The 56,081-nt window shown below is 64.8% G+C and carries 52 protein-coding genes (2 of these 52 only partly in view); 24 read left to right on the top strand and 28 right to left on the bottom strand.

Annotation, left to right across the window (positions count from 1 at the left end):
• On the bottom strand, positions 1 to 346 hold the 5' portion of the coding sequence (locus tag F3H96_RS02135) for an FAD-binding oxidoreductase (RefSeq protein WP_244619877.1). It extends 722 nt beyond the left edge of the window; 346 of the gene's 1,068 nt are visible here — the first part of the coding sequence; the start codon lies at positions 344 to 346; its stop codon lies off the left edge, out of view.
• A gap of 111 nt (positions 347 to 457) precedes the next feature.
• On the opposite strand from F3H96_RS02135, the gene F3H96_RS02140 reads away from it, so the two are divergent.
• The 3 genes from F3H96_RS02140 to F3H96_RS02150 all read left to right on the top strand — a co-directional run bounded on the left by F3H96_RS02140 (position 458) and on the right by F3H96_RS02150 (position 3,654).
• Positions 458 to 1,045, top strand: a complete 588-nt coding sequence (locus tag F3H96_RS02140; protein WP_149790276.1) for a TetR/AcrR family transcriptional regulator — start codon at positions 458 to 460, stop codon at positions 1,043 to 1,045.
• Positions 1,046 to 1,050: 5 nt separating this feature from the next.
• Positions 1,051 to 1,965 (top strand): haloalkane dehalogenase, encoded by a 915-nt coding sequence (locus F3H96_RS02145; protein ID WP_149790277.1) that lies wholly within the window; start codon positions 1,051 to 1,053, stop codon positions 1,963 to 1,965.
• Between the two features lie 96 nt (positions 1,966 to 2,061).
• Entirely contained in the window at positions 2,062 to 3,654 is a 1,593-nt protein-coding gene (locus F3H96_RS02150; RefSeq protein WP_149790278.1) for a peptide chain release factor 3, read from the top strand.
• Between the two features lie 172 nt (positions 3,655 to 3,826).
• Here F3H96_RS02150 and F3H96_RS02160 read toward each other — a convergent pair whose 3' ends face one another.
• From F3H96_RS02160 to F3H96_RS02170, 3 genes are all read right to left on the bottom strand, one after another.
• Positions 3,827 to 4,297, bottom strand: coding sequence for a VOC family protein (locus tag F3H96_RS02160; RefSeq protein WP_149790279.1), 471 nt, complete (start codon positions 4,295 to 4,297; stop codon positions 3,827 to 3,829).
• A gap of 31 nt (positions 4,298 to 4,328) precedes the next feature.
• Entirely contained in the window at positions 4,329 to 4,859 is a 531-nt protein-coding gene (locus tag F3H96_RS02165) for an SRPBCC family protein (protein WP_149790280.1), read from the bottom strand.
• A gap of 79 nt (positions 4,860 to 4,938) precedes the next feature.
• Entirely contained in the window at positions 4,939 to 5,283 is a 345-nt protein-coding gene (locus F3H96_RS02170; RefSeq protein WP_149790281.1) for a metalloregulator ArsR/SmtB family transcription factor, read from the bottom strand.
• A gap of 185 nt (positions 5,284 to 5,468) precedes the next feature.
• Between F3H96_RS02170 and ilvD the strand changes: the two genes are divergently transcribed.
• Positions 5,469 to 7,313 carry a dihydroxy-acid dehydratase gene (gene ilvD, locus F3H96_RS02175; protein ID WP_149790282.1) on the top strand — a complete coding sequence of 615 codons (1,845 nt, stop codon included), beginning with the start codon at positions 5,469 to 5,471 and terminating at the stop codon, positions 7,311 to 7,313.
• 116 nt (positions 7,314 to 7,429) lie between these two features.
• Here the strand turns inward: ilvD and F3H96_RS02180 are convergent, their stop codons facing one another.
• Positions 7,430 to 9,184 (bottom strand): ABC transporter ATP-binding protein, encoded by a 1,755-nt coding sequence (locus F3H96_RS02180; protein ID WP_149790283.1) that lies wholly within the window; start codon positions 9,182 to 9,184, stop codon positions 7,430 to 7,432.
• Positions 9,185 to 9,357: 173 nt separating this feature from the next.
• Between F3H96_RS02180 and F3H96_RS02185 the strand changes: the two genes are divergently transcribed.
• Together F3H96_RS02185 and F3H96_RS02190 are read left to right on the top strand one after the other, a co-directional pair.
• Positions 9,358 to 10,638: an amidohydrolase family protein gene (locus F3H96_RS02185; protein ID WP_149790284.1), complete on the top strand. Its 1,281-nt coding sequence runs from the start codon at positions 9,358 to 9,360 to the stop codon at positions 10,636 to 10,638.
• Between the two features lie 354 nt (positions 10,639 to 10,992).
• Entirely contained in the window at positions 10,993 to 11,916 is a 924-nt protein-coding gene (locus F3H96_RS02190; protein ID WP_149790285.1) for a DMT family transporter, read from the top strand.
• Here F3H96_RS02190 and F3H96_RS02195 read toward each other — a convergent pair.
• Positions 11,913 to 12,812 carry a phosphotransferase family protein gene (locus F3H96_RS02195; RefSeq protein WP_149790286.1) on the bottom strand — a complete coding sequence of 300 codons (900 nt, stop codon included), beginning with the start codon at positions 12,810 to 12,812 and terminating at the stop codon, positions 11,913 to 11,915. The genes F3H96_RS02190 and F3H96_RS02195 overlap by 4 nt on opposite strands.
• A 99-nt stretch (positions 12,813 to 12,911) precedes the next feature.
• On the opposite strand from F3H96_RS02195, the gene F3H96_RS02200 reads away from it, so the two are divergent.
• Positions 12,912 to 13,544, top strand: a complete 633-nt coding sequence (locus F3H96_RS02200) for a class I SAM-dependent methyltransferase (RefSeq protein ID WP_149790287.1) — start codon at positions 12,912 to 12,914, stop codon at positions 13,542 to 13,544.
• Between the two features lie 13 nt (positions 13,545 to 13,557).
• Here the strand turns inward: F3H96_RS02200 and F3H96_RS02205 are convergent, their stop codons facing one another.
• Positions 13,558 to 16,011, bottom strand: a complete 2,454-nt coding sequence (locus F3H96_RS02205; protein ID WP_149790288.1) for an FAD-dependent oxidoreductase — start codon at positions 16,009 to 16,011, stop codon at positions 13,558 to 13,560.
• Positions 16,008 to 16,892: a phosphotransferase family protein gene (locus tag F3H96_RS02210; RefSeq protein WP_149790289.1), complete on the bottom strand. Its 885-nt coding sequence runs from the start codon at positions 16,890 to 16,892 to the stop codon at positions 16,008 to 16,010. Before F3H96_RS02210 ends, F3H96_RS02205 begins: the two co-directional genes overlap by 4 nt.
• 386 nt (positions 16,893 to 17,278) lie before the next feature.
• On the opposite strand from F3H96_RS02210, the gene F3H96_RS02215 reads away from it, so the two are divergent.
• The gene (locus F3H96_RS02215) at positions 17,279 to 18,043 is read left to right on the top strand and encodes a DeoR/GlpR family DNA-binding transcription regulator (protein ID WP_149790290.1); all 765 of its coding nucleotides are present in this window, start codon (positions 17,279 to 17,281) and stop codon (positions 18,041 to 18,043) included.
• Positions 18,044 to 18,162: 119 nt separating this feature from the next.
• Here the strand turns inward: F3H96_RS02215 and F3H96_RS02220 are convergent, their stop codons facing one another.
• The 4 genes from F3H96_RS02220 to F3H96_RS02235 all read right to left on the bottom strand — a co-directional run bounded on the left by F3H96_RS02220 (position 18,163) and on the right by F3H96_RS02235 (position 21,591).
• Positions 18,163 to 19,059 (bottom strand): NAD(P)/FAD-dependent oxidoreductase, encoded by an 897-nt coding sequence (locus tag F3H96_RS02220; protein ID WP_149790291.1) that lies wholly within the window; start codon positions 19,057 to 19,059, stop codon positions 18,163 to 18,165.
• Entirely contained in the window at positions 19,049 to 19,498 is a 450-nt protein-coding gene (locus F3H96_RS02225) for an Rrf2 family transcriptional regulator (protein ID WP_149790292.1), read from the bottom strand. Before F3H96_RS02225 ends, F3H96_RS02220 begins: the two co-directional genes overlap by 11 nt.
• Positions 19,499 to 19,567: 69 nt before the next feature.
• Positions 19,568 to 20,920 carry a HAMP domain-containing sensor histidine kinase gene (locus tag F3H96_RS02230; protein ID WP_149790293.1) on the bottom strand — a complete coding sequence of 451 codons (1,353 nt, stop codon included), beginning with the start codon at positions 20,918 to 20,920 and terminating at the stop codon, positions 19,568 to 19,570.
• Positions 20,917 to 21,591, bottom strand: a complete 675-nt coding sequence (locus F3H96_RS02235) for a response regulator transcription factor (protein WP_149790294.1) — start codon at positions 21,589 to 21,591, stop codon at positions 20,917 to 20,919. The genes F3H96_RS02230 and F3H96_RS02235 overlap by 4 nt, the downstream gene beginning before the upstream one ends.
• Before the next feature lie 200 nt (positions 21,592 to 21,791).
• On the opposite strand from F3H96_RS02235, the gene F3H96_RS02240 reads away from it, so the two are divergent.
• From F3H96_RS02240 to F3H96_RS02280, 9 genes are all read left to right on the top strand, one after another.
• The gene (locus tag F3H96_RS02240; protein WP_149790295.1) at positions 21,792 to 22,391 is read left to right on the top strand and encodes a methyltransferase domain-containing protein; all 600 of its coding nucleotides are present in this window, start codon (positions 21,792 to 21,794) and stop codon (positions 22,389 to 22,391) included.
• The gene (locus F3H96_RS02245; protein ID WP_149790296.1) at positions 22,388 to 22,996 is read left to right on the top strand and encodes a DedA family protein; all 609 of its coding nucleotides are present in this window, start codon (positions 22,388 to 22,390) and stop codon (positions 22,994 to 22,996) included. Before F3H96_RS02240 ends, F3H96_RS02245 begins: the two co-directional genes overlap by 4 nt.
• A 46-nt stretch (positions 22,997 to 23,042) precedes the next feature.
• On the top strand, positions 23,043 to 23,954 hold the full coding sequence (locus F3H96_RS02250) for a LysR substrate-binding domain-containing protein (protein WP_149790297.1): 912 nt from the start codon (positions 23,043 to 23,045) through the stop codon (positions 23,952 to 23,954).
• 130 nt (positions 23,955 to 24,084) lie between these two features.
• On the top strand, positions 24,085 to 25,239 hold the full coding sequence (locus tag F3H96_RS02255) for an ABC transporter substrate-binding protein (RefSeq protein WP_149790298.1): 1,155 nt from the start codon (positions 24,085 to 24,087) through the stop codon (positions 25,237 to 25,239).
• 145 nt (positions 25,240 to 25,384) lie between these two features.
• Positions 25,385 to 26,383, top strand: a complete 999-nt coding sequence (locus F3H96_RS02260; RefSeq protein ID WP_149790299.1) for an ABC transporter ATP-binding protein — start codon at positions 25,385 to 25,387, stop codon at positions 26,381 to 26,383.
• Positions 26,384 to 26,474: 91 nt separating this feature from the next.
• Positions 26,475 to 27,440, top strand: a complete 966-nt coding sequence (locus F3H96_RS02265; RefSeq protein ID WP_149790300.1) for an ABC transporter permease — start codon at positions 26,475 to 26,477, stop codon at positions 27,438 to 27,440.
• Positions 27,430 to 28,245, top strand: a complete 816-nt coding sequence (locus F3H96_RS02270; RefSeq protein WP_149790301.1) for an ABC transporter permease — start codon at positions 27,430 to 27,432, stop codon at positions 28,243 to 28,245. Before F3H96_RS02265 ends, F3H96_RS02270 begins: the two co-directional genes overlap by 11 nt.
• A gap of 25 nt (positions 28,246 to 28,270) precedes the next feature.
• On the top strand, positions 28,271 to 29,698 hold the full coding sequence (locus F3H96_RS02275; protein ID WP_149790302.1) for a gamma-aminobutyraldehyde dehydrogenase: 1,428 nt from the start codon (positions 28,271 to 28,273) through the stop codon (positions 29,696 to 29,698).
• A gap of 37 nt (positions 29,699 to 29,735) precedes the next feature.
• Positions 29,736 to 30,221 carry an ester cyclase gene (locus tag F3H96_RS02280; RefSeq protein ID WP_149790303.1) on the top strand — a complete coding sequence of 162 codons (486 nt, stop codon included), beginning with the start codon at positions 29,736 to 29,738 and terminating at the stop codon, positions 30,219 to 30,221.
• A gap of 189 nt (positions 30,222 to 30,410) precedes the next feature.
• Here F3H96_RS02280 and F3H96_RS02285 read toward each other — a convergent pair whose 3' ends face one another.
• The 11 genes from F3H96_RS02285 to F3H96_RS02340 all read right to left on the bottom strand — a co-directional run bounded on the left by F3H96_RS02285 (position 30,411) and on the right by F3H96_RS02340 (position 42,700).
• Positions 30,411 to 31,820, bottom strand: a complete 1,410-nt coding sequence (locus F3H96_RS02285; protein ID WP_149790304.1) for an FAD-binding oxidoreductase — start codon at positions 31,818 to 31,820, stop codon at positions 30,411 to 30,413.
• A 326-nt stretch (positions 31,821 to 32,146) separates the two neighbouring features.
• Positions 32,147 to 32,461 carry a hypothetical protein gene (locus F3H96_RS02290; protein ID WP_149790305.1) on the bottom strand — a complete coding sequence of 105 codons (315 nt, stop codon included), beginning with the start codon at positions 32,459 to 32,461 and terminating at the stop codon, positions 32,147 to 32,149.
• Between the two features lie 94 nt (positions 32,462 to 32,555).
• The gene (locus tag F3H96_RS02295) at positions 32,556 to 32,918 is read right to left on the bottom strand and encodes a nuclear transport factor 2 family protein (protein ID WP_149790306.1); all 363 of its coding nucleotides are present in this window, start codon (positions 32,916 to 32,918) and stop codon (positions 32,556 to 32,558) included.
• Positions 32,919 to 32,993: 75 nt separating this feature from the next.
• Positions 32,994 to 33,467, bottom strand: coding sequence for a carboxymuconolactone decarboxylase family protein (locus F3H96_RS02300; protein ID WP_149790307.1), 474 nt, complete (start codon positions 33,465 to 33,467; stop codon positions 32,994 to 32,996).
• Between the two features lie 106 nt (positions 33,468 to 33,573).
• Complete coding sequence (locus F3H96_RS02305) at positions 33,574 to 35,127, bottom strand: alpha/beta fold hydrolase (RefSeq protein WP_149790308.1); 1,554 nt, start codon at positions 35,125 to 35,127, stop codon at positions 33,574 to 33,576.
• A gap of 120 nt (positions 35,128 to 35,247) precedes the next feature.
• The gene (locus tag F3H96_RS02310; protein ID WP_149790309.1) at positions 35,248 to 35,562 is read right to left on the bottom strand and encodes a formate dehydrogenase subunit delta; all 315 of its coding nucleotides are present in this window, start codon (positions 35,560 to 35,562) and stop codon (positions 35,248 to 35,250) included.
• Positions 35,552 to 36,382 (bottom strand): formate dehydrogenase accessory sulfurtransferase FdhD, encoded by an 831-nt coding sequence (gene fdhD, locus F3H96_RS02315; protein WP_149790310.1) that lies wholly within the window; start codon positions 36,380 to 36,382, stop codon positions 35,552 to 35,554. Before fdhD ends, F3H96_RS02310 begins: the two co-directional genes overlap by 11 nt.
• 270 nt (positions 36,383 to 36,652) lie before the next feature.
• Entirely contained in the window at positions 36,653 to 39,565 is a 2,913-nt protein-coding gene (gene fdhF, locus F3H96_RS02325) for a formate dehydrogenase subunit alpha (protein ID WP_149790311.1), read from the bottom strand.
• 10 nt (positions 39,566 to 39,575) lie between these two features.
• The gene (locus tag F3H96_RS02330) at positions 39,576 to 41,132 is read right to left on the bottom strand and encodes an NADH-quinone oxidoreductase subunit NuoF (protein ID WP_149790312.1); all 1,557 of its coding nucleotides are present in this window, start codon (positions 41,130 to 41,132) and stop codon (positions 39,576 to 39,578) included.
• Positions 41,129 to 41,608, bottom strand: coding sequence for a formate dehydrogenase subunit gamma (locus F3H96_RS02335; RefSeq protein WP_149790313.1), 480 nt, complete (start codon positions 41,606 to 41,608; stop codon positions 41,129 to 41,131). The genes F3H96_RS02330 and F3H96_RS02335 overlap by 4 nt, the downstream gene beginning before the upstream one ends.
• Before the next feature lie 192 nt (positions 41,609 to 41,800).
• The gene (locus F3H96_RS02340; protein WP_149790314.1) at positions 41,801 to 42,700 is read right to left on the bottom strand and encodes a LysR family transcriptional regulator; all 900 of its coding nucleotides are present in this window, start codon (positions 42,698 to 42,700) and stop codon (positions 41,801 to 41,803) included.
• 159 nt (positions 42,701 to 42,859) lie between these two features.
• Here F3H96_RS02340 and F3H96_RS02345 point away from each other — a divergent pair, with 159 nt between their 5' ends.
• Positions 42,860 to 43,501: a DUF47 domain-containing protein gene (locus F3H96_RS02345; protein ID WP_149790315.1), complete on the top strand. Its 642-nt coding sequence runs from the start codon at positions 42,860 to 42,862 to the stop codon at positions 43,499 to 43,501.
• A 3-nt stretch (positions 43,502 to 43,504) separates the two neighbouring features.
• Positions 43,505 to 44,509: an inorganic phosphate transporter gene (locus F3H96_RS02350; protein ID WP_149790316.1), complete on the top strand. Its 1,005-nt coding sequence runs from the start codon at positions 43,505 to 43,507 to the stop codon at positions 44,507 to 44,509.
• Positions 44,510 to 44,533: 24 nt separating this feature from the next.
• Here F3H96_RS02350 and F3H96_RS02355 read toward each other — a convergent pair whose 3' ends face one another.
• Entirely contained in the window at positions 44,534 to 44,911 is a 378-nt protein-coding gene (locus tag F3H96_RS02355; protein ID WP_149790317.1) for a VOC family protein, read from the bottom strand.
• Positions 44,912 to 45,140: 229 nt separating this feature from the next.
• On the opposite strand from F3H96_RS02355, the gene F3H96_RS02360 reads away from it, so the two are divergent.
• Positions 45,141 to 46,313 carry an Mrp/NBP35 family ATP-binding protein gene (locus tag F3H96_RS02360; RefSeq protein WP_149790318.1) on the top strand — a complete coding sequence of 391 codons (1,173 nt, stop codon included), beginning with the start codon at positions 45,141 to 45,143 and terminating at the stop codon, positions 46,311 to 46,313.
• A 168-nt stretch (positions 46,314 to 46,481) separates the two neighbouring features.
• Here the strand turns inward: F3H96_RS02360 and F3H96_RS02365 are convergent, their stop codons facing one another.
• A complete protein-coding gene (locus F3H96_RS02365; protein WP_149790319.1) occupies positions 46,482 to 46,928 on the bottom strand; it encodes a carbon monoxide dehydrogenase subunit G in 447 nt (148 codons plus the stop codon).
• 149 nt (positions 46,929 to 47,077) lie between these two features.
• Between F3H96_RS02365 and F3H96_RS02370 the strand changes: the two genes are divergently transcribed.
• Complete coding sequence (locus tag F3H96_RS02370) at positions 47,078 to 48,883, top strand: IlvD/Edd family dehydratase (protein WP_149790320.1); 1,806 nt, start codon at positions 47,078 to 47,080, stop codon at positions 48,881 to 48,883.
• A gap of 124 nt (positions 48,884 to 49,007) precedes the next feature.
• Positions 49,008 to 49,406: a hypothetical protein gene (locus F3H96_RS02375; protein WP_149790321.1), complete on the top strand. Its 399-nt coding sequence runs from the start codon at positions 49,008 to 49,010 to the stop codon at positions 49,404 to 49,406.
• Positions 49,407 to 49,546: 140 nt separating this feature from the next.
• Here F3H96_RS02375 and F3H96_RS02380 read toward each other — a convergent pair whose 3' ends face one another.
• Entirely contained in the window at positions 49,547 to 51,136 is a 1,590-nt protein-coding gene (locus tag F3H96_RS02380; RefSeq protein ID WP_149790322.1) for a trimethylamine methyltransferase family protein, read from the bottom strand.
• Positions 51,137 to 51,356: 220 nt separating this feature from the next.
• Entirely contained in the window at positions 51,357 to 52,850 is a 1,494-nt protein-coding gene (locus tag F3H96_RS02385; RefSeq protein WP_149790323.1) for a PLP-dependent aminotransferase family protein, read from the bottom strand.
• Between the two features lie 320 nt (positions 52,851 to 53,170).
• On the opposite strand from F3H96_RS02385, the gene pgi reads away from it, so the two are divergent.
• Both pgi and F3H96_RS02395 read left to right on the top strand, forming a co-directional pair.
• Positions 53,171 to 54,814: a glucose-6-phosphate isomerase gene (pgi, locus tag F3H96_RS02390; RefSeq protein WP_149790324.1), complete on the top strand. Its 1,644-nt coding sequence runs from the start codon at positions 53,171 to 53,173 to the stop codon at positions 54,812 to 54,814.
• A gap of 5 nt (positions 54,815 to 54,819) precedes the next feature.
• Positions 54,820 to 55,545 carry an HAD family hydrolase gene (locus F3H96_RS02395; RefSeq protein ID WP_149790325.1) on the top strand — a complete coding sequence of 242 codons (726 nt, stop codon included), beginning with the start codon at positions 54,820 to 54,822 and terminating at the stop codon, positions 55,543 to 55,545.
• Here F3H96_RS02395 and F3H96_RS02400 read toward each other — a convergent pair.
• On the bottom strand, positions 55,478 to 56,081 hold the 3' portion of the coding sequence (locus tag F3H96_RS02400) for a 50S ribosomal protein L11 methyltransferase (RefSeq protein WP_149790651.1). 92 nt of this gene lie beyond the right edge of the window; the window shows 604 of its 696 coding nt (coding positions 93-696); its start codon lies off the right edge, out of view; it ends in the stop codon at positions 55,478 to 55,480. The genes F3H96_RS02395 and F3H96_RS02400 overlap by 68 nt on opposite strands.

The raw sequence follows: 56,081 nt of genomic DNA on the forward strand, positions 1-56,081 counted from the left end.
CGCGGTCGACGCGTTCGATGCCATAGCCCCATGACGAGTGCTCGGCGGCATAGGCTTCGAGCCTGTCCGGCGGCAGGTCGAAGCACAGGCCGCCACACCAGGCGAGCGGCAATCCTGGCAGCTCGTTTGCCAGACGCTGCCATTCGGCCATGGCGCGGATGCGCAACCGGAAATAGACCTCGGGATTGCCCCAGCTGGCATTGATCCAGGCGAAGGAATTGGGCGTGGCGACACCGCCGGCGCCGCTTTCCGAAACGACGGTAACCCGCGCGCCGACCCTCGTCAGATGCCAGGCGATCGAGGCGCCGATGATGCCGGCGCCGATGACGATGACGTGTTTCGTCACGCGGTTCTCCATCCTGTTTCCGGTGAGGGCTTCCACCTGCCATTTACGGGTGCTTTTGCCAACGCAAACTTGCGCGCTTGACAGCAATACGTACGTCCGTATTATGACGGAATGGCTAGACAATCACTCCGCGAAAACCTTCTCGACGCCGGCTTCCGGACCATCTGGAATTCCGGTTACACGGCGGCCGGCGTCCGCGACATCGTCGCCGCGGCCGGCGCCCGGCCCGGTTCCTTCACCAACCATTTTGCCTCCAAGGAGGAATTCGCCGGCGAGGTGCTGGAACGCTACTTCGCCTATGTGAGCGGACTGGTCGAGAACGCTTTGGCGCATGACGGCACGCCGCCGGTGGGCAGGCTTCGCCGCTATCTCGACGTCATCACGTCGAAGCTGGAAGCGCATGACTGGGCGCGCGGCTGCATGATCGGCAATCTCAGCCTGGAAACGGCCGTGCACAGCGAGCCGCTGCGGCTCCGGCTGGTCGACATTTTCGAGCGCTGGCGCCGGCCATTCGCGGCCTGCATCGCCGAGGGACAGGCGGCGGGCGAGATCACCGAGGCCTTCGACGCCGAGGACCTCGCCGATTTCCTGCTGTCGTCCTGGCAGGGCGCCATGCTGCGCATGAAGGTCGAGCGCAGTCCGGAGCCGCTCGAGCGGTTCAAGAAAATCATCTTCAGCACCGTGTTTGGAAGGGAGTGAGTCCGATGCATTCGACGACTGATGAACTACTGCTGCGGCGCGCCGAGATCGCCGTGCTCGATTCCACGATGTCCTATCTGGAGGCCGGCACGTCCGGCCCGACCGTGCTGTTGCTGCACGGCAATCCGACCTCGTCCTACATCTGGCGCAACATCATTCCGCATGTCGCACGCTTCGGCCGCTGCATCGCGCCCGACCTGATCGGCTATGGCCGGTCCGGCAAGCCCGACATCGACTATCGCTTCTTCGATCAGGTCCGCTATCTCGACGCCTTCATCGAGGCGCTCGGCATCGAGGACCTGGTGATCGTCGCCCAGGACTGGGGCACGGCGCTGGCGTTCCATTTTGCGGCGCGGCGGCCGCAACGCGTTCTCGGCCTTGCCTTCATGGAGTTCATCCGGCCCTTCGAACGCTGGGAGGATTTCCACCAGCGCCCGCAGGCGCGCGAACTGTTCAAGGCGCTGCGCACGCCCGGCGCCGGCGAGAAGCTGGTGCTGGAGGACAATGTCTTCGTCGAGAAAATCCTGCCCGCTTCCGTCTTGCGGCCGATGAGCGGTGAGGAGATGGAAGCCTACCGGGCACCGTTCCCGACGCCGCAGTCGCGCAAGCCGGTGCTGCGTCTGCCGCGGGAGTTGCCGATCGAAGGCCAGCCGGCCGATGTCGCCGCCATCAGCGAGCACGACCACCGCGCGCTGCGGCTTTCTTCTTATCCGAAACTGCTTTTCGCCGGCGATCCCGGCGCCCTGATTTCGGCCCAGGCGGCAAAGGAATTCGCGGCCGGGCTGAAGAACTGCCGCTTCATCGATCTGGGGCCGGGCGCCCATTATCTGCAGGAAGATCACCCCGACGCGATCGGCAAGGCCATTGCCGGCTGGTTGCCGGAAATTGTCCGGGCGGAAGGCGAGGCGGAACTGGCTTGAACCCGGCGGCGGGCCCGAGGCGCCCGCGCCCCATGTCGACAGGCCGGCGCCGCACTGATAGAAGCGCCGCCTGTCACACGGAACTGCTTTAAAGAAATGCCCGAAACAATACCTGAAGAGGTTGCGCGCCGCCGCACCTTCGCGATCATCGCCCACCCCGACGCCGGCAAAACCACGCTGACCGAAAAACTGCTTCTGTTCGGCGGCGCCATCCAGCTTGCCGGCGAGGTCAAGGCCAAGAAGGATCGCATCCAGACGCGCTCCGACTGGATGAAGATCGAGCGCGAGCGCGGCATCTCGGTCGTCACCTCGGTGATGACCTTCGAGTATGACGACAACGTCTTCAACCTGCTCGACACGCCCGGCCACGAGGATTTCGCCGACGACACCTATCGCACGCTGTCGGCGGTGGATTCCGCCGTCATGGTCATCGACGCCGCCAAGGGCATCGAGCCGCGCACGCTGAAGCTGTTCGAGGTCTGCCGCCTGCGCGACATCCCGATCATCACCTTCGTCAACAAGATGGACCGCGAGAGCCGCGATCCCTTCGAGATCCTCGACGAGATCGAGCAGAAGCTGGCGCTGGACACCGCGCCCGTCACCTGGCCGATCGGCCGCGGCAGGACTTTTTCAGGCACCTACCATCTGGCGCAGAACGCGGTGCGCCGCAGCGACGACGAGAAGGAACGCACGCCGGTCCATGGTCCGGATTCCAACCGCGTGGCAGGATTGTTGCCCGACAATGAGCGCGAAGCCTTCATCGAGGAACTGGAGCTGGCGCGGGAAGCCTGCCGTCCGCTCGACGTCGACGCCTTCCGTGAAGGCCATCTGACGCCCGTCTATTTCGGCTCGGCGCTGCGCAATTACGGCGTGCGCGACCTGATCGAGGCGCTCGGCGCCTATGGCCCGCCACCGCGCGCCCAGGAAGCCGACGAGCGCACGGTCGAGGCGACCGAGGAGAAGATGACCTCCTTCGTCTTCAAGATACAGGCCAATATGGATCCCAACCACCGCGACCGCATCGCCTTTGTGCGCGTCTGCTCGGGCAAGCTCGAGCGCGGCATGAAGGCCAAGCTCGTGCGCACCGGCAAGCCGATGAGCCTGTCGGCGCCGCAATTCTTCTTCGCCCGCACCCGCGTCACCGCCGACGAGGCCTTTGCCGGCGACGTCGTCGGCATCCCCAACCACGGCACGCTGCGCATCGGCGACACGCTCACCGAAGGCGAGGAGATCCTGTTCCGCGGGGTGCCGAATTTCGCCCCGGAAATCCTGCGTCGCGTTCGGCTGGGCGACGCGATGAAGGCCAAGAAGCTCAAGGAAGCGCTGCACCAGATGGCCGAGGAAGGCGTCGTGCAGCTGTTCTCGCCCGAGGACGGCTCGCCGGCCATCGTCGGCGTCGTCGGCGCCCTGCAGCTCGACGTGCTGAAGGAGCGGCTGAACATCGAATACACGCTGCCGGTGGATTTCGAGATGTCGCGCTTCTCGATCTGTCGCTGGATCTCGGCCGACGACAAGGCCGAGATGCAACGCTTCATCGAAGGCCATCGCGGCGACATCGCCCGCGACCTCGACAACGATCCGGTGTTCCTCGCCCAGCACACCTTCTCGCTCAACTACGAGGCCGAGCGCTGGAAGGCGATCCGCTTCGCTGCGGTCAAGGACTATCAGGTCCGCGACAAGGCGGCTTAGGCGCCAGTTTTCCCTTCTCCCCTTGTGGGAGAAGGTGTCGCCGAAGGCGACGGATGAGGGGTGTTCCAGGGAACGCGGACGTCTCACTCCGCTGGAACACCCCTCATCCGTCTCGGCGCTGCGCGCCGATCCACCTTCTCCCACAGGGGGAGAAGGGAAGATCGCACAGCTCTCACCCCTTCGCCGCCGCTTCCAGCTTGTCGATTTCGATCTTGCCCATCTTCATCATGGCATCCATGACACGGCCGGCCTTGCCCCGGTCGGGATCCTGAAGCAGGCGCGGCAGTTGTTCCGGCACGACTTGCCAGGAGACGCCGAACTTGTCCTTCAGCCAGCCGCAGGGCCCCGGCTCGCCGCCGCCTTCGGTAAGCCGCGTCCAGAAATGATCCACCTCTTCCTGCGTCTTGCAGTCGATCGACAGCGAGATCGCCTCGGTGAATTTATATTGCGGCCCGCCGTTCAGCGCCTGGAAGGTTACGCCGTCGAGCTCGAACGAGGCCACCAGCACCTGGCCCTGCTGAGCATGGCCCTCCGGCCAGCGCGTGACGCTCAGCACCTTCGAATTCTTGAAGATGGAGATGTAGTGGTTCATGGCCTCTTCGGCCTGGGTGTCGAACCACAGGAAGGTGGTGATCTTCTGCATCGCTTTCTCCTTGGCTTTCTTGGGGAAGGGGTCAGGCGGCGCCCTTGGCGGCGGTGTCCTGGAGGGAACTGAGAGAGGCATCCAGTTGGGCGTAGCTGTCGGCCATGCCCGAGGTCATGCCGGTGCCGAGCGCGCCGTCGCGCGCGGCTTGCGAGGCGTAGAGGATTGTTTGCGTCAGCAACGTCTTGCCGTCGACTTCGGTGAAGACCACGGTTCCAAGCGCCTCGCCGCCGGTCCAGTCTTCGTCGAACAACTCGGCGGCCACGATCAGGCTCGGCCGGACGATCTCGCGATAGGTCGCGCTCATGCCCATCGCCCGCCCATCACGATGGCGCCACACATAGCGTGCCGCCCCGCCCACACTGAGGTCGATCCGGCAAGTCTCCAGCCGCCAACCGTCCGGGCCATGCAGCCAGGTCTTGAGCAGCGCCGGAACCGTCCAGCAATCGAACACCATCGGGCGCGGCGCGTCGAAGACACGGGTAATGCGAATCTCGCGATCGCTGGGGGTCGTGACGGTCAGCGTCGCGACGGTCGGGCCTGGCAGTCTCGTGGTGCTCATCTGGTGTCCCCTTTGCGTTTGCTGAACCCAAGGACGTTCGGTCGGCCGCCGATCCGACAGTGTCTCGATTTACTCTTTACTATTGTTCGGGCTCGTCGGGGCCCTTCCCGGCCTTGAGCGCGCCGAGCAGCGCATCGAGCCGCTGGAAATTGCCTTCCCAGATCTCGCGGTAGCGCTCCAGCCATTCGGTGGCTTCGGCCAGCGGTTTCGCTTCGAGCCGGCAGGGCCTGCGCTGTGCGTCGCGGCCGCGCGAGATCAGCCCCGCATTCTCGAGCACCTTGAGATGTTTCGAGATCGACGGCTGGCTGATGGCGAATGGCTCGGCAAGTTCCATCACCGAGGCCTCCCCATCGATGAGCCGCGCGAGAATGGCGCGCCGCGTCGGGTCGGAAAGCGCGGCGAAGGTTGCGTCGAGTTGATTCATCTTGAATAGCCAATTGGATATATACCTGAATGGCTATATTGCAATCGGCATTGCCGGTCAACCTGCTTCCGTGGCGCAGCGCAAAATTGTGGCAAGGCGGGATCATGGCCGCTATAACCGCTGCCGACTGAACTTCAGCGCCGCCAGGCCGCGCACCGGCGCGGCCAGCCAGCAAGGACAATTCGATGCCTGCCTATCGTTCCCGCACCACCACCCATGGCCGCAACATGGCCGGCGCCCGCGGCCTATGGCGCGCCACGGGCATGAAGGATTCCGATTTCGGCAAGCCGATCATCGCGGTGGTCAACTCCTTCACCCAGTTCGTGCCCGGCCACGTGCACCTGAAGGACCTCGGCCAGCTCGTCGCGCGCGAGATCGAGAAAGCCGGCGGCGTCGCTAAGGAGTTCAACACCATCGCCGTCGACGACGGCATCGCCATGGGCCATGACGGCATGCTTTATTCGCTGCCGTCGCGCGAGCTGATCGCCGATTCCGTGGAATACATGGTCAACGCGCATTGCGCCGACGCCATGGTCTGCATCTCCAATTGCGACAAGATCACGCCCGGAATGCTGATGGCCAGCTTACGCCTCAACATCCCGACCGTCTTCGTCTCCGGCGGCCCGATGGAGGCCGGCAAGGTGGTGCTGGCCGGCAAGGCGCAGGCGCTCGACCTTGTCGACGCCATGGTCGCAGCCGCCGACGACAAGATCTCCGACGAGGACGTCAAGGTCATCGAGCGCTCGGCCTGCCCGACCTGCGGCTCGTGCTCGGGCATGTTCACCGCCAATTCGATGAACTGCCTGACCGAGGCGCTGGGGCTGTCGCTGCCCGGCAACGGCTCGACTTTGGCCACCCATGCCGACCGCAAGCGCCTGTTCGTCGAGGCCGGCCATCTCGTCGTCGATCTCGCCCAGCGCTATTACGAGCAGGACGACGAAAGCGCGCTGCCGCGCAGCATCGCCTCCAAGGGCGCTTTCGAGAATGCCATGGCGCTCGACATCGCCATGGGCGGCTCGACCAACACGGTGCTGCACATCCTTGCCGCCGCGCATGAGGGCGACGTCGATTTCACCATGGAGGACATCGACCGGCTGTCGCGCAAGGTGCCGGTGCTGTGCAAGGTCGCGCCGGCCAAGTCCGACGTGCATATGGAGGACGTCCATCGCGCCGGCGGCATCATGGCGATCCTCGGCCAGCTCGACGAGGCCGGCCTGATCAACCGCGACCTGCCGACGGTGCACACCGCAACCCTCGGCGAAGCGCTCGACCATTGGGACATAGCCCGCAGCTCTGCCGAGAATGTCCGCGACTTCTTCCGCGCCGCACCCGGCGGCGTGCCGACGCAGGTCGCCTTCAGCCAGGACCGCCGCTGGGACGAGCTCGACATCGACCGGGAAAAGGGCGTCATCCGCTCGGCAAAGACCCCGTTCTCGAAGGATGGCGGCCTTGCGGTGCTGAAGGGCAATCTGGCGCTCGACGGCTGCATCGTGAAGACCGCCGGCGTCGATGAATCGATCCTGAAATTCACCGGTCCGGCCCGCGTCTTCGAAAGCCAGGACGCCTCCGTCAAGGCGATCCTCGGCAACGAGATCAAGGCCGGCGACATCGTCGTCATCCGCTATGAGGGACCGCGTGGCGGTCCGGGCATGCAGGAGATGCTCTACCCGACAAGCTACCTGAAGTCGAAGGGCCTGGGCAAAGCCTGCGCGCTGATCACCGATGGCCGCTTCTCCGGCGGCACGTCCGGCCTGTCGATCGGCCACGTCTCGCCGGAAGCTGCCGAAGGCGGCGCGATCGGCCTGGTCCAGGAAGGCGACACGATCGAGATCGACATCCCCAACCGCAGCATCCGCCTTGCCGTCAGCGATGCCGAGCTCGATGCCCGCCGCAAGGCGATGGCGGCCAAGGGCGCGGATGCCTGGAAGCCGGCGGAAAAGCGCAAGCGCAAGGTGACGACGGCGCTGCGCGCCTACGCCGCCTTCGCCACCAGCGCCGACAAGGGCGCTGTGCGGAAAGTGCCGGAGTGAGGTAGACTGCTGCGGCCCCTACCTCCCCCTTGTGGGGAGGTCGGACCGAAGGTCCGGGTGGGGGTCGACGCCGCACCCCGTCCCGCTGCTTCGCAGCGACCCTCCTCAGGGTCGGGTTACGGCATCAGCTGATACTCGTAGAGCTTTTGATATAGCCCGCCCTGCTTGAGCAGGGTCTTGTGCGGACCGCTCTCCCGCACCTTGCCGTTCTCCAGCACCACGATCGTATCGGCTTGATGGACCGTCGACAGCCGGTGCGCGATCACGATCGTCGTGCGCCCGACGGTGAGCTGCTGCAGCGCATCTCGGAACAGCGCTTCCGATTCGGCGTCGAGCGCGCTGGTCGCCTCGTCGAGCAGCAGGATCTCGGCATCGCGCAGCATGGCGCGCGCGATCGAGATACGCTGGCGCTGGCCGCCGGACAGCAGCGAGCCGTTCTCGCCCACCTCCGTCTCATAGCCCCTGGCCATGGCGCTGATGAACTCATGCGCATTGGCGGCCTTGGCGGCGGCGATCACGTCCTCGTCGGTGGCGTCCTCGCGGCCGAGGCGGATATTGTGCATGACGGTGCCGGCAAACAGGAACGTGTCCTGGCTGACATAGGCGATCTTGCGCCTGAGCGAATCGAGCGTCGCGAAGGAGATGTCCTGACCGTCGAACAGCACCCTGCCGGTCTGCGGGTCGTACATGCGCATGATCAGGTTGAGGATCGTCGACTTGCCGCTGCCCGACGGCCCGACCAGCGCCGTCATCCTGCCGGCGTGCAGCGTCAGGTCGAAGCCGTCGAAAACCGGCGGGCTCTCCGGATAGGCAAAGCTCACATTGTCGAAGCGGATTTCACCCGGGCCGGATTGCAGCGGCTTGGCGTCGGGCTTTTCGGCGAGCGTCAGCGGCCGGTCGGCGAGCTGGAACATCATGCGCACGCCGACGATGCCGGTCTCGAGCGAGATGCGGACTCGCGCCAGACGCTTTGCCGGCTCATAGGCGAGCAGCAGCGCGGCGATGAAGGCCATGATGTTGCCCGGCATCTGGCCGCCCTGCAGCACCAGCAAACCGCTGACCAGCACGGCGCCGGCAATCGCTAGCCCGGCAAGGGTTTCCATCACCGGGCTGGTGGCGGCTTCCAGCGTGGCGATGTTGTTGGCGCGGTTCTCGACGTCCGAAACCGCCTTGTGCATGCGCTTGCGCATCGCGCCTTCGAGATTGAAAGATTTGACGACGCGCACGCCGATCGCCGTCTCCTGCATCACATGCACGATCTGGCCGAGCGAGATGAATTCCATAGCCGCGATCCTGCGGACGCGCTTCAGGATGCGGTTGACGCCATAGATCGCCACCGGCCCGACGACAAAGCAGATCAGCGACAGCGCCGGTTGTTGCCAGATCATGACGCCGACCAGGACGATCAACGTCACCAGGTCGCGCACGTAAGACGTGACGACGAGGTCGAGGACACTGCGCGCGGCCTGCGCGTTGTTGGTCATGCGGGCGATCAGCTCGGACGATGAGGTCGAATGATAGAATTCGATGCCTTGCGCCAGGATGCGATCGTAGATCTTGCGCTGCCGGTCGGCGATAATGGCGTTGCCGACGCGGCTCATGAAATAGGCCTGGACGAAGCTGGCAAAGCCCTTGAGCAGGAAGATCGCCGCCACGCCCCCCGCGATCAGGTTGACGCGGTCGAGCCTCTTGAAGACGACGAATTCATTGGTGATCTCGCGTAGGATCCAGGCGCTGGCGCCGGTCATGGCAGCCACCACCAGCATCGACACAATGGCGGCGCCATAGCCGAATTTGTGCTGGTGGAAGGATTCCCTCACCAGCCTCGCGATGAGGCGCTGGTTTTCCGTCGAGCGGAAGAAGCGAAACAATGGCCGGTCCTGTGTCTGGCAGCAAGATTTCGGATTCGCCACAAGGGCGAGAGGCGGCTTATAGAGCGAGTTGGAGCACCATGGAACCTTTCGGCCGCCGAGGAAAGAAAAGGCTGCGGCAAGCTGTCTTTTCGGCCACGATGGGTGCCGATTCTCGAGAGGGGTGACGACAGATGGATTTCGACCTCATCGTGCGCGGCGGCACGCTGCCGGATGGCAGCATTGCCGACATCGGCATCGCCGGCGAAACCATCCAGGCCATAGCGCCCAACTTGCCGGGCTCTTCGCCGACCGAAATCGACGCGCGCGGCAATCTCGTCTCGCCGCCCTTCGTCGACCCGCACTTCCACATGGACGCAACGCTGTCCTACGGCATCCCGCGCATCAACGCGTCAGGCACGCTGCTCGAAGGCATTGCGCTCTGGGGCGAGTTGAAGCCGCTTCTGACGCATGAGGCCGTGCGCGAGCGCGCGCTCGCCTATTGCGACTGGGCCGTGTCGATGGGTCTGCTTGCAATTCGCTCGCATGTCGATGTCTGCGACGACCAGCTGCTCGCGGTGGAAGCCCTGCTCGACGTGAAGAAAACCGTCGCGCCCTATATCGACCTGCAACTGGTCGCCTTTCCACAGGACGGCCTCTATCGCTCGCCGACGGCGCTCGACAACACCATCCGCGCGCTGGATATGGGCGTCGATGTGGTCGGCGGCATCCCGCATTTCGAACGCACCATGGCCGACGGCACCCGCTCGGTGACGGAGCTTTGCGAGATCGCCGCCAGGCGCGGCCTGATGGTCGACATCCATTGCGACGAGACGGACGATCCGCTGTCGCGCCATATCGAGCAGCTGGCTTTTGAAACGCAACGGCTCGGCCTGCAGGGAAGGGTGGCTGGTTCGCACCTCACCTCGATGCATTCGATGGATAATTATTACGTTTCGAAACTCTTGCCGCTGATCGCCGAGGCCGGCGTGTCAGCGATCCCCAACCCGCTGATCAACATCATGCTGCAGGGCCGCCACGACACATTCCCGAAGCGTCGTGGCCTGACCCGGGTCAAGGAGATGCAGGCGCTCGGCATCCGCGTCGGCTGGGGCCAGGACTGCGTGCTCGATCCGTGGTATTCGCTGGGCACCGCCGACATGCTCGACGTCGCCTTCATGGGTCTGCATGTCGCGCAAATGTCGAGCCCGGCCGACATGGCGCGCTGCTTCGACATGGTCACCGATGTCAACGCCGCCATCATGGGCCTCGACCATCTTGGCCTCGCCGTCGGCAAGCGGGCGAGCCTCGTCGTGCTCGATGCCGGCAATGCGATCGAGGCCGTTCGCCTGCGCCCCGAACGTCTGTGCGTCATCGCCCGGGGCAAGGTCGTGGCCGAGCGGACCAGGCAGGAAACCAGGCTTTCGATTGCGGGCCGGCCTGAAACGGTCAACCGCAGGCATAAAACGGCGTAGATATCCGCGTCTCGGTTTGACCGGGCGCTTAGCGGGCGGACAGCGCTTTCGCCGGAGCTTCGTCATCCACGGGCGAAGCGGACGCGCAGACCCGAGGATCCATGCCGTGACTTCGCGCGAAGGGCGGAGGCGGCGCAGGACAAAGGTCGTTCTGCATCGCTGCAACGCCTGGAGGTAACGGCATGGGTTCTATGGTCCGCGCCGCATCGCTTCGCCATAGAATGACGAAGTCACGAGCGTTCCGGCCAATCGCGAACCATTCATGATGCTTTGCGCTCCGGCCAATCTCGATTCCCGCCGCTGGTCTTACGGATTTTGCTCGTCAAACCGGCCGCTTGCGGTTACGGAGCCGGCATGGCCCTATCCCTTGCGCGCAATTTCACGATCAGGAACATGTTGCTCGCCGGCATCCTGTTGATGCTGGCCGGCGACTTCATGTTCGCGCTCAACGACGCGATGGGCAAATGGCTGGTCGCCTCCTTCTCCGTCGGACAAGTGGTGCTGATCCGCTCGGTCGGCGCCTTCATCGTGCTCGGCCCGATGATCGCCAACCAGGGCACGGCGAGGCTGTTTCACATGGATCGGCCGCTTTTGCAGGTGCTGCGTGTCGTGGCCACCACCACCGATACCGGGCTTTTCTACGCCGCGGTTGTGTACCTGCCGCTGGCCGACGTGATGAGCTTCTACATGGCCGGGCCGATCTACGTGGCTGCGCTGTCGCACCTGCTGCTCGGCGAAAAGGTCGGCTGGCGCCGCTGGCTGGCGATCCTGGTCGGCTTCTGCGGCGTGCTGATCATGCTGAAGCCGTCCTCGGCGGCCTTCTCCATGTCTTCAGCTTTCGCGCTGGTCGGCAGTATCGCCTTCGGCTTCGCCATCATCCTCAGCCGGCTCCTGCGGGGCACCAGCGACACGACTTTGGTCACCTGGCAGACCATCGGCACGCTGCTGGTCGGCGGCGCGCTCGCCATCGGCGCCTGGCGCACGCCGTCGGCGCTCGATCTCGGGGCCATGCTGTTGCTCGGCGTCGTCTCTTGCGCCGCGCATCTGATGATCACCCGGGCGCTGAAGCTGGCGCCGGCCTCGACGCTGGCACCGCTGCATTACAGCCTGCTTCTGTGGGCGGTGGTCTTCGGCCTGGCCTTCTTCGGCGACGTGCCCAGCCCGCGCATCCTGGTCGGCGCGGCCATCGTCGTGCTTGCCGGCCTGTTCATCTTCCATCGCCAGAAAGTGGTCGAGACCGAGGTGCCGCCGGAGAACGTGCCGAAGGGCGTCAATTAGCCGGCGCGCACGGCGGCCAGATGGCGCGAAAACTCCGCCGTCTCCATCAGCGCCTTGCAGCGGGCGAAGCGGCCGTCGGCATAGGCGCGGAAATCGTCGACCGGATTGTCGTTGGCGAGCTGGATCAGGCCCCACAGCGTCCAGAGCAGGTCGCACATCGCCTTGTAGATGACGACGCGGCCGCGCTCTGCCGGCTTTGCCTCGCAGCCGAAATAGGCACGCATCATCTCCTCGTCCTGGCCCGCATCGAACTTGCCCTCGACCGAGAGATCGCCGAGGTCCCACAGCGGATCGTTCATCCCAGAATATTCCCAGTCGACGATCCACATCCGGTCGCCCGTATCGAGGAAGTTTTCGCACAGCGGATCGCAATGGCAGGCGGCGAGCGGGATGGCATGCGCGGCAAGAGCCGTACGCACTGCACCTGCCTCGCGGACCACGTCGTGATAGCCGGCCGGCAGCGCCACATCCTTGGTCGACAAAACTCTGAGGTAGTCGTCGATCATCGCGAACAGTTCGAAGCGGAAGGGAAACACCGCGCCCGACATATGCAGCTTGCGGAAAGCCTCGCCGGCGCGCGCGGGGCTGCCCGGGCTCGCCTTGAATTTTTCGGGCGACATCGTCTCGGCGCCGGCGATGAAGCGCGTCGCCATCAGGCCGGATGCCGGATCGGCATAAAGCACTTCGGGGCTGACGCCGGCTTGGGCCGCCTCGCGCGCAGCCACCGCCTCATTGGCGCGGTTGACATATTCTTCCGTGCCCTTGCCGGGAATGCGCAGACACACATCGCCGGCCCTGTAGACCATGTTGGTGAGGCCGCCTAAACGCTGCAGCGGCCCATCATAGCCCGCCAGCACCGGAACAGCCGCCAGCGCCGCGCGCAGCTCGTCGGTCATGTCGTGTCCCCTCACGCCATTTGTCGCGGCTCAGACGGTTCCACAATTTTAGCGGCTTGGCTATCATCCGTGAACGAGAATCGGGCGTCGGGAGCGGCAATGACAGATGGCAAGCACCACAGCGCGCTGGGCGCCGCCTACGCGGCCAAGCGGCCGGAGGAAGTGGCGGCGATCTATGACAGCTGGTCGCAGACCTATGACGCCGACATGTCGGCGGCCGGTTATCGCCATCCGACGATCTGCCTGGCGCTGTTGGCCCGGCACCTGCCGCGCGGCGCCGAACCCTTGCTCGACGCCGGCGCCGGCACCGGCCTGATCGGCGAATGGCTCGCCATCACCGGCTATCCGCAAGTCGAGGCGCTCGACATCTCGCAAGGCATGCTCGACAAGGCCGGGGCGAAAGGCGTCTATACGGCGCTGCATCGCCTGGCCATGGGCGAAACTCTGCCCTTCGCCGACGGCGCCTATGCAGGGATTATTTCGGCGGGCGTCTTCACCTCCGGTCATGTCGGGGTCGAGGGGCTGGACGAGTTGATCCGCATCTGCCGCCCAGGCGGCGTCATTGTGCTGACCGTCAAGAACACGCTTTGGCATGCCGGCTTCGCCGAGCGCATCGCCGGGCTCGAAGCTCAGGGCAGGCTGAGGCGGGTCGAGGAAACGCCGCCCTATGCGTCGATGCCGGGCGAAACCGATAACGTGCCGAGTAGGGGACTGGTGCTGCGCGTCAGCTGACCCGCTTCCGGGATCAGGCCTTTATCTTCGCACCGGCCGGATCATACATCGGCTCGAGATGGATCCTGGCCGGCGTGCGCTCCATCGCCACCACGAGCTCATAATCGCCCGAGGCGAGGAAATCGTCGCTGACGCCATCAGCATTGCGCACATAGCCGTAGCCGATGTTCTTCTTCAGCGTGTAGCCATAGCCGCCGCTGGTGAGGTAGCCGACGGCCTCCCCGTTGCGCAGAATCGTCTCGCGCCCGACCAGCACGACCTCTGGATCGTCCACCGTGAAGCCGGCAAAGCGTTTCGCCAGCGGCTTGCCGGCCGCCTTCTCCAGCGCTCGGCGCCCGATGAAGTCGGTATTCTTCCTGAGCTTCACTGCCCAGCCGAGCCCCGCTTCCAGCGGCGTGTCGTTCGGCGTGATGTCCGAGCCCCAGGCGCGATAGCCCTTCTCCAGCCTCAGCGATTCCAGCGCCCGGTAGCCGACCGGCCGGATGCCATGTGCCTTGCCCGCCGCCATCAGCGCGTCGAAGACATCGCCGGTGGCGGCGATCGGCACATGCAGCTCCCAGCCGAGCTCGCCGACATAGGTGACGCGCAGCGCCTTCACGACATGGCCAGCAATACCGATCTCGCGCGCATGGCCGAAAGGGAAGGCGGCATTTGTTACATCGGCGTCCGTCACCGCCGACAGCACGTCGCGGGCGCGTGGCCCCATCAGCGACAGCGTGCCGAAATCCTCGGTGACATCCCTTAGCCTCGCGTCGAGGCCCGAGTCGATATGGTCGCCGATCCAGGACAGATCGTGCGTGCGGAAACCCGTGCCGGTGACGATGTAGAATCGATCCTCGCCGAGCCGCGACACGGTGAGGTCCGCCTCGATGCCGCCGCGCGTGTTGAGAAGCTGCGTGTAGGTCAGCCGCCCGACCGGCTTGTTGATGTCGTTGGCGCAAATCCAGTCGAGCGCCTTCAGCGCATCGGCGCCGGTCATCTCATATTTGGCGAAGGAGGACTGGTCGAAGATGCCGACCTTCTCGCGCACATGCCGGTGCTCTTCGCCGACCGGGCCGAACCAGTTTTGCCGGCCCATCGAATAGACGTCCTCGGCGTCCACGCCATCGGGCGCGAACCAGTTCGGCCGCTCCCAGCCGAGCTTGGAGCCGAATACGGCTCGGTGTGCCTTCAGCCGCTCGTAGAGCGGCGAGACGATGCGCGGCCGGCCAGTCAGATATTCCTCATGCGGGAAGCCCACCGTGTAATGCTTGCCGTAGGCTTCCAGCGTGCGGTCGCGGACCCAGTCGCGGTCGCGGTGCAAGCCGGCGAAGCGTCTGATGTCGACCACCCAAAGGTCGAGCGGCGCCTCGCCGTCGACCACCCATTGCGCCAGCACCCAGCCGGCGCCGCCGCCGGACGCGATGCCGAAGGCGTTGAAGCCGGCGCCGACGAACATGTTCGAACACTCCGGCGCCACGCCGAGGATGAAGTTGCCGTCCGGCGTGAAGCTTTCCGGGCCGTTGATCATCTGCTTGACGCCGACGGTTTCCAAGGCGGGAACTCGCGCGATCGCCTGGGTCATATGCTGTTCGAAATGATCGTAGTCGTCGTCGAACAGGCGAAATTCCCAGTCGTTCGGAACATCGCCGCCCGGAAGTTCGGTTGCCCAGGCCTGCGGGTTCGGCTCATAGCCGCCCATCACCAGTCCGCTGACCTCTTCCTTGAAATAGGTGCGGCGGTCGGGGTCGCGGATCGTCGGCGCATCGGTGGCGAGCCCGTCGATCTTCTCGGTGATGATGTACTGGTGCTTGACCGGCTGCAGCGGCACGTTGATGCCGGCCATCGCGCCGACCTGCCTGGCCCATTGTCCGGCGCAGTTCACCACCTTGTCGCAGGCGATGTCGCCCTTCCCGGTCTTCACCGCCGTGATGCGGCCGTCCTTCATCTCGAAGCCGGTGACGCGTACCCCCTCGAATAATTTTGCGCCGTGCATGCGCGCGCCCTTGGCCAGCGACTGCGCAATGTCGGAGGGGCTTGCCTGCCCGTCGGTCGGCAGCCAGGAGGCGCCGACCAGATCGCCGGTCTCCATCAGCGGCCACATGCGCTTCACCTCCGCCGGCGACAGAAGCTGCATCTCCATTCCGAAGCTCTTTGCCGTGGTCGCCAGGCGCTTGAATTCGGTCCAGCGGTCGGCGTTGGTGGCGAGCCTGAGACAGCCTGTCATCTTCCAGCCGGTAGCCAGTCCGGTCTCGGCTTCGAGCCCTTTGTAGAGCTCGACCGAATATTTGAGCACGCGCGTGATCGAGGCCGAGGAGCGCAATTGCCCGACCAGGCCGGCCGCGTGCCAGGTCGAGCCCGAGGTCAGCTTGCCCTGCTCGAGCAACACCACATCCGCCCGGTGGTCGCGCGCCAGGTGATAGGCCGTGGAGCAGCCGATGATGCCGCCGCCGATGACGACGATCCCGGCGTGGCTGGGCAGGGTCATGACTTTGTCCCGTACTTCGTCCGGTAGTTGTCCAGCGCCGCGTCGAGCCGCACGAGGTTCTCCTCGGTATAGGCGACGTAGTCGATGCCGGGCGCGTCGAGGTAAAGCTCGGAGACCATGCTCCACATGGCTTCGCGCAGCAGCGAGGCGCATTGCATGGCGGCGTGCGAGCGGCGGATCCCGCTGTCGGGCTCCTTCATGAAATAGGCGGTCAGGAAGGCGAAAGATTCGTCGTCGTTCAGGCCGGCATTGGAGGCGGCGCCGGCGAGGTCGAACATAGCCGTGTTGAAGCCGGCATATTCGAAGTCGATCAGCCACAGCCGCTTGCCATCGTCGAGAATATTGGCCGGCAAAAGGTCGTTGTGGCCGAAGACGATCGGCAACAGTTTCTGTGCCCGTTCGAGCTCGTCGGCCAAGGACAGGTAGCGCGGCAGTTCCGCCTTCTTGCGGCTGCCGCCTTCGTCCAGCGTGCGCGCATAGTCGCGAATGACGTGGAACACCCAGAACATGAAGCCGGCGCCGGAGACGTGGTTCGGCATCTCGCGATGAAAGGATCGCAGCAGTGCCGCCACGCGGCCGAGATTGGCGAGCACGTCCTCCGCGACATAGGTCCTGGCGCCAAGAAATTCCGTCACCAGAATGCCGGGCTCGGAATAATGCACGGCCGGCGCGAAGCCGGCTGCGTGCGCCGCGCGAGCCGTCATTACCTCACGCTCGCGAAAGACGTGATGGAAAGGGAAGTCCTGGCCTAAGCGCACGACATGCCGCCCGGCGGCATCCGTGACGACATAATTGGCGTTGCTGAGGCCGCCCGGCAGCGGCTCGATCTCGATGCTGCCGCTCCAGCACGGCAAGGCGCGGATGCGGTCGTCGGCGCTCACGGCTTCGCCCCGGCCTCAGCCGGCTCCCAGGAAGACAATGATGGGAAAAAACAAAAAAGCCTCGTCGGTGCGAGACGCCAGGATCGGTATCCCGCACCGCACCGACGAGCCCCTTGGCCAGGCATAGCATCCCGGCATCCGCCCCCGCGGATTTGAAAAAAGCTCGCGTCTGGCCGATTCCAGACGATCTTGTCACTAGGTTGCAGCTCTGCCATCACCCTCCCGTGGCAGTTCCGAACCTGTCACTCCATCCAGTTTCACGCCGGTGTGGCAGAACTGTCAATCAAAAGCTGTGACCTTTTTTGGGTGTTTTGCCCGAAAGTATAAGCAACTCCTTTCAAAGCGTTGCCAAAGCCTTAAATTCGGTCAAAATCCCGGACATCCCTATGATCCATTCGAAACGGCATGGCGAAATCCTGCGGCTCCTCAACGAGGAGGGCACGATCACCATTGCCAGCCTTGCCGAACGGCTCGGCGTGTCGCTGGAAACGGTGCGGCGCGACGTCAAGCCGCTCACCGATGACGGCTCGGTGCTGAAGATGCATGGCGCCGTAGGCCTTGCCTCGATGGTGGGCGAGGCGCCGTTCGAGCGGCGCATGCGCGAGAATGCCGAAGCCAAGCGCCTGATCGCCAGAATGGTCGCGGCCACCATTCGCGACGGCGAGGCGATCATGCTCGACACCGGCACGACCACGTCCTTCCTGGCCCGGGAATTGTTGGGGCACCGCCGGCTGACGGTGGTCACCAACTCCTCCGACATTGCCCGCACGCTGGCGACGGTGAACGGCAACAAGGTCTATATGGCGGGCGGCGAGCTGCGCAGCGATTCAGGCGCTGCGTTCGGCATCTCGGCGATCGAGTTCGTCAGCCGCTTTTCGGTCGATCATGCGGTGATCTCGATCGGCGCGGTCGACGCCGCCGCCGGCCTGACCGACTATGATCTGGACGAGGCGGAATTCGCCCGCATGGTGCTGTCGCGCGGCCAGCGCTCGCTGGTCATCACCGACCATACCAAGTTCGGCCGCCAGGGACTGGTCCGGGTCTGCGGCTTCGACGGCTTTTCCGAGCTCGCCACCGACCAGCCGCCGCCCCGGGACATCGCCGCCGCGCTGAGCCAGGCCGGCGCGCGGCTCAGCATCGCGGCGGCCTGACGCATGTCGCCCGGAAGGGCGCATCGGTTCTGGGACAACGACATGCATTAAAACAAAGACTTACGCGTCGCCCAAATCCGTTTCGGCGCGACGCGCTTTAGAACAATTCCAGGAAACCGTTAGCCGAACACCAGCGACTGGTGCGCCGCCACGCCGGCCATGGCGCCGCCCGATACCGCGAAGGCGATGTTGTGCATGAGGCGGGCAGCGTCGCCAGCGGCGTACACGCCCGGCACGGACGTCTCCTGTTTGTCGTCCACCACGATCGCCCGGCCAAGCGGGCCTTCGTTGAAGGTGCAGCCAAGCCGTTCGGCGAGCGGGCTTGCCATCACATTGCGCGGCGCGGTGAACAGCGCCCGCACGCTTGCGCCGCGATCGCCGTCGAGCCTGACCGCCAGGCCGCCTGAGCCGTTGTCGTGCACTTCGGTCACTTTGGCCGGCTCGAACCGGATGTTGCGCTTCTCCAACGCCCGTGCCTGATCAGCGTCGGGTGAGAGCAGGCCGTTGGCGAACAGCGTGACGTCGCCCCAGTCGGAGATCAGCTCGGCCTGGTGCAGCGACATCGGTCCGGTCGCCAGCACGCCGAGCGGCCCGTCGGCCACCTCGTAACCATGGCAATAGGGGCAGTGCAGCACCGTCTTGCCCCACTGCTCGGCCAGCCCGGGAACGTCCGGCAGGATGTCGCGGACGCCGGTGGCGAGCACCAGCCGTGTCGTGCCGAAACCTTCGCCATTGTCCATCCGGACCTCGAAACCGTTGCCGGCGACGGCGGCCCGATCGGCCCGGCCATCGATCACCTTGACGGCGGGGTAGGCGAGCAACTGTCGCCTGGCCTCGTCGAGAATGTCCGACGGCGAACGCCCGTCCTGGCCGAAGAACCCGCGCGAATGTTCGGCAAAGCGATTCCTCGGCTGTCCGGCATCGATCACCAGCACCTTGCGCCGCCCTCGCGCCGCGTACATGGCGGCGGACAGGCCGGCGAAGCTGCCGCCGAAGACGATCACATCATACTGCATGGCTGGATACTCCGATCAGGTCATAGCGGCGGCGGAAATCGGCCGTCAGGTCGGCCAGCGTGATATGGCTGAGCCTCTCGGCGAGCAGCCTTTCCGCCTCCAGGCGAAAGTCGTCGAGCACCGCGATCACCGCCTGCTCGACCAGGCATCCGGGACTTTCCGGCTCGGTGCTGAACGGCAAAAGCGTCTCGCCGAGCGCGGCGCTGATCTCGGCCAGCGAGATCTCGTCCGGTGCGCGGCCAAGCTGCCAGCCGCCGCCATGGCCGCGCGACGAGGTGACGATGCCCGCTTCGCGCAGCCCGGCGATCGTGCGGCGCACCACCACCGGATTGGTGTGGATGAAGCCGGCAAGCTGCTCCGAGGTCAGCGCCCGGTCGGGAGCGTCGGCCATATGGACGAGGATATGCAGGGTCGAGGACAGCCGGCTGTTGCGTTTCATGTAACTTAGTTAGTTACGAATTGCGCAGTGTCAAACCCCTGTGAACTGCCGCACGGATCGGATCGGGAATCAGGCCGGAAAGATCATCCGGAAACAGGCGCCGCCCGCCTTGCCGTCAAGCACCTCGACCTTGCCGCCATGCAGCTGCATCAGGTCGCGGACCAGGTTGAGGCCGAGGCCGGCGCCGTGATCCTGCGGATGCAAGCGGTAGAAGGGCTCGAAGATGCGCTCGCGTTCGGACGTCGGCACGCCGTCGCCTTCGTCCAGCACTTCGATCACCGCGGGCGCAAGCACGCTGATGGCGATCCGCCCGGCATTGCCGCCATGGTCGATTGAATTCTGGACGAGGTTGGTCACGGCGCGCTCGATCGCCGTGCGGTCGCCGCGCACGATGAGCTTTTCGCTTGCCGGTTCGAACGACATCTCGTAGCCGGCGGCGAAGGCCATCGGCGCCAGGTCGACCACGACGTTGCGAGCAATGGCGACGAGGTCGACCGGCCCGAAATGCTCGGCCTGACGATCGAGCCGCTGCAGGTCGAGCAACTGGTCGGCTAGCGTCGACAGCCGCGCGGCGTCCTGCAGCAGCCTGGCGCGCTCCGGCGTCGCCGGCAGCGCGGCGAGTCGCGTGTTGAGGATGGCGACCGGGGTTCTGAGCTCATGCGCGGCATCGGTCAAAAAGCGCTTGTGCCGCGCGTAACCGGCATCGAGCCGCGACAATGCCGCGTTGACCGCGTCGACCAGCGGGGTGACTTCCTTCGGCACACCGTCCAGCGGCAGCTGTACGCCGCGCTTGTCGATTTCGATCTGTCCCGCCGCCGTGGCCGCCCGCCCAAGGCCGGAAAGCGCGCCGCGCACCACCCACGGCGTCGCGAACAGCGTCGCCAACGCCATCAGTCCGGCCAGCGGCAATATCCCCCACAGGAACAGATTCGGTGCCTGTCCAAGCACCCGAAGCAAGGCGAGTTTCCCCTTCGTGCCGCTCATGATCTGGACATTGCCGGCCGCCGTATCGGTCCAACGGATCTTTCCGCCGGGCGGCGCGGCTTCGCCGATCGCAAGGTCGATGCGGGCATCGCTGATGTTGTCCAGCAGCCCGACAAACGGCTGGTAGGCGGCCGGCACCGTCCCTTCTGCAAGCCGATGCCCTTGCTTGTCGCGGATGATGAACCAGAGATCGGGAACGCTCGCCCGCAACCTGGCCAGATCGGAGGTTTCGTCGAGCGTGAGGGCGCCGTTCGCGTCGCGCGCCACCGCATCCGCCAGCACGTCCATCGTGCCGTCCTCGTAGTCGTGCGGAATGATGCCGGTGGCCAGCATGGTGCCGATGATGCAGGCGATGATGAGCGTCAGCATCACGCATTGCAGGATGGCGATGCGCAGCACCAGGCTCCATTTCAGCGAACGCGGCCGGCGCAGGCTCATGTGGTCTCGCGCAGCAGGTAGCCGACACCGCGTATGCCGTTGACGACGACCCCGCCATCGGCCTCGGCGAGCTTGCGGCGCAGCCGCGAGACATGGGTGTCGAGCGCGTTGGACCGGATCTCGTCGTCGAGTCCGAAGACGGCCTCCATCAAGGTCTCGCGCTGCACCATGCGCCCGGTTCGCCGCATCAGCGCCTCCAGCACCAGCAACTCACGGCGCGGTAAGGCGAGCGGCTCGCCGCGGATCGAAGCCTCGCGATGGCCGACATCGAGCGAAAGATGGCCGGCACGGATCGTCTGCGTCTCGATCGCCGCCGGGCGCCTCAGCAATGCCCTCAGCCGCGCCAGCAACTCCTCGAAGGCAAACGGCTTGGCCAGATAGTCGTCGGCGCCCGTGTCGAGCCCGTCGACCTTGTCGGCGGTGTCGCCTCTGGCCGTCAGCACCAGCACCGGCGTCGTGTTCCTTGCGGCGCGAAGCTTGGGCACCAGCGTCAGCCCGTCGCCGTCAGGCAACTGCCGGTCGAGCAGGATCGCGTCATAACTGTCGACGGCGACAAATCCCTCTGCTTCCAGCAGTGAGGCTGCATGGTCGACCACCATGTCGTGCCGCTTCAGCGCCGCCCGCAGCGCCGAAACCATTTCCGGCTCATCCTCGACCAGCAGAATACGCATTGAAGCCTTTTCCAATCCTTTTGCCGGCCGGCTATCGCGCCAAGATTGCGCAAACATGGCGCCAGTTCTTGCTGGTGGTCGCAAGCCATTTCTTTCGCCAAGCCTCGCCATCCGCAATGTCCATGCAATCCGCCACCCGCAAACCGCGCCTCGTCGAATGCCGGGCAGCCCGAATCGCCCGCGCCAGCAATGAGGTCAACATGCCTGCAAATGATGCTTTGTCCTTTCTCAAGGCGTGGACGCTGGCGCCGTTCCGGATGGGCTCGGTCACGCCCTCCAGTCAGAGCCTGGCGGCGCTGATGACGCGCGAGATCGGTCCCGATACCGGTCCGGTGCTGGAGCTCGGACCGGGCACCGGTCCGTTCACGCGCGCCTTGCTGGAGCGCGGCGTCCGCGAAAGCGACCTGACGCTGATCGAGTCCGACCCGGATTTCGCCGCGCTGCTTACCCGCCGCTTTCCGGCGGCGCGCATCGTCGAGATGGATGCGGCCGGCCTGTGCCATCTGCCGGTGTTCGATGGCCCGGTCGTCGGCGCGGCCGTCAGCGGGTTGCCGTTTCGCCTGATATCGCCGCGCAAATCGTCTGCGATCCTGGAAGGTGTCTTTGCCAGCCTTCGGCCGGGGGCGGCGCTTTACCAGTTCACCTATGGCCGTCGGTGCCCGTTCGAGCAGACTGTCCTCGACAGGCTCGACCTCGAAGCGGTCCGCATCGGCGGCACTTTCCGTAATTTTCCGCCGGCGACGGTCTATCGCGTTTCCAGGATCAGGAGCCTCAGCACCTATGACTGGCGCTTCGCATGACCGACCTGTTGTCCGCGGTGCCGGGGCTCGGCCTGTTTGGCGCTGCATGTCTGGCCTTCACCGAAGAGATCCTGCCGGTGCCGCCGTCGCATGTGCTGCTGCTCTTTCTCGGCATGACCCGGGCGCCTGATCCTGCGGCGCTCGGCGCCCTGCTGGCGGTGACGGCGCTTGCTTCGACGGCAGGCTGCCTGTTCTGGTACGCTCTCGGCGGCTGGCTGGGACCGGCCCGCGCCGATGCGCTGGTCGGGCGTTTCGGCCGGTATATTTTCCTGCGCCACGAAACCTATCTGTGTTTCTCCTGCGCCTACCGCCGCAACCACATGCGGGCGTCCCTGCTGGCGCAGTTCGTGCCGACGGTGCGGAATTATCTGCCGATCGCCGCCGGCGCGTTGCGCCTGCCAGCTTTGCCCTTCGCGCTCACCACCCTGCTTGGCCCAATGCTGTGGAACGCCGGCTTCCTTCTCGCCGGCTATGCAATGCGCGAAGACCTCCACAACCTGCCAGCGGTGGCTTTTCGCATCATGGCCATCGTGCTCGCGCTGGAAGTCGCTTTCCTCATCGCGCTGCGCTCCCGCTGGCATCGCACCGGACCGGCAACAGGCTAGACGCTGCCGGCTTTCTTTCCCGCACGCGCCGGTGTTTAGTCCGGCCATGGCTTTCACCATCCGCCAGTTGCAGTTCTTCGTCGCCGTCGCCGAGCAGGGCACCGTCTCCGGCGCCGCGCAGAACCTTTCCATTTCGCAGTCCTCGGTCACCGAGGCGATCAAGGAACTGGAGAGCGATCTCGGCGTCGAGCTGTTCGAGCGCCACCCACGCGGCCTCAACATCACGCACAAGGGTCACCAGTTCCTGCGCCATGCGACCAAGATCCTGGCCGATGTCTCCGATGCGCGGCGTTCCTTCTCCAGCGAGCAGGCCGTTGCCGGCGGCCGCCTGCAACTCGGTGTCACCTCGCTGGTCGCCGGCTATGTCCTGTCCGACCTGCTCGCCCGCTACCGCCGCGCCTATCCTGGCGTCGAGGTTTCCGCCATCGAGGACAATGGCGACTATCTCGAGCACCTTCTGGTCGGCGGTAAGCTCGATATCGCCGTCATGGTGACGTCGAACCTGCGCGACCGCACGGCGCTGCAATCGGAAATCCTCGAAGTCTCGGCCTACCGGCTATGGGTTCCTCTCAGCCATAGGCTCGCCAGCGCGGACATCATCGGCATCGGCGACATCGCTTCCGAGCCGTTGATCATGCTCACCGTCGACGAGATCGAGGAGAACACCGGCAAGCTGCTGTCGGCGATCGGCGCCAGGCCGCATGTCGCCTTCCGCACCCGCTCGGTCGAAGCCGTGCGCAGCCTCGTCGCCACGGGCGCCGGTGTCGCGCTGCTGCCCGACCTCGTCTACCGGCCCTGGTCGTTGGAAGGCGACCGCATCGAATCGCGCGACATCTCCGGCTCGCTGCCGGTGGTTCAAGTCGGCATGGTCTGGCGCCGTGGCTCCAGCCTGCCGCAGTCGGCGCGTGATTTTATCGGCCTCGCGCAGTCGCAGCGCATGGTCCGCCAGCGGCTTTGAATATCTATCGGAAAAACCGATATCGGCTTTCTGATAAATGAATTTGCGAAACCGGTTTTTTCACAGCAGGTTTCGACCAGGGACCTAAGCCGCGCCCCGAGAGCGTGGCCCCTCAAATGGGAGATCGACGATGAATTCATTTCTGAAGTCATGCACGGCGTTGACGGTTGCGCTGACCTTCTCCGGTCAGGCGATGGCCCAGGTCAAGGAGCTTGGCAAGGGCGAGGGCGAGGTCAACATCGTCGCCTGGCCGGGCTACATCGAGCGCGGCGAAACCGACAAGGGCTATGACTGGGTCACCGCCTTCGAGAAGGAGAGCGGCTGCAAGGTCAACGTCAAGACCGCCAACACGTCGGACGAAATGGTCTCGCTGATGAACGAGGGTGGCTTCGATCTGGTCACCGCTTCGGGCGATGCCTCGCTGCGCCTCGTCGCCGGCAAGCGCGTGCAGCCGATCAACACCGATCTGATCCCAAGCTGGAAGACTGTCGACGACCGCCTGAAGGACGCGCCGTGGTTCACCGTCGACAAGGTGCATTACGGCGTACCCTATCAGTGGGGCCCGAACATCCTGATGTACAACACCGACGTCTTCAAGGAAGCGCCCAAGAGCTGGAACGTCGTTTTCGAGGAGATGAAGCTGCCCGACGGCAAGTCGAACAAGGGCCGCGTCCAGGCCTATGACGGCCCGATCCATATCGCCGACGCCGCCAACTACCTGATGTTCCACAAGCCGGAACTCGGCATCAAGGACCCTTACGAGCTCAACGAGGACCAGTACAAGGCAGCGCTCGACCTCTTGCGCACGCAGCGCACGCTGGTCGGCCGCTACTGGCATGATGCCGCCATCCAGGTCGACGACTTCCAAAACGAGGGCGTGGTCGCTTCCGGCTCATGGCCTTATCAGGTCAACACCCTGGTCGCTGCCAAGAAGCCGGTCGCCTCGACCGTGCCGGAAGAGGGCGTCACCGGCTGGGCCGACACCACCATGATGGAAGCCGACGCCGCTCATCCGAACTGCGCCTATAAGTGGCTCGAGCATTCCTTGTCGCCGAAGGTCCAAGGCGACGTCTCGGCCTGGTTTGGCTCGCTGCCCGTCGTGCCCGCCGCCTGCAAGGGCAACGAATTGCTCGGCGAGGAAGGCTGCAAGACCAACGGCTACGACAATTTCGAAAAGATCAAGTTCTGGAAGACGCCGGTGTCGAAATGCGCCAGCCAGAACGACCAGTGCGTGCCCTATTACCGCTGGGTGTCGGACTACATCGGCGTCATCGGCGGGCGGTAACGCCATTACCCTCCCCTTGTGGGGAGGATCGACGCTTAAGCGTCGGGGTGGGCGATCCCCACCCGCGGTTTCGCCGCGACCTCCCCACAACGGGGAGGCAGGCGAACTCGTCCCCGTTTGACCCGGCAAACAATTGATGGGCCCCATGACGTCAGCCGTTTCCTTCCGACAAGTCTCGCGCCATTTCGGCAGCGTGCGCGCCGTCGACGCGGTCGATCTCGACATCGTGCCGGGCGAGTTCTTCGCCATGCTGGGGCCGTCCGGCTCCGGTAAGACGACGTGTCTTAGGCTGATCGCCGGCTTCGAGCAGCCGACTGCGGGGTCCATCTCGATCTTTGGCGAGCGCGCCGAGGGCGTTCCGCCCTATCGCCGCAACGTCAACACCGTCTTCCAGGACTATGCACTGTTCCCGCATCTGAACGTGCTCGACAACGTCGCCTATGGCCTGATGGTCAAGGGCGTTGGCAAGGCCGAGCGGTTGAAGGCGGCCGACGAGGCACTATCCCTCGTCAGACTTCCGGGCTATGGCGCCCGCCGCCCAGGCCAGCTGTCCGGCGGCCAGCGCCAGCGCGTCGCGCTTGCCCGCGCGCTGGTCAACCAGCCCAAGGTGCTCTTGCTCGACGAGCCGCTCGGCGCGCTCGACCTCAAGCTGCGCGAGAACATGCAGGAGGAATTGAAGTCGCTGCAGAAGGTGCTCGGCATCACCTTCGTCTTCGTCACCCACGACCAGGGCGAGGCGCTTTCCATGGCCGACCGCGTCGCCGTCTTCAACGACGGCAGGATCATGCAGGTCGGCACGCCGGAAGACATCTACCAGCGGCCGAGGACGCGCTTCGTCGCCGATTTCGTCGGCTCATCGAACGTGCTGCCGCCGGATTTCGTCCAGCGTTATTCCGGCCAGCATCGCTGGGGCAGTCTGCGCCCTGAATCGATCCGCGTCTCCAATGCGACGAGCGGCGACGGCGTAACCGCTCGCCTGGTCGGCACGAATTATCTGGGCGCCACCACGAGGCTGGCGCTCGACGCCGACGGGCTCAGGCTGCATGCGATGGTGCCGGCCGGAACGGCACTGCCGGCGGAAGGCGAGGCGGTGACGCTGACCTTCAATCGCGAGAGCCTGCATCTGATGGACGAGCCGGCATGATGGTCGCGCGCGGAATTTGGACAAGTATGGCGCCCTACGGCGCGAAGGATTGCGGCCTTTCAGGCAATCCCCTTCAACGCGCGGTGGCCCCATGACCATCGCCGCGCTCAACTCCAACCCAGCCCCCGCCATCCTGCCCGGCAGCGGCGGCATGCGTGGCGCGCTGTCCGATCTGTTCTGGCGCCGGCCGAAGCTTTTGCTTCTCCTGATGCTGCTGCCGCCGGTGCTGTGGCTGGGCATCGTCTATATCGGCTCGCTGTTCGCCCTGTTGGCGCAGAGCTTCTTCTCCATCGACGAGTTTTCCGGCCTCATCAACCGCGAGTTCACGCTGAAGACCTATGGCGACCTGTTCCAGGCCGCCAATCTCGACATCATCCTGCGCACCGTCACGATGGCCGCGCTGGTCACGCTTGCCTCCGCCATCGTCGCTTTCCCAATCGCCTATTACGCGGCGCGCTATGCCCGCGGCCGCTGGAAGGCCCTGTTCTACCTCGGCGTCATGCTGCCGCTGTGGTCGAGCTATCTGGTCAAGATCTACGCCTGGAAGCTGATCCTCGCCAAGGAAGGCATCCTCACCTGGCTGCTCGCCAAGCTCAATCTGCTCTGGCTGCTCGATGGCTGGCTGTCGCTGCCGATCGTCGGCGGCAACTCGCTGTCGGTATCCTTCACCGGCACCTTCATCGTCTTCGTCTATGTCTGGCTGCCTTTCATGATCCTCCCGGTCCAGGCGGCGCTCGAGCGCGTGCCCGGCAACCTGGTCGAGGCCTCGTTCGATCTCGGCGCCTCGCCGGGGCAGACCTTTCGCAACGTGCTGTTCCCGCTGGCGCTGCCCGGTATCGTCGCCGGCTCGATCTTCACCTTCTCGCTGACGCTGGGCGATTACATCATCCCGCAGATCATCGGCACCTCGCGGCTGTTCATCGGCCAGGCCGTCTATTCGCAGCAGGGCACCGCCGGCAACATCCCTTTAGCCGCGGCCTTCACCGTCGTGCCAATCGTCATCATGGGCTTCTATCTCTGGGGCGCCAAGCGCATGGGGGCTTTCGATGCGCTCTGACCGTGGCCAATGTGCTCCGCGAGGCCTGAAGATCGCCGCCGCCTGCGGCCTGCTCTTCCTGCATCTGCCGATCCTCTTGATCTTCGTCTACGCTTTCACGACGGAAGAGAAGAGCTTCGTCTGGCCGCCGCCGGCGTTGACCACGCAGTGGTTCGCCGTCACCTGGAACCGGACGGACGTATGGGATGCGCTGTCGCTATCGGTCCGCGTCGCCACGATCTCGACGGCGATCGCGCTGGTGCTCGGCACGCTCTGCGCCGCCGCCGTCTCGCAGACGCGCTTCTTCGGCCGCGAGACGATTTCGCTGCTGGTCATCCTGCCGATCGCGCTGCCCGGCATCATCACCGGCATCGCGCTGCGCTCGGCCTTTGCGCTGGCAGACATTCCGTTCTCGTTCTGGACGATCGTGCTCGGCCACGCCACCTTCTGCGTGGTCGTGGTGTACAACAACGCCGTCGCCCGCTTTCGCCGCACCTCCGGCTCGATGATCGAGGCCTCGATGGACCTCGGCGCCGACGGTTTTCAGACCTTCCGCCATGTCGTGCTGCCCAACATCGCCACCGCGTTGCTGGCCGGCGGCATGCTCGCCTTCGCGCTGTCCTTCGACGAGGTCATCGTCACCACCTTCACCGCCGGCCAGCAGCAGACGGTTCCGATCTGGATGCTGGAGGAATTGATCCGCCCGCGCCAGCGCCCGGTCACCAATGTCGTGGCCATGGTCGTCGTGCTGGTGACGCTGCTGCCGATCCTCTTTGCCTATTACCTGACCCGCGACGGCGACCAGATCGCCGGTTCGGGCAAATAACCAACTTCGTAAGGGAGTGACGTCCATGGACACCCAGATGCTGATCGGCGCGAAATTCGACAAGGGCACCGAGACCGAGGAACCGATCCTCAATCCGAAAACCGGGGCGACCATCCTCAGCCTGCCGGAAGCAAGCCCGGCGCAGATCGAGGCGGCGGTGGCGGCGGCGCAGAAGGCGTTTGTCACCTGGTCGCGCACCACCCCGGCGCAGCGCTCCGGCTATCTCTTGAAGATTGCCGACCGGATCGAGGCAGAAGCCAGGGAGTTCGCGGCGCTCGAGGCGCTGAACTGCGGCAAGCCGATCAATGCCGTGCTCAATGACGAGATCCCGGCGATCGTCGACTGCTACCGCTTCTTTGCCGGCGCGGTTCGTTCGATGCCCGGTCAGGTCGCCGGCGAATACCTGCCGGGCCACACCTCGATGGTGCGACGCGATCCGATCGGCATCGTTGCCTCGATCGCGCCATGGAATTATCCGCTGATGATGATGGCATGGAAGCTGGCGCCGGCGGTCGGCGGCGGCAACACCGTCGTCTTCAAGCCGTCGGAACAGACGCCGCTGACGGCGCTGAAGCTGGCGAAGATTCTCGCCGAGGTGCTGCCCGAAGGCGTCGTCAATGTCGTGCTCGGCCGCGGCGACAGCGTCGGCAACACGTTGATCAACAATTCCAAGGTCAACATGATCTCGATCACCGGCGACGTCGCCACCGGCAAGAAGGTGCTGCAGGCCGCAGCCAAGTCGGTCAAGCGCACGCATCTCGAGCTCGGCGGCAAGGCCCCGGTCATCGTCTTCGACGACGCCGACCTCGGCGCCGTGGTCAATGGCCTTCGCGCCTTCGGCTATTACAATGCCGGTCAGGACTGCACCGCCGCCTGCCGCATCTACGCCGGCAAGAAGATCTACGATAAGCTCGTCGCCGACCTCTCCTCGGCGGTCTCGACCATCAAATACAACCAGCCGGACGACACCGAGAACGAAATCGGCCCGCTGATCTCGCGCCGCCAGCGCGACCGTGTGTCGAGCTTCGTCGAGCGCGCTTCGGAATTGCAGCACATCGAGATCACCACCGGCGGCAAGCCCGGCGAGGGCTCCGGCTTCTTCTACCAGCCGACGGTGGTTGCCGGCGCGCTGCAGGAGGACGAGATCGTGCGCCGCGAAGTCTTCGGCCCGGTCGTCTCGATCACCCGTTTCTCGGAGGTCGACGAGGCCGTGAATTGGGCAAACGACAGCGACTACGGCCTGGCTTCCTCGGTGTGGACCAAGGATGTCTCGCGCGCCATGGCGACGGCCGCACGCCTGCAATATGGCTGCACCTGGATCAACACCCACTTCATGCTGACCAACGAGATGCCGCATGGCGGGCTGAAGCAATCCGGCTACGGCAAGGACATGTCGCTCTACGCATTGGAGGATTACACCGCCGTTCGCCATGTCATGGTGGCGCACGGGTAGGGCCGGAAGGCAAGCGTTCAACCGAAGGAGGAAGACAATGCAACGCCGCCAGTTTCTAACATCTGCAGCCATCGTCGCCACGCTTTTCGCCGTAACGCCATCTTTCGCCGGAGACACCGCGCAATCGGTGGTCGAGGCCTATGTCGCGGCCTGGAATGCGCATGACTCGGCCAAGGCGGCCGGCTACTTCGCCGATAACGTCACTTACTACGACGCTTCCGTAGGCAAGCCGGTCACCGGCAAGGAGGCGGCCAAGACCGGCGTCATCGACAATTTCCTGAAGGCTGTCCCAGACGCGGTCTGGACGATGAAGGGCAAGCCGCTCGTCGACGGCGACCGTGTCTCCTTCGAATGGGAGTTCTCCGGCACCAACACCGGCGCCTGGGGCGACGGCACCGCGGCGACCGGCAAGAAATTCTCCATCACCGGCGCTTCGATGTTTTCCATCAAGGATGGCAAGATCGCGACCCAGAGCGACTATTACGATGCGCTCGGCTTCTACAAGCAGCTTGGGCTGATGTAAGTGACGCCGCGCCAGCTTCTCCCGGTGGGAGAAGCTGGCTTGTAGCGAAGCGGCAGGGCTGGTGGGGGATGTTTCAGCCTGGCGCTTCGCTCATCCTTCACCTGGACTGCACCGAATTGCGAAGAGCAATTCGGTGGCAATCCGACCTCGGCGCGACGATCCCTGTGTCGGCGGGGATCAGCGTAAGAACTAGGCGGCCGTCCTGCCCTCCACGGTCGATCCAGCCGGCTTGATGTTCTGGTTGACCCTAAAGACGTTGGAGGGGTCATAGGTCCGCTTCACCTGGCTCAGCCGCTCGTAGTTTGCGCCATAGCTTGCCCGCAGGCGTGCTTCCCCTTCGTCGTCCATCATGAAATTCACGTAGCCGCCTTCGCCGTTGTGGGGATGGATGCTCGCCCAGTAGTTCTTGGCCCACTTGGTGAGGTCGGCGGCCTTGCCCGGGTCTGGATCGATGCCGGCGATGACCATCGACCAGGTTGCATCGCGCGCGTTCCAGGCGGTCTCGTTCGTGCCGACACGGCGAACGGCGCCGTCGATCGGGTAAAGATGCATGAGGGACAATTCGCTCGGTGCCACGGCGGCCTGCGCGATATGGGTTGCGATGGCTTCGTCCGGAAGCGACTTGACGAAATCGCCCTTCCAATACCATTGCAGACCTTTCGGAAGCAGCGGATCGAACATTGCCTGCAAGGCCGGAAACGGCATCACGCCCATCCAGTTGAAGATCGGCGGCGGCAGATTGTCGAGCAGCGGGGCCATGGCCTTGCGGCCCTCCTCCTCCGTGCCGTTGTAGCAGGAGATGATGGCGCAGGCGCGCTTGCCCCAATATTCGCGCGGGAAGGGATCGGTCGACGGGACGGACTTCAGGCCGACAAAGGCGCCGAGATCTTCCGGCGCCTCGGGCAGGTAGTCGCGATAGACACGCATGACGGCCGGAGCGTCCTTGGCCTCCCAGAACACCGGGCCGCCGAAGATCATGCTCACCGGATGGGCCTGGAAGAGGAAGCTGGTCACAATGCCGAAATTGCCGCCGCCGCCCCGGAGCGCCCAGAACAGGTCGGGATTCTCAGCTTTGCTGGCTCTCACCATGCTGCCATCGGCCAGCACCAGGTCGGCCTCCACCAGGTTATCGATGGTGAGACCGTATCTGCGCGTGAGATAGCCCGTCCCTCCGCCGAGGGTAAGGCCGGCGACGCCCGTGGTCGAGACGATGCCGGATGGAACGGCGAGCGCGAAAGGATAGGTTGCGTGGTCCACGTCACCCGACGTGCAGCCGGGCGCGACCCTCACGGTGCGCGTTCTCGGGTCGACATGGACCCCCTTCATCATCGACAGGTCGATGACGAGGCCGTCGTCGCAAATTCCCAGCCCGGCGCCGTTGTGCCCTCCGCTGCGCACCGCGATCAGCAGGTCGTTGTCGCGCGCATATCTCACAGCGGTGATCACGTCGGCGACATCGGCGCAGCGTGCAATCAGCAGCGGGTGCTTTTCGATCATGCCGTTGTACACCTTGCGTGCCTCTTCATAGCCGGCATCGCCACGCAGGATCAGCTCTCCGCGCAGGCCTTCGCGCAGTTTGGCATGGGTTTCATCGGTCATCGGTTTGCTCCCTTCATTGCGCCAGCGCCAAGCGGCGTCGAGGCGACGCATTTGTTGCTTTGTTCATCCCACCTCGTCGGGCGGGTGCGTTGGATGGTGCAGGCACGGAACATTGCACCGATCCGGTCTCCGCGGCTTCGCCCGAAAGGACCAGCGGTGCATGGCTCGGGAGAGCCATGCCGGACCGGCCGGAAGCTGCCACGCCGACTGACCGTGCGGGTACCGTGCCCTTGATAGACGCGATGATGGGACGACGGCCGCGGTCGCCGCCCCATCGTGCTCGCCGTCACCTCCCAGCGCCCGGCCGCGACTGTTCGAAAGTCGAACTATTCGACGATCCGGAAGATCTGCCAGAGACTGGTGCCCGACACCACATAGGGCTCCAACTCCTTGCCCCATTTGGCGTGCGCTTCGATCTTGGCGATCTTGGCGAAGAATTCCTCCAACTGGGCCAGGCTTTCGACTTGATGATGGGACTCGATCGTCGCCTCCCGCGCGCCGATCGAGCCGGTCATGATCTGGAACTTCAGGTCGGCGAGGCCGACCTGCGAACCGATCTCGCGCTCCCATTTTTTCAACAGCTCGAGCGCGGTCTGCTTGTGCCCGAACTTTGCATCAATCTGCCATCTGGCGCTGAACATCGTCGTTCTCCATTTGAGCAATGCCAAAAAGTGCTTGCGGTTTTCGGCCGGGAATTGCGTGAACAGGTACTTTTGGGTCGGGCCTGCGGTTGAACTACTCGTCCCAGGCTTGCACGACCGTCTGTCGGGCGATGCGGCCGTTCTTCAACTCGAGCATCGCGGCGCAGAACACCTTGGTGCCGTCCGGATAGGCGCAGGCCTGGGTGAAGGCGAGGTTGTCGCCCTCGGCGATGGTTGCGTCGACCTTGTGGGTCATCGCTCGGCTGCAAATATCGTCCCAGAAGGTGCTGATCGCCGCCCGGCCGCGGATCTCGCGCGGTTTGCTCGGCGGGTTGTTGCGATCGATCACCCGCACCAGCGCATCGTCATTGTAGAAACTCGACAGCATCCGGCCGTCACGGCTCTCGATCGCCCGCTTGATCGCAGCGCCGTCTACTGGTTGCGTCTTGGTCAACATTTCTATCTCCATGCCCGTCTGAAGGGGCGTTCTATGAATGGGCGCCGCCCGGCATGAACGTCGGGCGGTGGGTCTTCACTGCGACTTCGCCTTGACGGCGGTGAACAGATCGTCGGTCTGCTTCTTGAAGGTGGCTAGATCGACCTGGCTGCCGTTGAGCATCGTCGACCAGTGGCGCACGATCGCCGCCATCGCGATCGCCTCCTTGATTTCCTCGTCGCTCGCGCCGTTGGCCTTGGCCGCCAGCGTGTGGAAATAGATGCAGTACTGGCAGGGGATCTGCGAGGCCACCGCAAGTCCCATCGGCTCTTTGGTCTTGCCGTCGAGGGCGGTATTCGGATTGAGCTGCACGCCCTTGATTTCGGCCCATGCGCCGGCCACCGCGACGTCCGGCAGCGTCTTGAACATGTCAGGCACCGAGCCGAGCGTGGCTTGGATGTCCTTGTAGGCGGCGGTCGCCGAAGCATCCTCGGCCCGCGCCGGGGTGATGGCCAGCAATGCGCCTGCCGCCACTATGAGCAATCCCGTCTTGCCAATCAGTGTCAGCATTTCATCCTCCATTGGCAGTGCCATGCGGCGACATCGCCTGGCCTGCATGAAAGGAATTCTTAGTCCTCACGCGGTCCTGCCGCTTCGCCCGAAAGCGCCATGGCTCTCATGGCCCGTCCGAGCCAGCATGCCTTGCCGAGAAGGCTGCCGCTGCCGCCCGGGACGGCAAGTCGAGCTTCAGCAGTATGTTGGCGACATGGCGCTTGACCGTATGCTCGCTGAGCCGCAGTTCGGCGGCGATCGCCGCATTGCTTTTGCCGGCGGCAATCAGGTTCACCACCTCGCTTTCCCGCGCCGTCAGCGCGGCCGCCTCTGCCGGCTTGGTTCTCGGGCGGCAGGCCGGTTCCAGATGCTGTTCCGATGTCGCCTCGACGACCAGCAGAGGCTCGTCCAGTTCGTCGAGGCTGATGCGGCCAGCATCGACGAAATGCAGACCCGAGCCTGTCGCGAGATCGGCGACCAGCCGCGAGGCAAGAATGTCGCCGCGCGCGGCGTGGTTGGCCAGTTGCATGGTCACGCGCGCCGTCAAGCCCACCGGCGCGCCGCGCAATTCGATCTCGCCGACATGTGCGCCCTGCGCGCTGGCGACGCCGATCTCCTGTGCGGCATCGCGCAGCGCCGCGGCGCAGCGTATGGCGCGCGCCGGTCCGTCGAAGCGCGAGATCATCAGCTCGCCATGCGTGCCTGCGACGCGGCCGCCGTGGCGGCCGACGAGCAGTCGCCATGTTTCCTGGAAGCGCTGGCTCCGCTCGCTCCACATGCGGTCGCCGAGCTTGGCGGTGTCGTAGATGCGTGTCGCCAGCAATGCGGCGAGCACGCGCTCGGTGTCGGCCACGGCCGGCTGCCCGGTCAGGAACTCCTCGATCAGGTCGGCCACCCGATCGACGTCACCCGTCCAGATCGGATGGTCGCGACCGGATATCTCGACGAGGCTGGAATTCGGGATCTTCCTGGCCAGGAAGCGGCTGGCCTCCGGGTTGACCCGGGTATCGTTGCGGCGATGGATGAGCAGCGTCGGCGCACTGATCGCAGGCAGGATGCCGCGGACGTCTATGCCAGCATTCATGCGGGCAAGCGCAGCCGCGGCGGTCGGGCTGGCCGACAACCGTTCGAACCGCCCCCACCATTGGGCAAAATGCGTGTCGTCGACGCGGCCCGGCGCGAAATTGGGCAGGGTCGCGCCGGTGCCCCAAGACGTCTCCGTCGTCTCGATGAAGGCCTCCAGACGCTCCGGCGCCATCACCCATTTGTGGAAATGCGCATAGCCGCCATAGAGCACCAGCGACCGTGTCCGATGCGGATAGGTGGCGGCGAACAGCATGGCCATAGGCGCGCCTTCCGAGGCGCCGAGGATCGCCGCGCGGCCGCTGCCGGTGGCGTCCATCACCGCGCGCACGTCGTCCATGCGGGTCTCCAGGCTGGGCAGATGATGCGTGTCGACGCGGTCTGAAAGACCGGTGCCGCGCTTGTCGAACAGGATAAGCCGCGAGAAGGCCGAAAGCCGTTTGAGCAGGCGGCTATAGCCTTCGTCTTCCCAGTGCAGGTCGAGATTGGAGATGAAGCCCGGCACGAAGACCAGATCGAACGCACCCTGGCCGACCACCTGATAGGCGATCCGCACATCCCCGCTACGGGCGTATCTGGTCTCGATCGGCCTCACGCAACTGTCCCGCCCGGCCAGACGATTTCCTGCCCGACCATAGCAGAGGCATACCATTTGCGGCAGACAAACTTTAGAGAGCTGAAATATAAGTCCCTCGGCGACCGAGAGGCGGCGGGTCTATTTCCGCACCGCAGCGCCCTCGGTTTGCGCGGGTTTGCCGTAGCCGAGGCCCAGGTCGGCTTGTTCAGGCGTCTTGGGCCGCTTGATCTTCGCCGAGGCGGCGATCACGAGGTCGTCGAAATTCTCCCCGCCGCTGTCCAGCATCTCGAACAACTGGCGTCGCATCCTCGGCTCCCAAAACTTGTTGATGTGCTCGGCAAGGCCGGCAATGCCTTCCTCGCGCGGCTTCGAATGGAAGAAGGTCGCGATCTGGTTGGCCATGCGCACCAGCTTTTCCCTGGTGCCGGCGATGTGGTCTTCGTCATGCGACATGCTTAGCAACTCCGGAAACCACCCGGTCGGGGTGGGTGAAAACATCGAAATCATCGCCGCGCACCAGCGCCACCAGCGTCATGCCGGCGGCGTCCGCCGTGCGGATGGCGAGCGCGGTCGGCGCCGAAACGGCGAGGATGAACGGTGCGCCAATGGCGGCCGTCTTCTGCACCATCTCGACGGAGACGCGCGACGTGACCACGACCGCGCCGCTCGCGCCATCTATGCCGGCCTTGGCAAGCGCGCCGGCCAGCTTGTCCAACGCATTGTGGCGGCCGACATCCTCGCGCGCCATGACGACACCCTTGCCGGGCATGTAGAAGCCCGCGGCGTGCACCGCGCCGGTTTGCGTATGCAGCGGCTGCACCTTCGACAACAGCTTGACCGAGCGGGTGATATCTTCCGCGTCAAATGTAAGTTTCGACGCACCGACCGTGTCGACCGAACGCATCGCTTCCTCGATCGATTCGATGCCGCACAGCCCGCAGCCGACCGGCCCGGCAAGACGGCGCCGCCGTGCCTGGAAGCGCGTGTTGGCCTTGTCCTTCAGCCTGATCTGGATGTCGATGCCGGCGCCGAGGTCCTCGACTTCGATCGCCTCGATCTCTGCCTGGTCGGCGATGATGCCTTCGGTCAGTGAGAAGCCGAGCGCGAAATCCTCGAAATCGGCGGGGCTCGCCATCATCACCGCATGGGTGGTGCCGGCATAGGAGAACGCCACAGGCGTCTCCTCCGGCACCATGCGGCTCGCGGCCGCTGTGCCGCCGGCGCGATGCGCCAGCCGCGAGATTTGGGTGATGGCGGGGCGTTTGCTCGTCACGAGGCGCCTACCCCTGGCCTGCCGGTCGTTTCACTTAGCAAGCGCTGAACGTTTCTTGCTTCAATCGGCGATTGCGCTCCCAGGCCTTCCCCCAGTCCGTCGCTGCTTCGCAGCGCCCCCTCTCCCCCCTCCGGAGGGAGAGGAAAGGAGCCAACCGGGATCGCCGCACGCCTTTCCTCTCCCCCGTCGATCGGGGGAGAGGTGTCGAGCGAAGCTCGACGGAGTGGGGGTCGATCAGCCGTCAAGATTGAAGCTCTTGCCTCGACATAATTACTCCGCCGCCGCCAGCGGGGCGATGCGGCGGCTCTGGCGCGCCTGTTCGTTATAGTCCTTCTGCCAGTCGGTCGGGCCGTTGGACGGCGCCACCTGAACGGCGGTGACCTTGTATTCCGGGCAGTTGGTCGCCCAGTCGGAGAAGTCGGTGGTGATCACGTTCGCCTGCGTGTCCGGATGGTGGAAGGTCGTATAGACGACGCCGGGCGAGACGCGGTCGGTGATCAGCGAGCGCAGCGTGGTCTCGCCGGAGCGGCTTGCCATCCGCACCCAGTCGCCGTCGCGGATGCCGCGGACTTCGGCGTCGTGCGGATGGATCTCCAACCTGTCCTCGGCATGCCACGTGACGTTTTCGGTGCGCCTGGTCTGCGCGCCGACATTGTATTGCGACAGAATCCGGCCGGTGGTGAGCAGCAGCGGATAGCGCGGCCCCGTCCTCTCGTCCGTCGCCACATATTCGGTGCGGATGAACTTGCCCTTGCCGCGCACGAAACCGTCGACATGCATGATCGGCGTGCCGAGCGGCGCCTTGTCGTTGCAGGGCCACTGCACCGATCCGACACGGTCGAGCAGCTCGAAGGAGACATTGGCGAAGCTCGGCGTCGTCTTGGCGATCTCGTCCATGATCTGCGAAGGATGCGTATAGTTCCAGTCGAGCCCGATGGCGCGGGCAAGCTCCTGCGTCGCCTCCCAGTCGGCATAGCGCGCCTTTGGCTCGATCACCTTGCGCACCATGTTGATGCGGCGCTCGGCATTGGTGAAGGTGCCGTCCTTCTCGAGGAAGGTCGAGCCCGGCAGGAACACATGCGCGTAGTTGGCGGTCTCGTTGAGGAAGAGGTCGTGCACGACCACGCATTCCATCGCAGCGAGGCCGCCGGCGACATGCTTGGTGTCGGGATCGGACTGCAGGATGTCCTCGCCCTGGATGTAGATGCCCTTGAACGAACCGTCGACTGCGGCGTCCAGCATGTTGGGGATGCGCAGGCCGGGCTCGTCGTCCAGCTTCACGCCCCACAGGCTTTCATAGATGTCGCGCACCGCCTCGCCGGATATGTGGCGATAGCCGGGCAGCTCATGCGGGAAGGAGCCCATGTCGCAGGAACCCTGCACATTGTTCTGGCCGCGCAGCGGATTCACGCCGACGCCCGGCCGGCCGATATTGCCGGTCGCCATGGCAAGGTTGGCGATCGCAATCACCGTGGTCGAGCCCTGGCTGTGCTCCGTCACGCCCAGACCATAATAGATCGCGCCATTGCCACCCCTAGCATAGAGGCGCGCCGCGCCGCGGATCAGCTCCGGGTCGACGCCGGACAATTTGCCGACGGTTTCCGGGCTGTTTTCCGGCAGGGCGACGAAGGACGCCCAGTCCTGGAACTCTGCCCAGTCGCAACGCTCGCGGATGAAGGCTTCGTCGAACAGGCCCTCGGTGACGATGACATGCGCCAGCGCCGTCAGCACCGCGACATTGGTGCCGGGCTTCAGCGGCAGGTGATAGTCGGCCTCGACATGCGCCGACTTGACTATCTCGGTGCGGCGCGGATCGAGCACGATCAGCTTGGCGCCCTGGCGCAGCCGCTTCTTCAGCCGCGAGGCGAACACAGGATGCGCCGAAACGGGATTGGCGCCGATAATGACGGCGACGTCGGTGAATTCGACCGAATCGAAATCCTGCGTGCCGGCCGAAGTGCCGTAGGTCTGGCCGAGCCCGTAGCCGGTCGGCGAATGGCAGACGCGCGCGCAGGTATCGACATTGTTGTTGCGGAAGCCCTGCCGCACCAGCTTCTGGACGAGATAGGTTTCCTCGTTCGTGCAGCGCGACGAGGTGATGCCGCCGATCGCCGTGCGTCCATACTGATACTGGATGCGGCGGAATTCCTTGGCGGTGTGGGCGATCGCCTCTTCCCAGCTCACCTCGCGCCATGGATCGGAGATCTTCTCGCGGATCATCGGCGACAGGATGCGGTCCTTGTGGGTGGCATAGCCATAGGCGAAGCGGCCCTTCACGCAGGAATGGCCGTGGTTCGCCTTGCCGTCCTTATAAGGCATCATACGGATGACCTCGTCACCCTTGACCTCGGCCTTGAACGAGCAACCGACGCCGCAATAGGCGCAGGTGGTGACGGCCGAACGCTCCGGCATGCCCTTTTCGAGCACCGTCTTCTCGCGCAATGCGTCGGTCGGGCAGGCCTGCACGCAGGCGCCGCAGGAGACGCATTCGGAAGCGATGAAGTCCTCATGCATGCCGGCGACCATGCGCGATTCGAAGCCGCGGCCTTCGATGGTCAGCGCGAAGGTGCCCTGCACCTCCTCGCAGGCGCGCACGCAGCGCGAGCAGACGATGCACTGCGCCGGGTCGTAGGTGAAATACGGGTTGGATTCGTCGCGGGCGATATAGTCGACCGCCAGAGAGCCGTGGCCGGGCGCGACGCCGTTCTCTTGCCTGACGTGGTTGCGGCCTTCGACGCCGTAGCGGTTTTCGGTCAGACCGACCGACTTCGCCACCGCGTCGAACTCGCTGGCGCCGGTGCCGGCCTTCTCGTTCCAGCCGGTCGGATGGTCGGAGACATAGAGTTCCATGACGCCGCGGCGGATGGCGTCGAGCCGATCGGATTGCGTGTGCACCACCATGCCTTCGCCGACCGGCGTCGTGCACGAGGCCGGCGTGCCGCCGCGGCCTTCGATCTCGACCAGGCAGACGCGGCAGGAGCCGAACGAGTCCAGCATGTCGGTGGCGCAGAGTTTCGGGATCTCGACGCCGCCTTCCATCGCCGCGCGCATGATCGAGGTGCCTTCCGGAACCGTGATGCTTTGCCCGTCGACCGTCAGCGTGACCTGCTTCGTCGCTTTCGACTCCGGCGTTCCGTAGTCGATTTCTTCGATGAGTGTCGGGAAGTCGGCCTTGATGTTCATCTGCCAGCTCCTATTCAGCAGCCACGCGCGCCGGCGCCGGCTTGAAGTCCTCGGGGAAATGCGTGATCGAGCTCATCACCGGATAGGGCGTGAAACCGCCCAGTGCGCAGAGCGATCCGAACTTCATCGTGTTGCAGAGGTCGGCGACCAGAGCGAGGTTCTTCTCCGCCTCGATCCCCGCGGCGACCTTGTCGAGAACCTCCACGCCGCGCGTCGAGCCGATGCGGCAGGGCGTGCACTTGCCGCAGCTTTCGATGGCGCAGAACTCCATGGCGAAGCGCGCCTGCTTCAGCATGTCGGCCGTGTCGTCGAACACGGTGATGCCGGCATGGCCGATCAGTCCATCGCGCTTGGCGAATTCTTCGTAGTCGAACGGCGTGTCGAACAGAGCGCGCGGGAAATAGGCGCCGAGCGGGCCGCCGACCTGCACTGCCTTCACCGGACGCCCCGAAGCCGTGCCGCCGCCGATCTCGTCGACGATTTCGCCGAGCGTCAAGCCGAAGGCCGTCTCGAACAGGCCGCCATGCTTGACGTTGCCGGCGATCTGGATCGGGATCGTGCCGCGCGAGCGCCCCATGCCGAAATCCTTGTAGTAGGCGGCGCCCTTGTCCATGATGATCGGCACCGAGGCCAGGCTGATCACGTTGTTGATCACCGTCGGCTTGCCGAACAGGCCCTGGATGGCCGGCAGCGGCGGCTTGGCGCGCACCACGCCGCGCTTGCCCTCGAGGCTGTTTAACAGCGAAGTTTCCTCGCCGCAGACATAGGCGCCGGCGCCGACGCGGATCTCCATGTCGAAGGCGTTGGGCGAACCCAGCACATTGACGCCCAGCACACCCGCCTTGCGGGCGATGGCGACGGCCTTGTTCATCGTCGCCACCGCGTGCGGATACTCCGAGCGGATGTAGACGAAACCTTTGGTCGCGCCGGTGGCGATGCCGGCGATCGCCATACCTTCGATCAGCACGAAGGGATCGCCCTCCATGATCATGCGGTCGGCGAAAGTGGCGCTGTCGCCCTCGTCGGCGTTGCAGACGATGTATTTGCGGTCGGATTTGGTATCCAGCACCGTCTTCCACTTGATGCCGGTCGGGAAGCCGGCGCCGCCGCGGCCGCGCAGGCCGGATTCGGTGACCTGGCTGACGATGTCGGCGGGCGCCATGGCGACCGCGTTCTGCAGGCCCGCCAGGCCGCCATGCGACTTATAGCTGTCCAGCGACAGCGGATCGATGACGCCGCAGCGCGCGAAGGTCAGCCGCGTCTGCTTGGCGAAGAAGGGTATCTTGTCGGGGGAGCCCAGCCAGCGCTTGTGATGGCCGGCCTTGAGGAAGCCGCTGTCGAACAGGCTTTTCACGTCCGACGGCTTGACCGGCCCGTAGGCGACGCGGCCCTCGTCCGTGGCCACCTCGACCATCGGCTCCAGGAAATAGGCGCCGCGCGAGCCGTTGCGCACGATCTTGGCTTCGACGCCGCGCTCCTTGAGTTCCTTCTCGATCGCTTTGGCGACCTTCTCGGCGCCGAGCGCGATGGCGCCGGAATCGCAGGGGATATAGATGCGCGGGATCATGAACGCACCTCCGCGACGATCTCTTCGATCTTCTCGTCGTCGAGCCGGCCGATCACTTCGCCGTCAAGCATCGCCGACGGCGAGCAGGCGCAGAGCCCGAGGCAGTAGACCGGCTCCAGTGTAACCGATCCGTCGCGCGTGGTCTCGTGAAAATCGATGCCGAGCAATTGCTTGACCTTGGCGGCAACGGCGTCCGAACGCATCGACTGGCAGGCTTCCGCCTGGCAGAGTTTCAGCACATGCCGCCCGGCCGGCTGGGCGCGAAAATCATGATAAAAGCTGACGACGCCATGCACCTCGGCCCGCGACAGGTTCAGCCCGTCGGCGATAACCGGCAGGGCGTCCTTCGGAACGTGCCCGAATTCTTCCTGTATGCTGTGCAGGATCGGCAGCAGCGGGCCTTCGAGGCCCTTCATCTCGTCAACGATCGCCGCCGTGCGCGACGCGATCTCGGTACTTGCGGCCTGCATGGTCACGCAGCGCCCTCCCTGGGTCGTGGCATCCAACCATATGTCGCCCAAACTCTTAGCAATTTTGGGGCAACGACATGCGCGGACGCAATATCGCTAAGTCCTTACGAAATCAGAGGAAACCTCCGAGATCAATAAAGCGCTTCCGTTGGTTGATAGAAATTTTCTATCAACACGCGGCAGCTCGCATTCTCTAGCCTAGCGATGGGCACGGAAATCGTCCGCCAGCGCCATCGCCTCGTCCAGCAGCGCCTGCACCAGCGGCGTGTGCGGTTCGCGCGGCGCCGCCACCAGCCCGACTGTGTGCCTGGCGTCCGGCTCGACGATCGGGATTGCCCGGATAGGCTCGGAAAAGCCGAATGTTTCCGCAAGGTTGAGTGGCATGATCGACGACCATTTGCCCGTCCTTATGTGCGAGAACAGGACGATCATCGAGTTGGATTCCAGCGTCGGGCGCACCTGCACACCGGCTTCCGCCAGATGCTGGTCGATGATGCGGCGGTTCTGCATGTCTGGCGTCAGCAGGCAGAGCGGCAACTGGCTGATCTCGGCCCAAGTCACTTTGTCGCGGTCCGAATAGGGGTTCCCGATCGCCGTGATCAGCTGGTAGCGCTCGTCATAGAGCGGCACGCTGGTGACGCGGCCGAGCGGTTCATTGTCGAGATAGGTGATGCCGGCATCGACGTCGAAATTGCCGAGCAGCGTCAACACCTCGATCGAGGTGCGCGACAGGACCGAGAAGGTGACGCCCGGATGCTTTTCGCGAAACGGCGTCGTCAGCCGCGCCACCATGGCCAAAGCCGTGGGGACCGCCGCAATGCGGATGCGGCCTGCGAGGCCGTGACGCGCCGCCCGCATTTCCTCGCGCATGGTCCTTGAGTCGCCGACGATACGGCGCGCCCACACCAGCACCTGCTTGCCTTCCGGCGTCAGGCCCTGGAAGCGCGAGCCGCGCAGCACCAGCATGACGCCGAGCTGCTCCTCGAGCTGCTTGATGCCGGCCGACAGCGTCGGCTGGGTGACGCCGCACACCTCCGCGGCCCGGCCGAAATGCTCCTCCTTGGCCAAAGCGATGAAGAATTCCAGCTTGTCGATCATGCCATCCGTTCCACCACGGTTTGCCCAAGGTCGGGGAAATCGCCTTGCCGCGCAAGTCGCACGCGCAATCGGATATCGTCCACATTTTTGAGCCGGCTATCTGTTTTCCCGTGCCGCGCATGGCGGTATGTGGGATAGGAGGATGCAAGGAGGGACGAGATGCTGGGCTGGTTTCGCAAGCTGTTGCCGCGCGAAGATCGCTTCTTCGATCTGTTCGAACGGCATTCGCGCACCGTGGTCGGCGGCGCCGAGGCTCTCGAGCAGCTTCTCCATGGCAAGGACATCGACCGCTGGTGTCAAAAGATTATCGATCTCGAAAACGAGGCCGACGGCATCACGGCGGAAGTTCTGCTTGCCGTCAGGCGCTCCTTCATCACGCCCTTCGATCGCGGCGACATCAAGGACCTGATCCAGTCGATGGATGACGCCATCGACATGATGCACAAGACCGTCAAGACGGTGAAACTGTTCGAGGTGAGAGAATTCGACCCCTTGATGCAGGAGATGGGCGACGTCATCGTCCAGGCGGCTCGATTGGTCGCGGAGGCCATCCCGCTGCTCGGCAAGGTCGGCGCCAATGCCGTACGCCTCAATGCCATCGCCGAGGAGGTCATGCACGTCGAGGGCCGCGCCGATGACCTGCACGAGCAGGGCCTCAAGGATCTGTTCAGGCGGCATGGCCGCAGCGACGCCATGGCTTATCTGATCGGCAGCGAGATTTATGGGCAACTGGAGAAGGTGGTCGATCGTTTCGAGGACGTCGCCAACGAGATCAGCGGCATCGTGATCGAGAACGTTTAGGCGATGGACGCCACGATCGCCTTTCCCCTGCTGGTCGGCCTTGTCGCCGTGGCGCTGTTCTTCGATTTCCTCAACGGGCTGCACGACGCCGCCAATTCGATCGCGACCATCGTCTCCACCCGCGTGCTCAGGCCGCATTACGCGGTGTTCTGGGCGGCTTTCTTCAACTTCATCGCCTTCCTGTTCTTCGGCTTGCATGTCGCCGAGACGGTGGGAAAAGGCATCGTCGACGCCAGCATCGTCACGCCGGCGGTGATTTTCGCCGCGCTTGTCGGCGCCATCGTCTGGAACATCGTCACCTGGGTCGCCGGCATTCCGTCGAGCAGCTCGCACGCGCTGATCGGCGGGCTGGTCGGCGCCGGCGTTGCCAAGGCCGGAACCGGCGCCATCGTCTGGTCAGGGCTCGGCAAGACGGTCGCGGCCATCGTGCTCTCCCCGGCGACCGGATTCGTGCTGGCGCTTGTCCTTATTCTCCTCGTGTCGTGGCTGTTCGTGCTGCAGACACCGTTCGCGGTCGACAATACGTTTCGCGTCCTGCAGTTCTTTTCCGCCTCGCTTTATTCGCTGGGGCATGGCGGCAACGACGCGCAGAAGACCATGGGCATCATCGCCGTGCTGCTCTATTCGCAAGGCGCGCTCGGCCAGACTTTCTACGTGCCGCTCTGGGTGGTCCTCACTTGCCAGTCGGCGCTGGCGCTGGGCACGCTGTTCGGCGGCTGGCGCATCGTCCACACGATGGGATCGAAGATCACGCGGCTGAACCCAATGCAGGGGTTTTGCGCCGAGACCGGCGGCGCGATCACGCTTTTCGCCGCCACCTGGCTCGGTGTCCCGGTCTCGACCACCCACACCATCACCGGCTCTATCATCGGCGTGGGTGCCGCCCGCCGCGTCTCCGCCGTGCGCTGGGGCATCGCCGGCAACATCGTCGTCGCTTGGGTGATCACCTTGCCTGCGACAGCGGCGATTTCCGCGCTCACCTATCTCGCTACCCGCTTGGCCGGATGATACGACCGGATCCCGAGCGCGGGACTATTTACCCACCAGGTTCAGGATGTTGCCGTCGGGATCCTTGAACCAGGCGACTTTCATGCCGTGACCGACGTGGACGTCGCCCTCGAGCGACAGCCCAGGCATATCGTAATGTTCGAAGGTAACGCCCTTCGAGCGCAGCGACTTGACGATCGCATCGATCCGGTCGTCGACCGCCCAGGTTACGGCCGTCGCCTTGTTGGTGCCGGCGAACTGCGAACGATAGACGTTGATGAGTGTGTCGCCGCTTTTGTAGACGATCAGCTCGCCGCCCATGCCATCGACTTGGCTGAGGCCGAGCGTGCCTTCGTAGAACGCCTTGGCCTTCTCCAGGTCCTTCACCGCGAGATTGGCTGTCGCATTGCTGTTTTCGAGCATCGCCGTCTCCTTCTCCGGTTGTCGTGCCGACGCGTGATCGAACCGAAATAGCGCAAGCGGCCTGTTTGGCCATGGCCGAGGTCGAACCCGATCCTTGATTCCGCTCCGCGCTTGGCAAATCCGACACCATCCGTCGCTTTCCGGAGCACGCATGGCCAACCATTTGCGCCACGGCTTGGTTCTGCCGGGAAACTGCACTATCTGGAACGCCAAAGCTCGAGGAAAGACCATGGCCGTCACCAAAGAAATTGTCATAGAGCGGCTGAAGACGGTCAACGGGCCGGACTTTACCGGCAACATCGTCGACCTCGGCATGGTCTCCGAGATATTCATCGCCGATTCCAAGGTGTTCTTCTCGATCACGGTTCCCGCCGCCCGCGCCCAGGAGCTCGAGCCGTTGCGCGCCGCCGCCGAGCGCGCGGTGAAGGCAATTCCCGGCGTCGCCAGCGCCGTCGTCGCGCTTACCGCGGAGAAGAAGGGCGGCGGCATGGAAGCGCCGGTCCAGCCGCGCCCGGCTGCCGCGCAGCCTGTCGCTCCGCCGCCGGCGCCCCAGCGTCCCGCGCCGCAGGCGCCGGCTTCGCGAAGCCATGGCAAGCGCGGCGTGCCCGGCATCGACGCCATCATCGCGGTTGCTTCCGGCAAGGGCGGCGTCGGCAAATCGACCACCGCGGTCAACCTGGCGCTCGGCCTTGCCGCCAACGGGTTGAAGGTCGGCGTGCTCGACGCCGACATCTATGGCCCGTCGATGCCGCGGCTGCTCGACATCCATGGCCGGCCGCAGACCGTCGACGGCAAGGTGCTGAAGCCGATGCAGAATTACGGCCTCAAGGTGATGTCGATGGGCTTCCTCGTCGATGAGGAGACGCCGATGATCTGGCGCGGTCCGATGGTGATGTCGGCGCTGACCCAAATGCTGCGTGAAGTCGAGTGGGGATCGCTCGACGTGCTGGTCGTCGACATGCCGCCCGGCACCGGCGATGCCCAGCTGACCATGGCCCAGCAGGTGCCGCTCGCTGGTGCCGTCATCGTCTCGACGCCGCAGGATCTGGCGCTGATCGACGCCCGCAAGGGCCTCAACATGTTCAAGAAGGTCGACGTGCCGCTGCTCGGCATCGTCGAGAACATGAGCTATTTCCTCGCCCCGGATACCGGCAAGCGCTACGACATTTTCGGCCATGGCGGCGCGCGCCGCGAGGCCGAACGCCTTGGCGTCACCTTCCTCGGCGAAGTGCCGCTGGAGATGGGCATTCGCGAAAGCTCGGACGCGGGCGCGCCGGTGGTGGTCTCCAAGCCGGACGGCGCCGAGGCGAAGATCTATCGCGACATCGCAAGCAAGGTCTGGGAGCGCGTCCAGGAAGAGCGCGGCGCGGCGGAGGCGGCGCCGACAATCGTCTTCGAATAACGCGGATAGCCCACCCCCTTGAGCGGAGGGTAGCCAGACGAAGTCCGGTCGGGAGGGGTCGCCTCAACCGCCTCAACCTGATCCGAGCTGTCTCGGACCTATGAAGAAATCGCGCCGAGCGCTTCATCACGGACCCGCCCGACCCTTTGGGCCACTCAAGGGAAGGGGTTAACCCAGCTTCTCCGCAAACGTCGAGAAGAACTGCCCGGCCAGCTTCTTCGATGTCGATTCGATCAATCGGCTGCCGAGCTGGGCGATCTTGCCGCCGACCTCCGCCTTGGCAGCGTATTTGAGCACCGTGGCCTCCGGTCCGTCAGCGGTCAGCGTCACATCGGCGCCGCCCTTGGCGAAGCCGGCAATGCCGCCCTTACCTTCGCCCTGGATGGTATAGGAGTGCGGCGGCTTGAGGTTCTTCAGCGTCACGGCGCCGTTGAAGGTCGCCTTGATCGGCCCGATCTTCAGCACCACCGTCGCCGCCATCTCGGTGTCCGAATTCTTCTCCAGGCTCTGGCAGCCGGGAATTGCGTCTTTCAGGATCTCCGGGTCGTTGAGGGCTTCCCACACTTTCGCGACGGGTGCGGCGATGTGCTCCTCGCCTTCGATCACCAAAGCCATCAAGACCTCCCGGATTGCTGTTGTCGATTGGTCGTAGCGCGCGGCCCGAAACAAGTCTATCGCACCAAAGTCCGGGTCGCGGCGCGCCTGCCTCTTGCCTGCATGAACGCATTGTCATATCGATTTGTCATACAAATACGGAGACCACCATGGCAGGCGCCCCCACCAAGAAGAAGAAATTTCGCTCGCAGGAGTGGTTCGACAATCCCGACAATCCGGGCATGACGGCGCTGTATCTCGAGCGCTATCTGAATTACGGCCTGACGCGCGCCGAGCTGATGTCGGGCAAGCCGCTGATCGGTATCGCACAGACCGGTTCCGACCTTTCGCCCTGCAACCGGCATCACCTCGAGCTTGCCAAGCGCGTGCGCGAAGGCATCGTCTCGATGGGCGGCATTCCGTTCGAGTTCCCGTGCCACCCGATCCAGGAAACCGGCAAGCGTCCCACCGCCGCGCTCGACCGCAACCTTGCCTATCTCAGTCTCGTCGAGGTGCTCTACGGTTATCCTCTCGACGGCGTCGTGCTCACCATCGGCTGCGACAAGACCACGCCGGCGCTGCTGATGGCGGCCGCTACCGTCAACATTCCCGCCATCGCGCTGTCGGTCGGCCCGATGCTGAACGGCTGGCACAAGGGCAAGCGCACCGGTTCCGGCACCATCGTCTGGGAATCGCGCCAGCGCCTTTCGGCCGGCGAGATCGGCTATGACGAGTTCATGGACATCGTCGCCTCGTCGGCGCCGTCGACCGGCTATTGCAACACCATGGGCACCGCCACCACCATGAACTCGCTGGCCGAAGCGCTCGGCATGCAACTGCCTGGCTCGGCCGCCATCCCCGCGCCCTATCGCGAGCGCGGCCAGATCGCCTACGAGACCGGCAAGCGCATCGTCGACATGGTGCATGAGGACCTGAAGCCGTCCGACATCATGACCCGCGAGGCCTTCGAGAACGCCATCGTCGTCAATTCGGCCATAGGCGGCTCCACCAACGCGCCGATCCATCTCAATGCGATTGCCCGCCATCTCGGCGTGCCGCTCGACAATGACGACTGGCAGAAGATCGGCCTCGATATCCCGCTCCTCGTCAACCTGCAGCCGACGGGCGAGTATCTCGGCGAGGATTATCACCACGCCGGCGGCGTGCCGGCGGTCGTCGCCGAATTGATGAAGGGCGGCCTGTTGCCGCATCCCGATGCCGTCACCGTCAACGGCAGGTCGATGGGCGACAATTGCAGGGATGCCGTCAACGAGAACCACGATGTCATCCGCAGCGCCGACAAGCCGCTCAAGGCCAATGCAGGCTTCATCAATCTCAAGGGCAATCTGTTCGATTCCGCGATCATGAAGACCAGCGGCATCTCGCCCGAATTCCGCCAGCGCTATCTCTCCAATCCGAACGACCCCGAGGCTTTCGAAGGCAACGCCATGGTCTTCGACGGCCCGGAGGATTATCACGCCCGTATCGACGACCCGGCGCAGGGCATCGACGAGCACACGATCCTGTTCATGCGCGGCGCCGGTCCGGTCGGCTATCCGGGCGGCGCCGAGGTCGTCAACATGCAGCCGCCGGCCCATCTCATCAAGAAGGGCATCCATGCGCTGGCCTGCATCGGCGACGGCCGTCAGTCCGGCACCTCTGGTTCGCCGTCGATCCTCAACGCCTCGCCGGAAGCCGCCATCGGCGGCGGCCTTGCGCTGCTCAAGACCGGCGACCGCGTGCGCATCGACCTCAGGAAGGGCACGGCCAACATCCTCGTCAGCGACGAGGAGATCGCCAAGCGGCGTGCGGCGCTGCAGGGCGATGGCGGCTATCACTACCCCAAGCACCAGACGCCCTGGCAGGAGATCCAGCGCGGCATGGTCGACCAGTTCTCGGCCGGCATGGTGCTGAAGCCGGCGGTGAAGTATCAGGACGTCGCCCATACCAGCGGCGTGCCGCGCGACAATCACTGAACGTGTTCGACTCAGGCAGGGCGGCTTGCGGACAGCGGGCCGCCCTTTCTCATGCCTTGTTTCGGCTCCCCGGCGTCCACAGATAAGCTCGATCTCGGCAGGCTTGCGAAGGAGAGAGACCATCGTGGCGAAACGGCGTTCTTCCCTTGGCTTCCTCGGCATGTTCGGCCGCTCGGGCGACCTGCGCCAGCTCGACGACGCGCTGCGCGCGGCCGACCTGCATCCCGCCCTGGTTCCCGAGGGCGTAAAGCTCACCATCGTCAATCTGATGAACGACCGCTGGCCGGCCGAGCCGCCGGCGGACGCCTATGCGTCGGTGGCGCAGCTCTGTGGTTATTGCGTCGCCGGGCCGGATGTGTTCGAGCAGGCCAATGGCCGTGAGCCGACATTGGCGGTCGAGCGCCGCATCGAGGCGGCATTGGAGACCGGCGACAGCTTCGACGCGCAGATCGTGCTGATGACGCTGCACGCCAAGCTGATCAACGCCGAGGTCGTCGAGCGCTACGGGCTGAGTGCCGAGTAGGATGCGCTGAGATTCAGGTCAAGCCGAGTCGAAAACGGTGCTTTCCGAGAACCGGAGCGGAGCGTACTTAAAGTACGTGAGCACCGGAAGCGCAGGAAGGTGCCGTTTGCAGACCGGCCTCACCTGAATATCAGGGTATCCTAGCCGCCCATCTTGTTGCGCGGCAACTTGATCATCTCGCCGAAGCGGGCGCGCAGCTTGTCGTCGAGCACGCGCGAGACGTGGCGCGGGAAACGCTCGGCAAGCACCCGTTTCTTCTCCGCGATGGCCCGCGACAGGATGTCGGGCCGGCCCTTTTCGTTCCATTCCTTGGGCGAGAAACGGTCGCCGACGGCGGGATAGAAATACTCGGTCTGCATCAGCTTCAACGTCTGCTCGTTGCCGAGATAGTGCCCGGGACCCTTGAGGCAGACATCGGTGATGGTGTCGATCGACAGTGCGTCTTCGGTCACCTCGATGCCGCGCACGCAGCGCAGGCAATGTCCGAGCATGTCGTTGTCGATGATCAGGCTTTCGAGGCAGAAGCCGAGCAGCGAGGCGTGCATACCGGCCGATTCATAGACCAGGTTCAGGCCCGCCAGCCCGGCCATGACATTGGTAATGCCCTTCTCGTAGCCGGCCTGGATGTCGGGCAGCTTGGAGTCCGACATGCCGGCGGCCGAACCGCCGGGCAGGTCGTAATATTGCGCCATCTGCGCGCAGGCGGCGGTCAGCACCGCCTGCTCCGCCGAACCGCCGGACATGGCGCCGGTCCTCAGGTCTGAGACGAACGGCCAGGTGCCGAAGATCGCCGGATGTCCGGGCTTGATGGCGTTGACGTAGACCAGGCCCATCAGCACTTCCGCCACCGCCTGCACGACGGCCCCGGCAATCGCCGCCGGCGCCGTGGCGCCGGCCTGGCCGGCCGACAGAAGCAGGATCGGAATGCCGCCCTCGACGCAGGCTTCGAGCACGCCGCAGGCATCCTCGGCGAACTTCATCGGCGGCACGACGAAACAGTTCGAGTTCGACACGAACGGCCGCGCCCGGAAATTCTCCTCGCCGCCGGCGATCGCATAGAGCATTTCCAGCGCCGGCTTGACGTTTTCGCGCACGGTGAAGGAGGTGCCGACATGCTTGGCCGTGCCCATCACGCAGGCATAGAGCGTGTTGAAATCCATATCGAGCGGATCGGGGATGTCGCGCGGCACCATGGTGCGCTGGAAGAAATGGATGTTGTCCAGCCCATCGACGAGACGGGCGGCGTCGTAGAGATCCTGCAGCAGCGATTCGCGATATTCGCGCTTCTCGACGTCGACCAGGTGCACCGCCGCGCCCGCCGTGCCGAAATGCACGCGTTTGCCCTGGATCAGCATGTCGTGCTTCGGATCCTGGCCGCAGAGCGTGAAGTTGCGCGCCGCTCTTTTGATCGTGTCCAGCACCAGCGCGCGCGGCAGCCGGATGCGGCCGTCGTCGCCGTAGGTGCCGCCGACCCGGGTCAGCGCTTCGATGCAGGACGGGATGGCGTTGGCGAAGCCGACCGTTTCCAGCAGCGTCAGCACCGCCTCGTGGATGCGTTCGCGGTCGTTCTGGCTCAATGGCCCGTAGCTGCCGCCCTCAAGCCCCGCTCGCACCGGACGGATGTCGTCGGCTAAAGGCGCCGCCCGCATCGCGCGGCGCGCTTCGCGCCCGCCGGAACGCCGCGAACGCTGGTCCGACGACGCTTCCTGCTTCTCGAGAGCCACTGACATGGAAGCACTCCACCTTTGTCTTTATCTACGGGGCGGGACGCGGCGGTTGGTCCACCATCGGCCTGCCTCGTCCCCTTCTGGCCCCGACTATGCCGCCGCCATTGGTACAGCCTATGGGCCAATCATTCCCGTCGAATATGCCAGAGTTCTAAAGCGGCAAGGCTCTGCCCAAACGAAAAGAGCCGGCGCTATGCCGGCTCTTTTCGCGAAGTCTGTGCGATCAAGCGGCCGCGGGCCTGCGCCCGGCGGCGGTGGCGAGTTCGCGGATGCCCGGCTCGATATGCTGCAGCGAGATCGAGGAGATGCCCAAGCGCATGAAACGCGAGGGCTCTTCGCTGCGGTCGAAGAACCGGTCGCCAGGTTCGATGATGACGCTGCGCGAGGCGGCGGCTTCGGCAAGGCCGCGTGAATCGGTGCCGCGCGGCCCTTCCAGCCAGAGCGATGTGCCGCCCGCCGAGTCGGTCGAGCGCCATTCTGGCAGGAACGCGGAAATCGCATGGACCAGACGCTTGCGCCGCTCGTCAAAGGCGGCGGAAAGCCTGCGCACCAGCGCCTCGTGGTGGCCGAGCGACAGGAACAGCGCAACGGCGCGCTGGTTGTTCGCCGGCGGGTGCCTGAGCATGAAGCGGCGCAGCGCTCGAAGTTCGGCGATCAGTCCGGCAGAGGCCACGATGTAGCCAAGCCTGAGACCCGGAGCCAACGTTTTCGACATCGAGCCGACATAGACGACGCGACCCGAGCGATCGAGGCTCTTCAGCGCCTGCTGCGGCGCCTCGTCGAGCAACTGGCTGTCATAGCCGTCCTCGATGATGATCTGGTTGTTGCGGTTGGCGCGCGCCAGAAGATCCTGCCGCCGCTCCGCCGACAGCGGCACCATGGTCGGGCAGTGGTGGCTGGGCGTGACGAAGACGAAGCCGGAATCGCTGGGGATCGACGAGGTCACGATGCCCGACTGGTCGACTGGAACTGGCTGGATATCGGCGCCGGCGAGCCGGAAGATGGAACGTGCATCCGGATAACCCGGGTCTTCCATCGCCACCTTCGAGCCCTTGGTCATCAGCAGCGTGGCCAGCATATAGAGCGCATTCTGCGCGCCCAGCGTCACGATGATCTCATCCGGATTGGCGAAGATGCCGCGCCGCGGCAGAAGCCTGGCCTGGATCTGCTCGATCAGCAGCGGATCGTCGCGGTCCACCATGTCGGACGCCCAGTTGCGGATCTCGAGCACGGCCAGCGCCATGCGGTTGCACTCGCGCCATTCGGCGGTCGGGAACAGCGCCGGATCGAACTGGCCGTAGACGAACGGGTATGAGGACTTGATCCAGTTGTCGTGCTTGGCCGGCGGCGGCATGTCGCTGGCGGCGATCTGCCGGCGTGCCTTCCAGTCGATCTCGTTCTGCTGGTCGGGCGCCTTCTGGTGTGGCTTGGCGGGGGTGGCCAGCACGTCCGGATTGACGAAATGGCCGCGCCGTTCGCGCGCCACCAGGAAGCCCTGGTCGACCAGCTGCTGGAAGGCCAGCACCACCGTGCCGCGGGCAACGCCCAGTTTTTCCGCGAGAATTCGGCACGACGGCAGCGGCATCGAAGCGGCGATTTGTCGGTCGAGAATGGCCGCGACGATCGCCTGGCGGATCTGCGCCTGGAGGGTTTGACCGGATTCAGCCGAAATCCGGAACAGGCCGGACCATATGGCCGTATCATTGCGCTGTGGCATGGGAAATCATCCTCGGATGGCCAGCTGTTTTCACTTGGCTGGACCAGTCGAGTGTATGGGTGGCACAAGGGGTTGCGCCAATCAATTTTTCTGATCGCTGGGATTTATGCCAGTGATCTATTGCGTGACGCGCAGCGTCATCGCTGCCGAGCGCGATGCATCAGAAATGCGCGACGCGCAGTGTCATCGCCACGGCGTGGCGCATGCGTCATCGCCGCGCTTGAACGAATGGAAATCGCCACAATACAATGACGCGACGACACGCGCCGGAAACATCCGGCCTGTTAACATGAGACTAAAAACCCGCCAGGAGCCCGCCAGTGGATCAGTCTTCTTTCGACAAGCAACTTGCCGCTTTGCGCGACCAGCGCGCGGCGGCATCGGGCACCATGCGCGAGGCCTTCGCCGCCGACCACAAACGTTTCGAGAAATTCTCCGCCAACGATGGCGATCTTCTGCTCGACTGGTCGAAATGCGCCGTCGACGCAAATACGATGACGATGCTGGAAAGCCTCGCCGGGGCCGCCGGTCTCGAAAGCCGCCGCGCAGCCATGTTCGAAGGCAAGAAGATCAACATCACCGAGAACCGCGCCGTGCTGCACACTGCGCTGCGCAATCTGACCGGCAAGAGCGTCGTGGTCGATGGCCAGGACACCAAGGCCGATGTGATTGCCGTGCTCGACGCCATGGGCGCCTTCGCCGACGCAATCCGCTCCGGCAAGGCGGCCGGCGCCACCGGCAAGAAGATCACCGACATCGTCAACATCGGCATCGGCGGCTCGGACCTCGGCCCGGCGATGGTGACGCTTGCGCTCGCTCCCTACCATGACGGGCCGCGCGCGCATTACGTCTCCAATGTCGACGGCGCCCATATCCACGACACGCTGAAGGGCCTGTCTCCCGAGACGACCTTGTTCATCATCGCCTCCAAGACCTTCACAACGGTCGAGACGATGACCAATGCCGAGACGGCGCGCAAATGGGTGGAAAAGGCGCTCGGCAAGGAGGCGATCGGCAAGCATTTCGCCGCCGTCTCGACCGCGCTCGACCTTGTGGCGAAGTTCGGCATCGCGTCGGACCGCGTCTTCGGCTTCTGGGATTGGGTCGGCGGCCGCTATTCGGTCTGGAGCGCAATCGGCCTGCCGGTGATGATCGCCATCGGTCCGCGCAACTTCCGCGCCTTCCTCGACGGCGCGCACGAGATGGACGAACATTTCCGCTCAGCACCGGTACGGAAGAACTTGCCGGTGCTTTTGGGGCTGATCGGCTGGTGGCACCGGGTCGTCTGCAAATATCCGGCCCGCGCCGTCATCCCTTACGACCAGCGCCTGTCGCGCCTGCCGGCCTATCTGCAGCAGCTCGACATGGAATCGAACGGCAAGAGCGTCACGCTGGACGGCACCGCCGTCACCACGCCCACCGGCCCGCTGGTCTGGGGCGAGCCCGGAACCAACGGCCAGCATGCCTTCTTCCAGCTGTTGCACCAGGGCACGGACTTCATCCCGGTCGAGTTCCTTGCCGCCGCCATTGGCCATGAGCCCGACCTGAAGCACCAGCACGACCTGCTGCTAGCCAATTGCCTGGCGCAGTCCGAAGCCTTCATGAAGGGCCGCACGCTGGAAGAGGCGCGCGCGCAGATGCTGGCCAAGGGCATGAAGCCGGCCGATGTCGACAGGATCGCGCCGCACCGCGTCTTTTCGGGCAACCGGCCCTCGCTGACCATCCTTTACAGCAAGCTCGATCCGCGCACGTTGGGCCGGCTTATCGCGCTCTACGAACATCGCGTCTTCGTCGAGGGCACGCTGTTCAACATCAATTCCTTCGACCAATGGGGCGTCGAGCTCGGCAAGGAACTGGCGACGGGCCTGCTGCCTGTCGTTGAGGGCAAGGAGACTGCCGCAAACCGCGACGCCTCGACTGCCGGACTGGTGGGACACATCCACCAATTGCGCGGTGCGGAGTAACGGGATTGGCGGTCATCAAGGGAATTCTCTTCGACAAGGACGGAACGCTTGTCGATTTCAACGCAACTTGGCTCGGCATCGCCGATTTCATGGCCATGGACGCCGCCGAGGGCGATCGCTGGAAGGCCGACAGGCTGCTCGCCGCCGCCGGCTTCGATTTCGCCAGCAAGCGCTTCAAGCCCGATTCGATCTTTGCTTCCGGCTCGAATATGGATGTCGTCGAGCTCTGGTTCCCGCGCTTGTCCAACGAGGACCAGATGCTGGCCGTTTCCCGCTTTAACGAAATCACCTCGGTGCAGGGCTCGTCGATGGCGGTGGCGCTTCCCGGCGTCATCGATTCGCTGCGGGCGCTGCACAAGCGCTCTTATCGCATGGGCGTCGCCACCAATGATTCCACCAGCGGCGCCGAGAAGACGCTGGCCACGCTCGGTGTCGCGCAGCTCTTTGACGCCGCCTTCGGCTATGACGCGGTGGCCAATCCGAAGCCGGCGCCGGACACCGTCGTTGCGTTCTGCGATCTGACCGGGCTGAAGCCGGGTGAGATCGCCATGGTCGGCGACAACCGCCACGACCTCGAAATGGCGCGCGCCGGCGGCTGCGGCCTGGCGGTGGGCGTGCTGTCCGGCACCGGCACGCGCGACTCGCTGGCGCCGATGGCGGACGTCATTCTGGAATCGGTCGCCGACCTGCCGGATTTTCTCGCGACAAGGGTGAACGTGCCGGTGGGCTAACGCGGTCTGCGACAAAAGCGAACACCGCGCTGGGCCTGGGTTCGCTGCCGCCGTTTCCACCGACATCCGGCACCTGGTATTCGGCAAGCAGGCAAAGCCGTTGCCTGGGCAGCCAGGCGCGGCCCGGGTCGCCGACCAGCACATCGATGCCGGCGGCGAGGCAGCGGTCGAGGAACGGCATCATGCGCTGCCCGACTTCCTGCGCGTAAAAGACATCGCCGGCCAGCACCAGGTCGACCGCCGGCGGCGGACCGGTCGTGACATCCTCATGACATATCTGGATAGCGACGCCATTGGCTTCCGCGTTGAGGCGCAGTGCCGCGACGCCGTTGCGGTCGACCTCCGCCGCGACCACCTCATGCGCCCCAGCCTTCGCCGCGGCGATGCCGACCAACCCCGAGCCGGCGCCGAGGTCGAGCACGCGCCGTCCGGCAACGATCGAAGGTCGGTCGAGGACATGGCGCGCCAGCACCGTTCCGCCGGCCCAGGCATAGGCCCAGTAAGGCGGCTGCGGATCGTTGCCGCTTTCATCGGCA

Source organism: Mesorhizobium sp. NFR06 (assembly GCF_900115245.1).
In the GTDB taxonomy this organism is placed as follows: Bacteria; Pseudomonadota; Alphaproteobacteria; order Rhizobiales; family Rhizobiaceae; genus Mesorhizobium.

What these genes read in the sequence shown, in the direction of transcription:
- F3H96_RS02140 (WP_149790276.1), top strand. Translation starts at nt 458, where the DNA reads ATGGCTAGACAATCACTCCGCGAAAACCTTCTCGACGCCGGCTTCCGG.
- F3H96_RS02145 (WP_149790277.1), top strand. Translation starts at nt 1,051, where the DNA reads ATGCATTCGACGACTGATGAACTACTGCTGCGGCGCGCCGAGATCGCC.
- F3H96_RS02150 (WP_149790278.1), top strand. Translation starts at nt 2,062, where the DNA reads ATGCCCGAAACAATACCTGAAGAGGTTGCGCGCCGCCGCACCTTCGCG.
- F3H96_RS02160 (WP_149790279.1), bottom strand. Translation starts at nt 4,297, where the DNA reads ATGCAGAAGATCACCACCTTCCTGTGGTTCGACACCCAGGCCGAAGAG.
- F3H96_RS02165 (WP_149790280.1), bottom strand. Translation starts at nt 4,859, where the DNA reads ATGAGCACCACGAGACTGCCAGGCCCGACCGTCGCGACGCTGACCGTC.
- F3H96_RS02170 (WP_149790281.1), bottom strand. Translation starts at nt 5,283, where the DNA reads ATGAATCAACTCGACGCAACCTTCGCCGCGCTTTCCGACCCGACGCGG.
- ilvD (WP_149790282.1), top strand. Translation starts at nt 5,469, where the DNA reads ATGCCTGCCTATCGTTCCCGCACCACCACCCATGGCCGCAACATGGCC.
- F3H96_RS02185 (WP_149790284.1), top strand. Translation starts at nt 9,358, where the DNA reads ATGGATTTCGACCTCATCGTGCGCGGCGGCACGCTGCCGGATGGCAGC.
- F3H96_RS02190 (WP_149790285.1), top strand. Translation starts at nt 10,993, where the DNA reads ATGGCCCTATCCCTTGCGCGCAATTTCACGATCAGGAACATGTTGCTC.
- F3H96_RS02195 (WP_149790286.1), bottom strand. Translation starts at nt 12,812, where the DNA reads ATGACCGACGAGCTGCGCGCGGCGCTGGCGGCTGTTCCGGTGCTGGCG.
- F3H96_RS02200 (WP_149790287.1), top strand. Translation starts at nt 12,912, where the DNA reads ATGACAGATGGCAAGCACCACAGCGCGCTGGGCGCCGCCTACGCGGCC.
- F3H96_RS02205 (WP_149790288.1), bottom strand. Translation starts at nt 16,011, where the DNA reads ATGACCCTGCCCAGCCACGCCGGGATCGTCGTCATCGGCGGCGGCATC.
- F3H96_RS02215 (WP_149790290.1), top strand. Translation starts at nt 17,279, where the DNA reads ATGATCCATTCGAAACGGCATGGCGAAATCCTGCGGCTCCTCAACGAG.
- F3H96_RS02220 (WP_149790291.1), bottom strand. Translation starts at nt 19,059, where the DNA reads ATGCAGTATGATGTGATCGTCTTCGGCGGCAGCTTCGCCGGCCTGTCC.
- F3H96_RS02225 (WP_149790292.1), bottom strand. Translation starts at nt 19,498, where the DNA reads ATGAAACGCAACAGCCGGCTGTCCTCGACCCTGCATATCCTCGTCCAT.
- F3H96_RS02230 (WP_149790293.1), bottom strand. Translation starts at nt 20,920, where the DNA reads ATGAGCCTGCGCCGGCCGCGTTCGCTGAAATGGAGCCTGGTGCTGCGC.
- F3H96_RS02235 (WP_149790294.1), bottom strand. Translation starts at nt 21,591, where the DNA reads ATGCGTATTCTGCTGGTCGAGGATGAGCCGGAAATGGTTTCGGCGCTG.
- F3H96_RS02240 (WP_149790295.1), top strand. Translation starts at nt 21,792, where the DNA reads ATGCCTGCAAATGATGCTTTGTCCTTTCTCAAGGCGTGGACGCTGGCG.
- F3H96_RS02245 (WP_149790296.1), top strand. Translation starts at nt 22,388, where the DNA reads ATGACCGACCTGTTGTCCGCGGTGCCGGGGCTCGGCCTGTTTGGCGCT.
- F3H96_RS02250 (WP_149790297.1), top strand. Translation starts at nt 23,043, where the DNA reads ATGGCTTTCACCATCCGCCAGTTGCAGTTCTTCGTCGCCGTCGCCGAG.
- F3H96_RS02255 (WP_149790298.1), top strand. Translation starts at nt 24,085, where the DNA reads ATGAATTCATTTCTGAAGTCATGCACGGCGTTGACGGTTGCGCTGACC.
- F3H96_RS02260 (WP_149790299.1), top strand. Translation starts at nt 25,385, where the DNA reads ATGACGTCAGCCGTTTCCTTCCGACAAGTCTCGCGCCATTTCGGCAGC.
- F3H96_RS02265 (WP_149790300.1), top strand. Translation starts at nt 26,475, where the DNA reads ATGACCATCGCCGCGCTCAACTCCAACCCAGCCCCCGCCATCCTGCCC.
- F3H96_RS02270 (WP_149790301.1), top strand. Translation starts at nt 27,430, where the DNA reads ATGCGCTCTGACCGTGGCCAATGTGCTCCGCGAGGCCTGAAGATCGCC.
- F3H96_RS02275 (WP_149790302.1), top strand. Translation starts at nt 28,271, where the DNA reads ATGGACACCCAGATGCTGATCGGCGCGAAATTCGACAAGGGCACCGAG.
- F3H96_RS02280 (WP_149790303.1), top strand. Translation starts at nt 29,736, where the DNA reads ATGCAACGCCGCCAGTTTCTAACATCTGCAGCCATCGTCGCCACGCTT.
- F3H96_RS02285 (WP_149790304.1), bottom strand. Translation starts at nt 31,820, where the DNA reads ATGACCGATGAAACCCATGCCAAACTGCGCGAAGGCCTGCGCGGAGAG.
- F3H96_RS02290 (WP_149790305.1), bottom strand. Translation starts at nt 32,461, where the DNA reads ATGTTCAGCGCCAGATGGCAGATTGATGCAAAGTTCGGGCACAAGCAG.
- F3H96_RS02295 (WP_149790306.1), bottom strand. Translation starts at nt 32,918, where the DNA reads ATGTTGACCAAGACGCAACCAGTAGACGGCGCTGCGATCAAGCGGGCG.
- F3H96_RS02300 (WP_149790307.1), bottom strand. Translation starts at nt 33,467, where the DNA reads ATGCTGACACTGATTGGCAAGACGGGATTGCTCATAGTGGCGGCAGGC.
- F3H96_RS02310 (WP_149790309.1), bottom strand. Translation starts at nt 35,562, where the DNA reads ATGTCGCATGACGAAGACCACATCGCCGGCACCAGGGAAAAGCTGGTG.
- fdhF (WP_149790311.1), bottom strand. Translation starts at nt 39,565, where the DNA reads ATGAACATCAAGGCCGACTTCCCGACACTCATCGAAGAAATCGACTAC.
- F3H96_RS02330 (WP_149790312.1), bottom strand. Translation starts at nt 41,132, where the DNA reads ATGATCCCGCGCATCTATATCCCCTGCGATTCCGGCGCCATCGCGCTC.
- F3H96_RS02340 (WP_149790314.1), bottom strand. Translation starts at nt 42,700, where the DNA reads ATGATCGACAAGCTGGAATTCTTCATCGCTTTGGCCAAGGAGGAGCAT.
- F3H96_RS02345 (WP_149790315.1), top strand. Translation starts at nt 42,860, where the DNA reads ATGCTGGGCTGGTTTCGCAAGCTGTTGCCGCGCGAAGATCGCTTCTTC.
- F3H96_RS02350 (WP_149790316.1), top strand. Translation starts at nt 43,505, where the DNA reads ATGGACGCCACGATCGCCTTTCCCCTGCTGGTCGGCCTTGTCGCCGTG.
- F3H96_RS02355 (WP_149790317.1), bottom strand. Translation starts at nt 44,911, where the DNA reads ATGCTCGAAAACAGCAATGCGACAGCCAATCTCGCGGTGAAGGACCTG.
- F3H96_RS02360 (WP_149790318.1), top strand. Translation starts at nt 45,141, where the DNA reads ATGGCCGTCACCAAAGAAATTGTCATAGAGCGGCTGAAGACGGTCAAC.
- F3H96_RS02365 (WP_149790319.1), bottom strand. Translation starts at nt 46,928, where the DNA reads ATGGCTTTGGTGATCGAAGGCGAGGAGCACATCGCCGCACCCGTCGCG.
- F3H96_RS02370 (WP_149790320.1), top strand. Translation starts at nt 47,078, where the DNA reads ATGGCAGGCGCCCCCACCAAGAAGAAGAAATTTCGCTCGCAGGAGTGG.
- F3H96_RS02380 (WP_149790322.1), bottom strand. Translation starts at nt 51,136, where the DNA reads ATGTCAGTGGCTCTCGAGAAGCAGGAAGCGTCGTCGGACCAGCGTTCG.
- F3H96_RS02385 (WP_149790323.1), bottom strand. Translation starts at nt 52,850, where the DNA reads ATGCCACAGCGCAATGATACGGCCATATGGTCCGGCCTGTTCCGGATT.